The sequence below is a fragment of the Peribacillus kribbensis DSM 17871 genome (genome assembly GCF_000430765.1).
GTDB classification, from domain to species: Bacteria; Bacillota; Bacilli; order Bacillales; family DSM-1321; genus Paraperibacillus; species Paraperibacillus kribbensis.
Genome location: NZ_KE387243.1, coordinates 182,239 through 239,909, shown reverse-complemented (window position 1 = coordinate 239,909; position 57,671 = coordinate 182,239). Strand labels below are relative to the sequence as shown.

Annotated in this window: 52 protein-coding genes and 1 pseudogene (2 of these 53 only partly in view); 35 read left to right on the top strand and 18 right to left on the bottom strand. The window is 45.4% G+C overall.

All coding sequences use genetic code 11. The annotated features are described in order from the left end of the window. The 3 genes in view from H539_RS0124950 to H539_RS0124940 are tightly spaced (at most 22 nt apart) and all read left to right on the top strand, a layout consistent with a single transcriptional unit that may run on beyond the window. Positions 1-793, top strand: partial view of a hydroxymethylglutaryl-CoA lyase gene (locus tag H539_RS0124950; RefSeq protein ID WP_026695781.1) — the 3' portion only. It extends 113 nt beyond the left edge of the window; 793 of the gene's 906 nt are visible here — the last part of the coding sequence; the start codon falls outside the window, past its left edge; its stop codon occupies positions 791-793. 18 nt (positions 794-811) lie between these two features. Next, positions 812-1,594, top strand: a complete 783-nt coding sequence (locus H539_RS0124945) for an enoyl-CoA hydratase (RefSeq protein ID WP_026695780.1) — start codon at positions 812-814, stop codon at positions 1,592-1,594. A 22-nt stretch (positions 1,595-1,616) separates the two neighbouring features. Beyond that, the gene (locus tag H539_RS0124940) at positions 1,617-3,146 is read left to right on the top strand and encodes an acyl-CoA carboxylase subunit beta (protein WP_026695779.1); all 1,530 of its coding nucleotides are present in this window, start codon (positions 1,617-1,619) and stop codon (positions 3,144-3,146) included. Between the two features lie 165 nt (positions 3,147-3,311). Here H539_RS0124940 and H539_RS0124935 read toward each other — a convergent pair whose 3' ends face one another. After that, positions 3,312-4,265, bottom strand: a complete 954-nt coding sequence (locus H539_RS0124935; protein WP_026695778.1) for a glycine-rich domain-containing protein — start codon at positions 4,263-4,265, stop codon at positions 3,312-3,314. A gap of 117 nt (positions 4,266-4,382) precedes the next feature. On the opposite strand from H539_RS0124935, the gene H539_RS0124930 reads away from it, so the two are divergent. Further along, positions 4,383-5,753: a cytochrome ubiquinol oxidase subunit I gene (locus H539_RS0124930; protein WP_425414769.1), complete on the top strand. Its 1,371-nt coding sequence runs from the start codon at positions 4,383-4,385 to the stop codon at positions 5,751-5,753. 14 nt (positions 5,754-5,767) lie between these two features. Beyond that, positions 5,768-6,808, top strand: coding sequence for a cytochrome d ubiquinol oxidase subunit II (locus H539_RS0124925; protein ID WP_026695776.1), 1,041 nt, complete (start codon positions 5,768-5,770; stop codon positions 6,806-6,808). A gap of 642 nt (positions 6,809-7,450) precedes the next feature. Here the strand turns inward: H539_RS0124925 and H539_RS31845 are convergent. Next, entirely contained in the window at positions 7,451-7,606 is a 156-nt protein-coding gene (locus tag H539_RS31845) for a hypothetical protein (protein WP_155890251.1), read from the bottom strand. Positions 7,607-7,833: 227 nt separating this feature from the next. Between H539_RS31845 and H539_RS0124910 the strand changes: the two genes are divergently transcribed. Both H539_RS0124910 and H539_RS0124905 read left to right on the top strand, forming a co-directional pair. Continuing rightward, on the top strand, positions 7,834-8,562 hold the full coding sequence (locus H539_RS0124910) for an SDR family NAD(P)-dependent oxidoreductase (RefSeq protein ID WP_026695775.1): 729 nt from the start codon (positions 7,834-7,836) through the stop codon (positions 8,560-8,562). Beyond that, on the top strand, positions 8,559-9,593 hold the full coding sequence (locus H539_RS0124905) for an S-adenosylmethionine:tRNA ribosyltransferase-isomerase (protein ID WP_245602260.1): 1,035 nt from the start codon (positions 8,559-8,561) through the stop codon (positions 9,591-9,593). The genes H539_RS0124910 and H539_RS0124905 overlap by 4 nt, the downstream gene beginning before the upstream one ends. 53 nt (positions 9,594-9,646) lie before the next feature. Here H539_RS0124905 and H539_RS0124900 read toward each other — a convergent pair whose 3' ends face one another. Next, the gene (locus tag H539_RS0124900; RefSeq protein WP_026695773.1) at positions 9,647-10,717 is read right to left on the bottom strand and encodes an AbrB family transcriptional regulator; all 1,071 of its coding nucleotides are present in this window, start codon (positions 10,715-10,717) and stop codon (positions 9,647-9,649) included. A 622-nt stretch (positions 10,718-11,339) separates the two neighbouring features. On the opposite strand from H539_RS0124900, the gene H539_RS0124895 reads away from it, so the two are divergent. Together H539_RS0124895 and H539_RS0124890 are read left to right on the top strand one after the other, a co-directional pair. Then, the gene (locus H539_RS0124895; RefSeq protein ID WP_026695772.1) at positions 11,340-11,927 is read left to right on the top strand and encodes a TetR/AcrR family transcriptional regulator; all 588 of its coding nucleotides are present in this window, start codon (positions 11,340-11,342) and stop codon (positions 11,925-11,927) included. 93 nt (positions 11,928-12,020) lie between these two features. Continuing rightward, a complete protein-coding gene (locus H539_RS0124890) occupies positions 12,021-12,563 on the top strand; it encodes a GrpB family protein (RefSeq protein ID WP_035324099.1) in 543 nt (180 codons plus the stop codon). 88 nt (positions 12,564-12,651) lie between these two features. On the opposite strand, the gene H539_RS0124885 is transcribed toward H539_RS0124890, so the two are convergent. Beyond that, entirely contained in the window at positions 12,652-14,598 is a 1,947-nt protein-coding gene (locus tag H539_RS0124885) for an AMP-binding protein (RefSeq protein ID WP_026695770.1), read from the bottom strand. A gap of 216 nt (positions 14,599-14,814) precedes the next feature. On the opposite strand from H539_RS0124885, the gene mprF reads away from it, so the two are divergent. Together mprF and H539_RS0124875 are read left to right on the top strand one after the other, a co-directional pair. Next, positions 14,815-17,352 carry a bifunctional lysylphosphatidylglycerol flippase/synthetase MprF gene (gene mprF / locus H539_RS0124880; RefSeq protein WP_026695769.1) on the top strand — a complete coding sequence of 846 codons (2,538 nt, stop codon included), beginning with the start codon at positions 14,815-14,817 and terminating at the stop codon, positions 17,350-17,352. Between the two features lie 34 nt (positions 17,353-17,386). After that, entirely contained in the window at positions 17,387-18,013 is a 627-nt protein-coding gene (locus H539_RS0124875; protein WP_026695768.1) for a VC0807 family protein, read from the top strand. A gap of 72 nt (positions 18,014-18,085) precedes the next feature. On the opposite strand, the gene H539_RS0124870 is transcribed toward H539_RS0124875, so the two are convergent. Beyond that, positions 18,086-18,382, bottom strand: a complete 297-nt coding sequence (locus H539_RS0124870; protein ID WP_342664042.1) for a DUF6509 family protein — start codon at positions 18,380-18,382, stop codon at positions 18,086-18,088. Between the two features lie 193 nt (positions 18,383-18,575). Continuing rightward, positions 18,576-19,010: a hypothetical protein gene (locus H539_RS0124865; RefSeq protein WP_051348795.1), complete on the bottom strand. Its 435-nt coding sequence runs from the start codon at positions 19,008-19,010 to the stop codon at positions 18,576-18,578. Positions 19,011-19,160: 150 nt separating this feature from the next. On the opposite strand from H539_RS0124865, the gene H539_RS0124860 reads away from it, so the two are divergent. Further along, positions 19,161-19,661, top strand: a complete 501-nt coding sequence (locus H539_RS0124860) for a metallophosphoesterase family protein (protein WP_026695765.1) — start codon at positions 19,161-19,163, stop codon at positions 19,659-19,661. A 171-nt stretch (positions 19,662-19,832) separates the two neighbouring features. Here the strand turns inward: H539_RS0124860 and H539_RS0124855 are convergent, their stop codons facing one another. After that, entirely contained in the window at positions 19,833-20,366 is a 534-nt protein-coding gene (locus H539_RS0124855) for a flavin reductase family protein (protein ID WP_342664044.1), read from the bottom strand. 124 nt (positions 20,367-20,490) lie between these two features. Between H539_RS0124855 and H539_RS33490 the strand changes: the two are divergent. Next, positions 20,491-20,595: pseudogene (locus H539_RS33490) on the top strand (hypothetical protein); the annotation flags it as partial. Positions 20,596-20,738: 143 nt separating this feature from the next. Here the strand turns inward: H539_RS33490 and H539_RS0124850 are convergent. From H539_RS0124850 to H539_RS0124835, 4 genes are all read right to left on the bottom strand, one after another. Then, positions 20,739-21,644 (bottom strand): selenium metabolism-associated LysR family transcriptional regulator, encoded by a 906-nt coding sequence (locus H539_RS0124850; protein WP_026695763.1) that lies wholly within the window; start codon positions 21,642-21,644, stop codon positions 20,739-20,741. A 217-nt stretch (positions 21,645-21,861) separates the two neighbouring features. Next, positions 21,862-23,487, bottom strand: coding sequence for a PhnE/PtxC family ABC transporter permease (locus tag H539_RS0124845; RefSeq protein WP_026695762.1), 1,626 nt, complete (start codon positions 23,485-23,487; stop codon positions 21,862-21,864). Position 23,488: 1 nt separating this feature from the next. Beyond that, on the bottom strand, positions 23,489-24,238 hold the full coding sequence (locus tag H539_RS0124840; RefSeq protein ID WP_026695761.1) for a phosphonate ABC transporter ATP-binding protein: 750 nt from the start codon (positions 24,236-24,238) through the stop codon (positions 23,489-23,491). A gap of 13 nt (positions 24,239-24,251) precedes the next feature. Continuing rightward, positions 24,252-25,157, bottom strand: a complete 906-nt coding sequence (locus H539_RS0124835) for a putative selenate ABC transporter substrate-binding protein (RefSeq protein WP_245602259.1) — start codon at positions 25,155-25,157, stop codon at positions 24,252-24,254. A 348-nt stretch (positions 25,158-25,505) separates the two neighbouring features. Between H539_RS0124835 and mnmH the strand changes: the two genes are divergently transcribed. From mnmH to H539_RS0124820, 3 genes are all read left to right on the top strand, one after another. Beyond that, positions 25,506-26,564: a tRNA 2-selenouridine(34) synthase MnmH gene (gene mnmH / locus H539_RS0124830; RefSeq protein ID WP_026695759.1), complete on the top strand. Its 1,059-nt coding sequence runs from the start codon at positions 25,506-25,508 to the stop codon at positions 26,562-26,564. Between the two features lie 178 nt (positions 26,565-26,742). Next, on the top strand, positions 26,743-28,242 hold the full coding sequence (locus H539_RS0124825; protein ID WP_035324173.1) for an MDR family MFS transporter: 1,500 nt from the start codon (positions 26,743-26,745) through the stop codon (positions 28,240-28,242). Between the two features lie 192 nt (positions 28,243-28,434). Beyond that, complete coding sequence (locus H539_RS0124820) at positions 28,435-29,577, top strand: acyl-CoA dehydrogenase family protein (RefSeq protein WP_026695757.1); 1,143 nt, start codon at positions 28,435-28,437, stop codon at positions 29,575-29,577. Positions 29,578-29,656: 79 nt separating this feature from the next. Here the strand turns inward: H539_RS0124820 and H539_RS0124815 are convergent, their stop codons facing one another. Next, entirely contained in the window at positions 29,657-30,283 is a 627-nt protein-coding gene (locus tag H539_RS0124815; RefSeq protein ID WP_026695756.1) for a LysE family transporter, read from the bottom strand. Positions 30,284-30,578: 295 nt separating this feature from the next. On the opposite strand from H539_RS0124815, the gene H539_RS0124810 reads away from it, so the two are divergent. Both H539_RS0124810 and H539_RS0124805 read left to right on the top strand, forming a co-directional pair. After that, complete coding sequence (locus H539_RS0124810; RefSeq protein ID WP_026695755.1) at positions 30,579-31,139, top strand: cysteine hydrolase family protein; 561 nt, start codon at positions 30,579-30,581, stop codon at positions 31,137-31,139. 219 nt (positions 31,140-31,358) lie between these two features. Beyond that, a complete protein-coding gene (locus H539_RS0124805; RefSeq protein ID WP_026695754.1) occupies positions 31,359-32,573 on the top strand; it encodes an amidase in 1,215 nt (404 codons plus the stop codon). Between the two features lie 45 nt (positions 32,574-32,618). Here H539_RS0124805 and uraH read toward each other — a convergent pair whose 3' ends face one another. The 5 genes from uraH to H539_RS0124780 form a co-directional block, all read right to left on the bottom strand. Continuing rightward, on the bottom strand, positions 32,619-32,978 hold the full coding sequence (uraH, locus tag H539_RS0124800) for a hydroxyisourate hydrolase (protein WP_026695753.1): 360 nt from the start codon (positions 32,976-32,978) through the stop codon (positions 32,619-32,621). Positions 32,979-33,072: 94 nt separating this feature from the next. Further along, positions 33,073-34,494, bottom strand: coding sequence for an NAD(P)-binding domain-containing protein (locus H539_RS0124795; protein WP_026695752.1), 1,422 nt, complete (start codon positions 34,492-34,494; stop codon positions 33,073-33,075). Positions 34,495-34,526: 32 nt separating this feature from the next. After that, positions 34,527-35,045: a 2-oxo-4-hydroxy-4-carboxy-5-ureidoimidazoline decarboxylase gene (gene uraD / locus H539_RS0124790; protein WP_425414768.1), complete on the bottom strand. Its 519-nt coding sequence runs from the start codon at positions 35,043-35,045 to the stop codon at positions 34,527-34,529. A 15-nt stretch (positions 35,046-35,060) separates the two neighbouring features. Next, positions 35,061-36,386, bottom strand: coding sequence for a nucleobase:cation symporter-2 family protein (locus tag H539_RS0124785; protein ID WP_026695750.1), 1,326 nt, complete (start codon positions 36,384-36,386; stop codon positions 35,061-35,063). Positions 36,387-36,560: 174 nt separating this feature from the next. After that, entirely contained in the window at positions 36,561-38,165 is a 1,605-nt protein-coding gene (locus tag H539_RS0124780; protein WP_026695749.1) for a PucR family transcriptional regulator, read from the bottom strand. 192 nt (positions 38,166-38,357) lie between these two features. On the opposite strand from H539_RS0124780, the gene allC reads away from it, so the two are divergent. Genes allC through H539_RS0124745 form a run of 7 tightly spaced genes read left to right on the top strand, consistent with a single transcriptional unit; the run spans position 38,358 to position 46,638 of the window. Continuing rightward, positions 38,358-39,605: an allantoate deiminase gene (allC, locus tag H539_RS0124775; protein ID WP_051348794.1), complete on the top strand. Its 1,248-nt coding sequence runs from the start codon at positions 38,358-38,360 to the stop codon at positions 39,603-39,605. Between the two features lie 16 nt (positions 39,606-39,621). Next, positions 39,622-40,890: a pyridoxal-phosphate-dependent aminotransferase family protein gene (locus H539_RS0124770; protein WP_026695747.1), complete on the top strand. Its 1,269-nt coding sequence runs from the start codon at positions 39,622-39,624 to the stop codon at positions 40,888-40,890. After that, on the top strand, positions 40,887-42,257 hold the full coding sequence (locus tag H539_RS0124765; RefSeq protein ID WP_026695746.1) for an allantoinase: 1,371 nt from the start codon (positions 40,887-40,889) through the stop codon (positions 42,255-42,257). The genes H539_RS0124770 and H539_RS0124765 overlap by 4 nt, the downstream gene beginning before the upstream one ends. Positions 42,258-42,272: 15 nt before the next feature. Next, a complete protein-coding gene (locus tag H539_RS0124760) occupies positions 42,273-42,992 on the top strand; it encodes an NTP transferase domain-containing protein (RefSeq protein ID WP_051348793.1) in 720 nt (239 codons plus the stop codon). Beyond that, on the top strand, positions 42,983-43,852 hold the full coding sequence (locus tag H539_RS0124755) for an FAD binding domain-containing protein (RefSeq protein WP_026695744.1): 870 nt from the start codon (positions 42,983-42,985) through the stop codon (positions 43,850-43,852). The genes H539_RS0124760 and H539_RS0124755 overlap by 10 nt, the downstream gene beginning before the upstream one ends. An 18-nt stretch (positions 43,853-43,870) precedes the next feature. Next, on the top strand, positions 43,871-46,153 hold the full coding sequence (pucD, locus tag H539_RS0124750; RefSeq protein ID WP_026695743.1) for a xanthine dehydrogenase subunit D: 2,283 nt from the start codon (positions 43,871-43,873) through the stop codon (positions 46,151-46,153). A 17-nt stretch (positions 46,154-46,170) separates the two neighbouring features. Beyond that, positions 46,171-46,638 (top strand): (2Fe-2S)-binding protein, encoded by a 468-nt coding sequence (locus tag H539_RS0124745; protein WP_051348806.1) that lies wholly within the window; start codon positions 46,171-46,173, stop codon positions 46,636-46,638. A gap of 20 nt (positions 46,639-46,658) precedes the next feature. On the opposite strand, the gene H539_RS0124740 is transcribed toward H539_RS0124745, so the two are convergent. Then, positions 46,659-47,696 (bottom strand): XdhC family protein, encoded by a 1,038-nt coding sequence (locus H539_RS0124740; RefSeq protein WP_026695741.1) that lies wholly within the window; start codon positions 47,694-47,696, stop codon positions 46,659-46,661. Positions 47,697-48,024: 328 nt separating this feature from the next. Here H539_RS0124740 and H539_RS0124735 point away from each other — a divergent pair, with 328 nt between their 5' ends. The 10 genes from H539_RS0124735 to H539_RS0124685 all read left to right on the top strand — a co-directional run. After that, positions 48,025-48,666: a Bax inhibitor-1/YccA family protein gene (locus tag H539_RS0124735; protein ID WP_026695740.1), complete on the top strand. Its 642-nt coding sequence runs from the start codon at positions 48,025-48,027 to the stop codon at positions 48,664-48,666. Positions 48,667-48,785: 119 nt separating this feature from the next. Continuing rightward, positions 48,786-50,054 (top strand): kynureninase, encoded by a 1,269-nt coding sequence (gene kynU / locus H539_RS0124725; RefSeq protein WP_026695739.1) that lies wholly within the window; start codon positions 48,786-48,788, stop codon positions 50,052-50,054. Between the two features lie 154 nt (positions 50,055-50,208). Further along, positions 50,209-51,441 (top strand): acyl-CoA dehydrogenase, encoded by a 1,233-nt coding sequence (locus H539_RS0124720; RefSeq protein ID WP_026695738.1) that lies wholly within the window; start codon positions 50,209-50,211, stop codon positions 51,439-51,441. A 14-nt stretch (positions 51,442-51,455) separates the two neighbouring features. After that, positions 51,456-52,229 (top strand): SDR family oxidoreductase, encoded by a 774-nt coding sequence (locus tag H539_RS0124715; protein ID WP_026695737.1) that lies wholly within the window; start codon positions 51,456-51,458, stop codon positions 52,227-52,229. A gap of 63 nt (positions 52,230-52,292) precedes the next feature. Then, on the top strand, positions 52,293-53,900 hold the full coding sequence (locus H539_RS0124710) for a long-chain-fatty-acid--CoA ligase (protein ID WP_026695736.1): 1,608 nt from the start codon (positions 52,293-52,295) through the stop codon (positions 53,898-53,900). A 74-nt stretch (positions 53,901-53,974) separates the two neighbouring features. After that, entirely contained in the window at positions 53,975-54,535 is a 561-nt protein-coding gene (locus H539_RS0124705; protein WP_026695735.1) for a TetR/AcrR family transcriptional regulator, read from the top strand. Between the two features lie 79 nt (positions 54,536-54,614). Next, a complete protein-coding gene (locus H539_RS0124700) occupies positions 54,615-55,490 on the top strand; it encodes a 3-hydroxyacyl-CoA dehydrogenase family protein (RefSeq protein WP_035324172.1) in 876 nt (291 codons plus the stop codon). Further along, positions 55,487-56,272, top strand: coding sequence for an enoyl-CoA hydratase (locus tag H539_RS0124695; RefSeq protein WP_026695733.1), 786 nt, complete (start codon positions 55,487-55,489; stop codon positions 56,270-56,272). The genes H539_RS0124700 and H539_RS0124695 overlap by 4 nt, the downstream gene beginning before the upstream one ends. Before the next feature lie 11 nt (positions 56,273-56,283). Continuing rightward, a complete protein-coding gene (locus tag H539_RS0124690; protein ID WP_026695732.1) occupies positions 56,284-56,685 on the top strand; it encodes an acyl-CoA thioesterase in 402 nt (133 codons plus the stop codon). Positions 56,686-56,718: 33 nt separating this feature from the next. Next, positions 56,719-57,671, top strand: partial view of a phosphotransferase family protein gene (locus H539_RS0124685; RefSeq protein WP_026695731.1) — the 5' portion only. It continues 112 nt past the right edge of the window; the window shows 953 of its 1,065 coding nt (coding positions 1-953); the start codon lies at positions 56,719-56,721; the stop codon falls past the right edge of the window.

The following is a 57,671-nucleotide window of genomic DNA, read 5'->3' as shown; positions in this document are numbered from 1 at the left end:
AAAAACAGGTCTTTCCTATATAGAGGCTGCTTCCTTTGTCAATCCGAAGTGGATTCCGCAGCTCTCCGATTCCCTGGAAGTTATGCAGGGAATCACCCGTGAGGAAGGTGTTGTCTATGGTGCGCTGGTGCCTAACCTGAAAGGGCTTGAACGAGCTCTGCAGGGAAAGGTGGATGAAATTGCAGTTTTCATGTCGGCCACGGAAACACATAATCAGCGGAACATCAATAAAACCATTGCAGATACGATACCTGTCCTGTCAGAGACGGCCTTAGAGGCTATTTCCGCGGGTAAAAAAGTGAGAGGATATCTCTCCACTGTTTTCGGCTGTCCATACGAAGGAGAGGTTTCCACCGAAAGTGTCCTGAAAATGACTGAAAAGCTTCTGGAGATGGGAATCTACGAGCTGTCATTGGGCGATACAATCGGCGTTGCGGATCCCAGGCTGGTGGAAGAGGTACTAGGGGAAATCCTGAAAAGGTATGATCCATCGCTATTCGCCCTCCATTTTCATGATACCCGGGGAATGGCGCTGGCAAATGTGTTGAAATCCCTTGAAATGGGATTCTTCGTATTTGATTCATCCCTTGGAGGGCTGGGCGGCTGCCCTTACGCCCCCGGTGCATCCGGTAATGCAGCAACAGATGACCTCGTCCATATGCTTGAAAGGATGGGAATCCATACAGGAGTGAATGAGGACAAATTACTTCACTCAGCAGAAATGCTCCAATGCAAATTAAACCGAAATCTTCCGAGCCATAAGATGGCTGTGTATAATTCGGCCCACGCTTGATAAGGGAGGGAAAAAGAAATGGAAACGATCGTTGATTATAAAACCATGGGAGGCGGCGTAGCTGTCATTACCCTTAACAGGGCAGAAGCAGCCAATGCACTATCCAGGGAGATGCTAAGGGAGCTTGATCGTCTGCTTGATGGTATAGAGTTTAATCCCGGCATAAGAGGAGTGATCCTTACTGGCAGCGGTGAAAAGGCATTCTGTGCCGGCGCAGATTTGAAGGAACGGGCGGGCATGAATGATAGAGAAGTAAAAGAAACTGTAGCCTTGATCGGGAAGGTCGTGACTAAATTGGAACGGCTTCCTCAGCCTACCGCGGCTGCCATCAACGGCGCCTGTTTTGGAGGCGGTTTGGAGCTTGCTCTTGCCTGTGATATCCGAATGGCCGCAGATTCAGCAAAAATGGGCCTTACCGAAACTTCGCTGGGAATCATCCCGGGTGCCGGGGGAACCCAGAGGCTTCCAAGGCTCATAGGGATCAGCAGGGCGAAGGAGCTCATCTATACGGCGAGAAGGATTAATGCCCAGGATGCCTTAACCTATGGCCTTATATCTTACGCTGCCCCACAGGAGGACTTACTGGACCGGGCGATGGAGCTGATGCTTGAAATCTCCAAAAATGGCCCTATTGCCGTCCAGCAGGCGAAGAAGGCCATCGATTTAGGAGGACAGGGTGATTTGGAAACAGGCTTATCTATTGAGAAAATCTGCTATAGCGTCACCATCCCCACCAGGGACAGGCAGGAGGGGCTGCTCGCCTTTAAGGAAAAACGGCAGCCGCAATACACCGGTGAATAATTGTGAAAGCGGGGAAGAGCGAATGACCAAGCTAGAAACACTCGTAGAAAAAGTAGAAAAAATCCAAAAAGGCGGATCTGAAAAATATCATCAAAAAAACGCGGAAAAAGGAAAGCTTTTTGTCAGAGAAAGACTCCGTCTATTATTCGATCATGGGCTTGACTTCGAAGATGCCTTCTTCGCCAACTGCCAGGCAGAAGGTCTGCCGGCGGATGGAGTTGTAACAGGTATTGGATTAATAAATGGCCAGAGGGTATGTGTAATGGCCAACGACTCCACCGTAAAAGCTGGCTCGTGGGGTGCAAGGACCGTTGAAAAGATCATCAGGATCCAGGAAACGGCTGAAAAATTGAATATTCCCATGCTGTATCTCGTAGATTCTGCAGGAGCCAGGATCACCGATCAGGTTGAAATGTTCCCGGGAAGAAGAGGAGCAGGACGCATTTTTTACAATCAGGTCAAGCTTTCAGGAAGGGTGCCTCAGATCTGCCTGTTATTCGGGCCGTCTGCTGCAGGGGGGGCTTACATACCGGCCTTCTGTGACATCGTAGTGATGGTCGAAGGCAATGCGTCGATGTACCTTGGATCTCCAAGAATGGCAGAGATGGTCATCGGTGAAAAAGTGACAGAAGAAGAAATGGGCGGCGCCAGGATGCACTGTTCTAAGTCTGGCTGCGGCGATGTTATGGCAAAGACCGAGGAGGAAGCCATATCATTCGCGAGGAATTATCTCTCTTATTTTCCTGAGAATTATTCTGAGCTGCCGCCGCAGTATGAGATGCTGAGCCCGCGTGCAGATGTAAAACCAATATCCGAGCTTCTGCCAAAGAACCAGAATGCACCATTCCAAATGTATGAGCTGATCGACAATCTTATCGACAGAGGCTCTTTCTGCGAAATCAAAAAATTATTTGCTCCGGAGCTCATCACGGCCCTTGCCCGGATGGACGGAAAGCCCGTCGGGATCCTCGCCAACCAGCCCCGGGTGAAAGGAGGCGTATTATTCCCGGATTCAGCCGATAAAGCTGCGAAATTTATTAACCTTTGTGATGCCTTCAACATTCCGTTGCTATTCTTGGCTGATATTCCTGGTTTCATGATCGGAACAAAGGTGGAACAGGCAGGAATTATCCGCCATGGAGCCAAGATGATTTCAGCCATGTGTGAAGCGACAGTTCCCAAAATATCCGTAGTTGTAAGAAAAGCTTATGGTGCAGGCTTGTATGCCATGGCAGGCCCTGCCTTTGAGCCTGACTGCTGTCTGGCCCTGCCTTCAGCCTCCATTGCCGTGATGGGGCCGGAAGCAGCAGTCAATGCCGTCTATGCCAACAAAATCAAAGAGCTTCCTCCGGAGGAACGTACTGCTTTCATCGAATTGAAACGGGAGGAGTACAAACAGGATATCGACATATACCGCCTCGCTTCCGAAATGGTGATCGATGACATCATTCAGCCGGATTCACTGAGAGATGAGCTGATTGCAAGATTCGCGGCTTATTCCACTAAAAAACTACAATTTACGAATAGGAAACATGGAGTTTATCCGGTTTAATGCTCTATTTTGAAAAGGAGGTTCAGTTCCGGGCCTCCTTTTTTATCTGCTAAAAATATTCTTTTTTCCTTTTTTAATTTAAAAAAATTCATGATTGCTGGTTTAATATGAATAAAAATAATGCAAAAACAGCTCGAAAAACCTAAAAAAGAACCCTGAATGGGTTCAAGAACTGCCGCAGGAGCTTCCGCACGAGCTGCCGCAGGAGTGGGAGGAGCAGCTATGGGACGAACAGCTGTGATGAGAGTGTCCGGAACTATCAGAGTTATGATGGCTGTGTCCGGGATGATGCTGGGAGTGATCAAAGGGATTGTCTGCATCTCCTCCGAAGTAAGAAGAGAATAACATGGCCAAAAAGCTCTCATCCCCGGACTTTTTAGCTTTGGTTAACTGGATACCCGGCTTTTCATTTTTGCGGCTTTGAATAAAGGCAATCTCTTTTTTTATTTGATCGACCAGCCTCAGAACAGCTTCTTCCCCTTCGCTAGTGCGGGGATTAAAATAAGAACTGGAAATTTCCCACGTGTTCTTTTCCTCTATTTCCAAAAGGAGTTCTTGTGATAATCGATGTTTGAAGAAGGGACCGTACATCCGGTGCGTGTTAGGAGTAAGTTCAAACAGCTGGGAATAGATTAAATCAAACCACGCTCGATCTTTCCCCTCCGTACTGTTCCTGCTTGCATCCCTGGCCAGCATGCTTTTAGGCTCATGATGGAGATAGCTTCCCATGAATTTCTCACAAAACGTCTGGTAGCTTCTTGAAAACATCATCATCTCATGCCAGATTTCATCGACTGAATCATTATACATCCCCGCATTTTTCATAAGGCTGGATAAGATAAAAAAACGCTTGATTTCCAGCTCATAATAAGGATAATCCTCAAGAGTGATGTTTCCTTCCTTAAGAACCCGGAGTTTCACTTCTTCTGCATATTCATCATTCCAGGCAGACTGAAATTTTTCCTCCAGTGCCTCGAGTCCAAGATCGGGCTTTATTCCTAAATGCACAGGAAGCGGCGATTGGATCAGCTTTTTGTTCCCTGGCGCCCGGTTCTTCTTTATTGATACAGTGAGCAGCGCTCCAAGACCCGCCCCCACGATAAATGTGATATAGCTCATGACATTCCCTCCCTGAGATTCGTTTCTCAGATAATTCGACATGAATACATTCCTATTCCTTCTTTTTTGCATAAAAAATGCCAGTTCGCAGAAAATACAGGAAAACTGTTATAGGAAATGGTGATAGAAGTGAGTCATTTAGTAATTGCCAGAGCCATGTTTGGGACCACTATGGCATTCCACATTATTTTTGCGACATTAGGAATCGGGATTCCATTCATGATTTTGATTTCCGAGTTGATGTTCTTAAAGACGAAAGACCAGGATTATTCCATTATGGCGAAAAGATGGACACGGGTTAAGGGTGTGCTTCTGGGCGTGGCCATTCCATCAGGGACCATTGCCGGCGTCTCCCTTTCTTTGCTTTGGCCGGGATTTATGGAAGTCATAGGACGGGTCATGGCCCTGCCGTTCCAGATTGAAATTTATGCGTTCTTTATAGAAGCGCTGTTTCTTTCGATTTATGTGTACGCCTATGATCGTATTTCCACTAAAGCGAGAATCATCAGCCTGATTCTCGTTACCTTCGGGGCCCTTGCATCCGCTGTGCTTATTTCGAATGTTCATGCCTTCGAAGGCACTCCTGCGGGGTTTAGGGTGGTAAATGGCAAGATTGTTGATGTGAATCCATGGGCTGCTTTCTTTAATCCAGCCTTTTTCATTACCGCCGGTCATGTTTCACTGACCGCCTTAATGACAGGCTCATTTGTCTTCGCTGGAACATCAGGATTTAAAATGCTGAGGAACTCGCCTGGCAGCCGTTCTTATCAATTTCATGCCAAGGCTTTAGTCATGAGCCTCATCCTAGGCGGTGTTATCTCTCTTATCAGCGCATTAAGCGGTCATGCCTCGGCACAATATCTATATGAATATCAGCCGGAGAAGCTTGCGGCAGCGGAAGGCTTATTTGAAACTCAGTCTCATGCTCCGCTGACCATAGGCGGTTCTGTAGACCCCGAAAAACAGGAAGTGAAACATGCCATCGAGATTCCCTGGGCCTTGAGCTTTTTAGCCGGCAACCGGTTTGATACAGTCGTCCGCGGGCTGAATGAATTTCCAAGGGACTATTGGCCGCCTTTATTCATCCACACGATGTTCAATGGGATGGTCGGAATTGGGATGTATTCCATCCTTGTTGCCATCATCGGCGTGTACTGGCTGAAATTCAAGAAAAAAACAGTCGTACCCAAATGGATGCTGTTTGCTTTCTTTTTATCTGCTCCTTTATCCATCCTTGCCATCGAATTTGGCTGGATCCTGGCATGTACCGGAAGGCAGCCATGGACGATCTACCATATCCTCAGCACCGCAGATTCTGTTACAAGCCAGCAGAACTTAGGAATCTTGTATCTCCTATTCATTCTGGTTTATCTGCTGCTTGGAATTGTGGTGATTGCTGTTCTTTATTTTTACTTTAAACGAAATCCGCTCATCCATGAATTGTCAGGCCAGACTGACCCGGATGATAAAAATTATCCAGCTCATTAAAGGGGGGAATCTACATGTATGGATTATCACTTACAGATGAAATCCTTGGAATTACGTTAATATGGGGCTTTGTTTTTATATATGCGGTGATGGGAGCCATGGACTTTGGGGCAGGCTTCTGGTCCATGATTTATATCAACAGAGATAAAACCAATGTAACCAATATCGCAAACAGATATCTTTCTCCAACCTGGGAAGTGACCAATGTCTTTATCGTGGCCTTGGTTGTCGCGATTTACAGCATGTTTCCCCGTGCCGCATACTCCCTGGGCACCATTTTGCTCATACCAGGAAGCTTGATCCTGCTTTTGATCACGATCCGAAGCGCATTTCTCGTGTTTTCACATGCTGCCGAAAAATATAAAAGGCTGCTTATCTACGTTTCAGGCATAACAGGAATCCTCATTCCCGGCCTGCTGATCGCTGTGCTTCCGATCTCCCAGGGAGGGTATGTCATCGAACAAAACGGCAGGGAATCCCTGTCGCTGGGTCTTCTGTTTACCAGCCCGAATGTGTATGCCTTTATTGCATTCGCCATTATAAGCTCCTTGTTTTTGTCATCGCTCCTCTTAGCGGATTATTCAAAGACAGCAGGCGATTTGCGCGCTTATGGAGTTTACAGGCGGGATGCCCTGATTACAGGGCCCATTTCACTCATTTGTGCGTTTTTAATTATGGTCACTCTGAAAACTGAAGCGAATTGGATTTATATCAAAATGATGGACAATCTGCCGCTCCTGATTACGTCAGCTGCCTGCTTTATCCTAACTGGTGCGCTGCTTATGATTCCCGGAGGAAAAGGCCTGAAGGGGATTCCAAGGCTGGCAGTCATCGTGACGATCATTCAATTTCTTCTGGCAGGCTTTGTTTATGGAAGGGCACATCTTCCATATATCATCTACGATAATGAGACAATCCGAACAGGCTTTACCGACCCGAGTTCCTTCCGGGCTGTCTTCATTGTATATGTAGTAGGCTTTGCCATCTTGTTTCCGGGATTTTACTTTTTCTGGCGCCTGTTCATGAGAGACAGGTCGGTCAGGCAGACAGACTAGGGAAACAGAATAGGGGAGGTCAGATTCAATTTGCTGTCAGCAATTGAACCTGGCCTCCTTGATTTTTTCTCCCGTTAAATACTGGCGGATGCATTCTAAAGATATTTTTATGGGCTGGTTGGATAATGGCTGAAGTAAGGCGCAGTTAGTGGGGATCGGATCAATTAGTCAGGATCATTCACGCTCCTATCGGACTATTTCAGCGAACTCAGGTTCATTCACTGTACGATCAGACCATTTCGCTGAATCCCGGATCATTTACTGGGTAATCAGACCATTTCGCCTAAACCTGGATCACTCACTGTACGAACAGACCATTTCAATGTTTTCCAGATCAAAAGACAAAAAAACGGCTCATTCCCAAAACCGCTAGTCTATCCTATGTACCGTTTGGATCATTAATGGCTTATTTCGGATCATTACTCCGGCTTATAAAATGGGGGTATCGGATTATTTATTCAAATTTCCGGATTATAATTTTTCTACTTTGCATTGTCCATCGCTGAAGGTCTGATGCACTCACATCAGTCTTACTGAATGTTCAAACAGGGTAGAGATACCTCTGAAATGGCGCCAATACCCGATTCTGGCACATAGGGAATAAATAATAAGCCGGCAGGAAACCCTTCCCGCCGGCTTATTTTAATTGCTGCTTGAACCTGCTGCGGCAGCCGAGCCGATCATCTCAGCTGTCATCGCCGCCTGCTGTGCCTGGATGATCGTTTCAACTGCTGTATGTATTCGATCCTTCAGATTCGCATTTTCAATTCTTTCGGAAGCAACAAAATTTGCGGCCATTAATAATTCATATCTTTATACCATTTGAAGTGTTTTTCATGATTTAAAGTGTGTACAGCTTTGCTGACAAAATCAAGGAGATGGGCATCGGCGCAGGAAGGTTTCAGCATACCGACATGTATCTCATCCAAAAGTTGTAGAAAAGCTTCAAACTTCCTCCTGAGGAGGATTCCTTCCATTTTTATTAAGATAAAAACATGAAAAGAAATGAGAGGGAGACGAAGAGTATGAAAACATTTGAAAAAAAGGTGGTCATGATTACAGGAGCATCTAAAGGACTGGGAAAAGCGCTGGCGCTTGCCTTTGCAAGGGCGGGAGCTGACCTTTCGATCTGTGCAAGAAATGAGGGTCCGCTTTTAGAGGTGAAAAAAGAAGCAGAAAAGCTTGGAGGGAAAGTACTTGCTGTTGCGGCAGATGCTGGGAACTCAAGGGATGTGGAGCGCTTTGCTGCATTGACACAGAAATATTTCGGCAGAATCGATGTACTGATCAATAATGCCTCCATGCTGGGTCCGAGTCCCATGCCGTTTCTGGCCGACTACCCTGAGGATGATTTTGCAGAGGTTCTAAAAATGAATGTGCTGTCACCATTCCTGGCAGCGAGAAGGGTCCTTCCGCTTATGCTTCAGCAGCAATCCGGCTCGATTATTAATGTGACTTCAGAGGCTGGGCATACGGGTTATGCGGGGTGGGGAGCCTATGGAATCTCCAAGTTTGCTGTCGAGGGGCTGACCCAAACCTGGGCAGACGAATTGAAAGGGACCGGAATACGAATGAATATGGTGGATCCTGGAGAAATCAATACCGAGATGCATGCACTTGCAGTACCCCATTGCGATTACGAGCTTGCAGAACCCGATGAGGTGGTCGATGTATTCTTATTCCTGGCGTCGGATGAATCAACAGTCCACGGACAAAGATTAGAGGCCCAGAGCTTTAAAAGGGAGGAAGGATGACTATGCTTACAGAATCTATGACATTTATTATTCCTGGTGAATTAAATGCAGCAAGCCCGCCTGAAAAGAGGGGAATCCGGCGGGATCATGTGAAACTCCTTTCGATTGACCGTAAAACGGGCAGGTCAGAGCATACTTCTTTTTATCGAATTGACCAATATTTAAAAGAGGGAGATCTGTTGGTGTTAAATAACAGCCGGACGATTCCTGCCATCCTGAAGGGATCCTTAAAGAGAAGTTTCCATACCATTGAGGATGCAGTAGAAGTCAGGCTTGCGCATCGAAAAAACGGTTGGGTATGGGAAGCCTTGATCGTTTCAGAGAAAATGAAAAAAGGAGACAGGCTGGTGTTTTCAGACTTTCTGGCAGCCGAAATCATCTTCCTGGATGCTAAAAAGCCGCTCCAGACGATCACATTCAACCTGAAAGGGACAGACTTATGGAATGCCATCTATCAGCTGGGCGAGCCAGTACGATACGAGTATGTCAAGCTGCCATGGGAGCTTGAGTATTATCAGACCGTATACGCGTCTGTCCCGGGATCTGTAGAAATGCCGTCCGCTGGAAGGGCATTCAGCTGGGAGCTGCTATTTAGGCTTCAGGAAAAAGGAGTCAAGATTGCTTATCTGCAGCTGCACACAGGTCTCAGTTATTACTTGGATGACAAGTGGAAGCCCGATCCTTCCGGGAATCATGAAGAATATTTCATTCCGGAAAAAACCCTTCAATCTGTTTTAAAGGCTAAATCGGCAGGTGGCAGAGTCATTGCTGTCGGGACAACCGTTGTAAGGGCGCTGGAAACGGCAGCAATCACCAGGAATCTCAAAGGCTGGACCAACTTATATGTCCATTCAGACTTTAAGCTGAATATGACAAATGGAATCATCACCGGCCTCCATGAGCCAGAAGCAAGCCACCTGGATATGCTTTCAGCGTTCCTGCCAAAAGAGAAGCTGTTTAAAGCCTATCATGAGGCCGTTCGGGAGAACTATCTCTGGCATGAGTTTGGTGATATGAATCTCATTGTTTAGCGGGAAGTAAGCCATAAAAAAATCGGCTGCGAAATAATCGCGAGCCGGTTTTTTCACTGTATCTGCTTTTGTCTCCGCATTAGCTTAAATAGCATTTTCAGCATAGGCGGGATTATAAAGTAAATAAAAAACAAACGGAATAATTGATAGCCTGTCACGATGGATAAGTCCGCCTTTACCTCATGAGCCATGATTCCCATCTGGTCCATACCGCCTGGCGCAACACTGAGATAGCTTGTTGCAGGGTCAAGGTGATGGAGGGAGCTGAGCAGAAGGCTGAATCCGAAGGATCCGCAAAGCAGTACGGTTCCGCTCAAAAGACTGATCAAGGTGAACTTCACCTTTTTTTCGAGCTTCTCCGGCTTTAAAAGCAATCCAACATATCCGCCGATCATAAATTGGGACACATTCAACAGTCCACCAGGAAGCTGAATTCCTTTAAAGCCCAAAAGGACCAGAACGGCAGTCCCTGTCATAGGCCCAAGAAGGAAGGGGGTGGGAAGCTTCGCTTTTTTCGCCAGAAATGCACAAAGGACAGCAACCATTAAAAACATCAGCGCATGAGAGACCTCGATATGCTGAAACGGAACTGCATGCTGCGCCAATGCATCCCGGTGCCCGCCAAAAATCGGGCTGAATATCAGGAGAGGTACAATCACTACCAGCATAATCAGCCTTGATACCTGAAGAAAGGCTACTACTGTAATATTGATGCCCTTCATTTCTTCTGCAAGAATCAGCATCTGGGACAGCCCGCCGGGAATACTCCCTGTCAGGATGGTCGGATAATCGATACCGGTTATTTTTGATACAAGCCAGGCCATTAGGGCGCAAAATAAAACGAGAAGAACGGTCAATAACAGCATGGAAGGAAGCTGGGCACCAATCTGGATCACGGACTCCCTGGAAAAGGAAAGACCCAGCGAATACCCGACTACTATTAAACCTGCATCCCTGATATAGACCGGCCACACCACTTTATACTTTTTAAATCTTGCTCCGATCAGGGTTGCGGCCATTGGTCCCAAGAGCCAGGGAATCGGCACGGAGATGAGTGAAAAAATCAAACCTCCTGCTGCAGCAAGGCATAGGGAGTAAAGAAATGATTTAGTTGTAGATGCCATGATAAAACCTTCTTACTTTCTTTTTTCTACTTGTTAACATAGTCCTAATATCGAAAATAAGCAAATATTTTTTCCTCGGCCCAAAACACATCGCTTTGTCTTTGGTGAGCTCTGTGTTAAAATAATTTTGACTTTAAATTTTAGAAAATTCAGTACTTAGTCCACAAATATAAATTAATCACTCCTCGAACCTTTTTACCCGGGTCATTTGTCTTGATTATGACTGAGTATTCATTCAATATGCGCCGTTCTTTTCCTGCAGAAACATGTTTCAGCTGACAGTTCAATTCCTAACACTTATGATCGAAGGCTGTGAGTGATCCAGAAAAGGAAAGCGGGGAATAGAAGTATGTATGATCCTGGTATGAGATTCGATTTCTTATGTGCAGGGAAGTGCCTCTGCTGAATCATCCAGCTGCCAATTTTTATAGATTGCTGTCCCTGATACTGGATGAATGAGCCCGCCATAGGAAGAAGGAACCGTTCTGAACGGCAGAAGTGTTCCTAACGGAGAATGACTGCTCCATGACATGAACTTGCAAAGCTGTATAATCAAGATTTTTTTTATTTATAAGAACTTTTCCATTGTCATCGGTAAAAACGAAATGAAGGGGCCCCATTAATGAACACAACCACTGCTCTTATGATTAAGGAGATTGCTCTCGAGCACTTTGCCAGGAAAGGATATGAGGGAACCTGCTTTAAACAGCTGGCGAAGGAAATAGGCATCACTCCTTCGGATCTTCGCACTTACTTCTTAAGCAAGGAAGATATTTTTCTATCTGTGTATGACTTTTTAGCCAAGTATTATACGAATTTCCTCAGTGATCAAATCCGGCAGACACAGGGCATGAAGCTGGAGGAACGAGCCCATTTTATTGTTTCTGCGATCGTAAATAACATAGAGGATGATCCTGTACCCTACCTGCTATGGAAACGTGTTGCTTTATTCCCCCCATTTCATCTGAGAAATGATCTCCTTAATAAATTTAATGGGACTCTTCAGCAAATCTATGAAACGATCGCTGTTATCTTTCAGGATGCCAAAGATAACGGAGAAATCGTGGAACAGGATTATGTGTATCTTGCCTCTAATTTTTATAACTTTGTTAATGCTTTAACGGAAAAAATTTATTTTTCCAGCAAGGTAGAAATTGAGAAAGAAGTACAGTTTATGGTCCGGACTTTTTTATGCGAGATTACCAGATAATTCTGATCGAATGACCACCTAAAACTATACACAAAGATATGAAAGAGGGAGGGAGCTTCCTTTTTTTATTTTGGGTACCAAGCGGAGGAATGTATGGAACCTATTATTATTGAGCCCCATCAGGAACACTGGGCAGAAGAATTCCGCTCAATAGGCAAACAATTACGAATACTATTGGGCAATACGGCAGTGCGAATTGACCATATAGGCTCGACTTCCATTAAGGGGCTGGCGGCAAAGCCAGTGATTGATATCCAGATTTCAGTCAAAGATCTGGCAGGTCTGAACGAGTATCTACTGCCGCTGGAATCTGCCGGTTATGTTTTTCATGCGGATAATCCAGAGCTCACCAAGCGTTTTTTCAGGGAGCCGCCTGGTACAAAAAGAACTCATATCCATGTCAGACAGGCAGGCAGCTGGCCCGAACAATTTGCCTTGTTATTCAGGGATTTTATGCGGCATAGCGAAAAAGACAGAATGGAATATGAGAAGGTAAAATACAAGCTGGCAGAGAAATACAGAGAACATCGAGAAGAATATGTAAATGCAAAGGAGCCATTCATCTGGAGCGCCATGAAGAAGGCGGATGACTGGAGCCAGCAGCACGGGTGGTTTCCGGGTGCATCTGATGCATAATAAAAAGCAGCGGTCTCCTGCTGCTGTTCCTACTCACCTTCGTAAAAGAAGGCGGGGCAAGGAGCTCGCTGAGACCGCTGCTTTTTTTCTATTTTGCCATGTTCATATTTTTAATGGCCTCTACTATTGCCGGATTTTCAAGCGATGACACATCTCCGGCATTTTGGTTTAAATAGGCTGCGCGGATGACTCTTCTCATGACTTTGCCATTCCTTGTCCGAGGAAGTTCGTCCACAAAATAAAAATCCTTGGGAAGCAGTGCCTTGCCCAAATGCTTGGATACCAGGCTGAACAGCTCTGCCTTTAACTCATCATATTGCTCCGGCTTTTTGTTAAGGACGACAAAGCAGACGGCAGCTTCTCCTTTAACCTGATCTGGAACACCGATTGCCGCTGCTTCGATGACATTTTCATGCTCCACCAGTGCGGATTCAAGCTCTGCGGGGCCCAGACGTTTTCCCGCGATATTCATGATATCGTCAGAACGGCCTGTTATGGTCCAGAAGCCTTCTGTATCCTGGATGACCCAGTCTCCATGGACCCAGGTATCTCCCCACCTGCTCCAATACGCCTGTTCATACCGGTCGTTTTCCTTCCAGAAACCATTGGTCATACCTACCCATGGCTGGAGGATGACAAGCTCCCCGACTTGATTCAGCACAGAATTTTGATCTTCATCATATACATGTACATCCATCCCTGGTATAGGGGAATTGAAGGTGATAGGCGAAATAGGCTTAAGGAGGACATTGCCTAGGATTCCGCCGGATATTTCGGTTCCGCCCGAATAGTTGATAATTGGGACCTTTCTTTTGCAAACGTTCTCAAAAAGCCACATCCAAGGTTCAGGATTCCATGGTTCACCCGTTGAACCGATGGCTTTAAGTGAAGAAAGATCATGATTATCGATCCACTCCGTCCCGCGGTTCATTAAACTGCGGATCAGGGTAGGAGAAATACCGAGGTGTGTGACTTTATGTTTTTCCGTCAGCTCCCATAAACGGCCGGGATCGGGGAAATCCGGTGTTCCTTCAAAAAGTACAATGGATGAACCATTCACAAGGCCGCCAAAGACGAGGAACGGCCCCATCATCCAGCCCATATCGGTCACCCAGAAAAGAGTGTCGCCTTTAGAAACGTCCATGCAGATGCCGGCGTCAAAGGCTGATTTAATAGGGAAACCTGCATGGGTATGAACCGCCCCTTTTGGCTTTCCTGTCGTACCTGATGTATAAATGAGCATAACAGGGGTATCCGCCCTGGTTTCTACCGTTTTTTCCTCAGCACCGGCATTTTTAAGGTCATTCCACTTTACATCTTTATTTTCATTCCATGGAACTGAGGAGCCCGTGCGCTCGACGACAATCACTTTTTGGATGTTCGGGGAGCCGGCTGCAGCCCTGTCTGCTTCTTGTTTCATCGAAATCACTTTGCCCCTGCGGAAATAGCCGTCAGCTGTTATCAGCACTTTCGCTCCTGACGCATTTAATCTTGTCGATACTGCCTCCGCGCCATAACCGGAAAAAGCGGGACAGAAGATGGCGCCGATCTTGGCAATGGCAAACATCGCAATGACCGTCTCCGGAATCATCGGCATATAGAGGGCTACCACATCCCCGGACTGGATACCCTGCTGCTTTAAGCCGCGTGCGATGACATTGACTTCACCGCTTAGCTCTTTAAAGGAATACGTCTTTGACCCGCCATCATCTCCTTCCCAGATGACAGCCGTCTCATCTGCCATCTCGGGGTGTAAGGCCCATTTTTCGATGGCATTGTGGACGATGTTCATTTTCCCGCCAACGAACCAGTGAGGATATTTAAGTCCATTGCTCAATTCAAGCGTTTTTTTATAAGGGGTATTCCACTCTATCCCCAGTTCCTTCTCTGCTTCTTCCCAGAACCAGGAAATATCATCGACAGACTGAAGAAAAAAAGACTCGTAGTCTTCAAACCCTAACTTTTTCATCCATTTGTACATTCTGGTTGTTTTTTTATAATCTTCACTAGGAAACCAAACAGGTGACTGAGACATAAGAACCTCCCGAAAATAGATAAAATTCTGAATATATATTCATTATAAGGGACGAGAACCATCAATGGAAACAAAATCACCAAAGAGAAAAGTACCTCGCAGTTGATCCCATGAAAAGATAGCTATATAGAGGCAAAACGGGTAAAATATCCAGAAGAGGTATTTATATGGGACAGTTACTCAAAACACTAACTTCCAGCTCAAAGGCAGGTATAAATGAAATATTTTACTAAACAAAGACTATTATTGGCTGTAAAAGTTCTGATCCCTTTACTTATTTTGACTCTCGTTATCTATGAGGGAGGGCATTTTTTCAAAGGGATCGACTTTGGCCTGTTAAAAAAGAATCTTACAGAAATCGGTGCTGTAAAGTTTATTTTAATTCTTTCATTTGGGCTGGCAGCCCTTTTGCCAATGAGCTTCTATGATGTGATCCTGCTGAAAATCCTCAATAGGAAAGTACCCGGCAGGGAGCTTTTTGGGAATTCCTTTATGGCCAATGCTTTCTCCAATTTCCTTGGGTTTGGGGGACTGACAGGGGCCGCACTCCGGACCTATTTTTATAAAACCAAGGAGCAAAGCAGGACGGAAATCGTCAAAGGTATCGCCAGGATCTCGCTCTTTTATTTAAGCGGGTTATCCTTGCTGTGCTGGATGGTCCTGACCGGGATTTTAAGCGCGCCTTTTATTAAATCCTACAAATGGCTCTTTATAGGGATCATTGCCATCGCCCTTTATCTCCCTGTCCTTTTAATCTCCTATACCATTCAGCAGAAAAGGCAGAGTGAAAAGAAAATCAGCCTCAAAACCGAGCTGCAGCTGATTATGACATCGTTTGGGGAATGGGCAGCTGCGTTATTGACCATCTGGGGGATTTCCGAGGTCCTTGGCCTGAACATATCTCTCGCAGACCTGGCCCCGATTTATATAGCGGCAGCTTGTGCAGGGGTGATCAGCTTAATTCCGAGCGGAATTGGTTCGTTTGATTTTGTTTTTCTCTTGAATCTTGGATGGATGGATATCCCGAAGGAAAAGATTCTTCTCCTTTTGCTGCTTTATCGGATCAGCTATAATTTTTTCCCCTGGTTTACAGCTGCATGCCTTTTATGCAGAAAGCTCTGGAAGACTCTTAATAAAAAGTGGAACCAGCTTCCCTCCTATATGGTCGGGTATGCCAGCCACTGGGTAATCACCCTGCTGGTTTTCCTTTCAGGGGTGACCTTACTTCTGTCAGCTGCTTTTCCAAGCGTGCTTGAAAGAGTAAAATTCCTTCACCATCTTATGTCGGATCCCGTTCTTACCGTTTCACACCAGCTGTCTGTCGCAATGGGCACTGCGCTCCTTGCCTTGGCACGGGGGATTGAATACCGTGTAAAATGGGCGTATTATGTGACCTTCACAGTCTTGGTCTGCGGCTCTATTTTTACCTTTATCAAAGGGTTCGATTATGAAGAAGCCCTGTTCATTCTGGGCGTAGCCTTTTTGCTGTTCCTCTCGCGGGGCAGGTTTTACCGTTTGAATTTTGTCCCCACATGGGGCAGAATAGCTGTTGACTTTTTACTGGTTCTTTTCTTTGTGGGCTTATATTTCTATGTGGGGTATATCTATCTCCCTGATGTTCAAGTGAAGATCCCGCACGTATTGGACCGTTATTTGATACAGGATTCCGAGGAGCTGTTCAGAAGCGGTTTCGTGGGAATTATCATTGCATGGTTTGTCCTGGCCATAGGGTATTTCGCCAGCAGGCCTTCACATTTTACATTTGAACGAGCTGGCCCTCACTTTGAAGAAATCAAAGAGCATTTCACCCGGTATGGAGGGAGCACGTTATCTCATCTTACGTTCCTGAACGATAAATATATTTACTGGAACAAAAGCCGGGATGTTCTGCTTGTATTCCAAAAATTCGGTGATAAATTGGTGATTCTGGGCAACCCGACAGGAAACGAGGAGCAGTTCATATCTGCACTGGAAGAATTCCAGGACCGGGCAGACCTGTTTGGCTTAAAACCGGTCTATTATCAGATCAGCAGCACCATGCTGCCTTATCTGCATTCCCACGGCTTTGATTTTTTCAAATTAGGGGAGGAAGCTCGTATAGAGTTATCAGCCTTTTCCCTGGAAGGCAGTAAAATGAAATATATGCGTTTCATCAAGAATAAATTCAACAGAGAAGGGGTGGCATTTGAAGTGCTTCATCCGCCTTTTTCGGCTGAATTGATGGAAGACATTAAAAATGTTTCAGACTTGTGGCTGGATGGCAGAAGGGAAAAAGGTTTTTCCCTTGGCTTTTTTGATAAGAATTATATTAATATATCACCCCTTGCTCTATTAAAGGATAAAAAAGGGAAAGTCCTTGCTTTTGCAACCTTTATGCCCATGTACGATGACAGCAAAACACTATCGATTGATTTAATGCGTTTTCTGCCTTATGCTGAAAAAGGTATTATGGATTATCTTTTCATCTCACTTTTCCAGTGGGGCAGGGAACATCATTATTCCTATTTCAATCTGGGGATGGCCCCCTTATTCAACGTCGGGCTGTCCAAGTATTCGTTCGCCAGCGAAAAAATCGCTGCCCTGATCTATCAATATGGCCATTTTCTTTATCATTTTCAGGGCCTTAAAAGCTTCAAGGAAAAATATGCATCGTCTTGGGAGCCAAAATACCTGGCATTCCGCAGGAAATCTTCGCTGCCGGCTGCCATGGTTCAGCTATCCTTACTCATTTCCAGCAGAGGCAAAAAAAGATAGATGGAAAAAAATATTCGAGAAAGGGTGGTAGGAAATGAAAAAGAACATTATCTTTCTGGATTTATTATTTTATGTAGCTGTACCGCTTCTCGTCTGGAAGTTCGGAAGAGGGCCAATGGGCGATTATTATGCGATGCTCGCTTCTTCTGTCCCTGGGATTTTATACAGCTTATACCGCTTTTTCGAAGTGAAAAAAGTCAATTTCTTTGGGCTGTTCATCCTGTTGAACCTCGTGATCGGGACCTTGATAGATGTGCTGGCAGGTTCTGCTCTGCAGATGCTGTGGAACAATACGTTTTATTTATTCTTTTTGGGAGGAGTCTTCCTTCTTTCCATCGCTATAAAGAAGCCGATCGGCCTTCTCTTTGCCCTGGACATTTTCGAATTGCAGGGAATGGACAGGGAAGAGCTAAAAGGTACCTTTTATCAAAAAAGGGCGCTTTTCATCTTTAATCTTATAACCACTGCTTATGCCTTCCGGGATATTGTACTGGCCGCAGTGAAGATTTGGCTGATCAAGGACTATGGTGTCGATGCTTTTGATAAAGGAATCATCCTGCGGCAGGTATTCAGCTGGGCAATCACCCTGCTTACAGCTGTCGGCTTCTTTTTCATCACAAGAATCATGAATGAAAACCAAAAGGAAATCTTGGAAAAATAAGAGGCTGTCCATCAGTCAGCTCCCGCACGTTTAAGAAGTGCGGGAGCTGGACTGAAGGCAGCCTCTTTGCTTTTATTCAGGAAGGTGTTCTCTGCAATAAGCAGCAATCATTTTTTCTTCTTCCTCTTCTAATTCAAAATCCAGAACATTGTCTGTCTCATATTCGTGGATGGTATAATTGGCAATCGATGATTGATCTTCATTCACTGTAAATAAAACTCTTATGTAAATCCCTTTTTCCGAATAAAGCTCATCATCTTCCGGGACATCTATCTGCAAATAAAATTCATATCTGTTTCCAATCAAAATTCCAAATGGATCTTTTATTTCTTGTGCTTCATGGTTGATAATATTCATTCTTTTATACAATTCCTTTCTCCATAGGAAAAGTCCTTAGCTGATATAAGAGTATCCGCAAAAGATTTTCATCTCTCCATATCTTACCCAAATATATTAAAAAGGGCAAAGTCTTAGATCATGTTTCTTTCATATGTTTTTTACTTCTGCTCAGGGGAATAACAAAAAAAGAACGCCTGAATAGCTCCAGACGTTAAAAAATCTTCTAATAGCCGCCTTCAAACGGGCTGAATGGGAAATTAAACCGCTGTTCAACCGCACGAAGTCTCTGGTTCACTCTCTGCAGTCTTCTTGCATTACGCTCGACTCGCTGATTCAGGTCCGCGACCTGCCTCTCAAGAGTGGAGACCCTTCTCTCAAGCTCTCTTATCTGGGGCTGTCTTTCCTGATGGGCCGCATCGGGATCCTGGATATATGGGTTATATGGGGCATATGAACTGGCATAAGACTGCTGACCGGGGTGATACCCCTGTTGATAGACCTGCTGAACCTGAGGCTGCACGGAATAATCATACTGATTAAACTCATCATAAATCGGCCTCTGCTGCTCATGCTCTGCCTGCTGAAGCCCTCCAGGAGCAGAAGAACCGGCTGCCTCCCCAAACTGGGGCAGCCCATACTGATTTTCATATCCAGACATAATAATCGAACCTCCTTAAAAATCGGGGGACAGTTGCGATTTTCCGCATGACTCCCCTGTACTTCTCTAAAATATGCCGGGGAGCTCGGGCTTTTTCGTATTTTTTCGGTAATGTCTTCCTTTTTAAAAAAACACGGAAGTAGGGATTGTATGAACATCATTGTCATTTCGGATACCCATATGCCAAGACGGGCGTCGAAGCTGCCTGGCATCCTGATGGAAGAGTTAAAAGGAGCAGACTTAATACTTCATGCGGGTGATTGGCAGACACCTGAAGTATGGAAGGAATTGCGGGGTTATGCGGAGGTTAAGGGAGTATGGGGAAATGTCGACGGCCCAGAAATGAAAGAGCTTGTTTCAGAAAAGCTCCTTCTTATGATTGAGGGTGTCCGCATTGGAGTCGTACACGGGCACGGAAAAAAGGGGACTACCGAAAAAAGGGCTCTGCATGCCTTTGAAAACGAAGAGGTCGACTGCATTATATTCGGCCACTCTCACATCCCCATGAAGAGGGAAGAAGGAGGAATTCTCCTGTTCAATCCAGGATCTCCCACAGATAAAAGGAGACAGGCGCTGTATTCCTTTGGCAGATTGACTGTCTCAAGCGGAAACGTGCAGGCTGAGCATATCTTTTTTAATGACAAAAGCTGATATGCAAAAGCCCGGCTTGTTAAGTAAGCCGGGCTTTTACACGTGAAATTTAAATAAGGTGCATTCCAATAAGTCCGCTGATGATGCCCAGAACCACTACGGATCCGAAAATAAAGAGAAGAACCTTTTTAGGATACGAACGAAATACCAACAATAAAGATCGAATAGAGGTTATCCCTGGTCATAATGCTTCTTCACTTTTGCTGTGTCATCTGCGATTAGATATGTGGAACGGCCAAAATAAAGAGGGACCTGCAGTTTTGATAAATCGGGTATTTGGTTTTCTTTAAACATTTCTGCATCTTTATATGTCTGCAGGATTTCACCCGAAAATAATTCATGATCACCGTGAGTTCGAACATCTGTTACTTTACATTCATAAGCGAAATAAGCATCTTGTAAGATCGGCACATCCACTTGTAACCCGTCCTGGTACGGAATGCCGAATTTTTTAAACTTATCTATATCTCTGCCGCTTGTCGTTCCGATAAGCTGAATCCATTCCGATAAATGTGCTGGCAAAAAATTAACTGCGAATACGCCACTTTCTGCAATAAGATTATATGTATGTCTGGCCCTGCCTATGGAAACTCCGTAAGTCGGAGGTTCCATGCCCAGATATGTGTGCCAGGCTGCCGCCATTAAATTTTGTGTACCATTACTTCGAGAGGTGACAATAGCGACAAGGCCCGGATAGGTGTATATTAGCGATTTATCTGTTGGGGTTCTCAGTTTAAATTCCTCCTTTTGAAATCTTTACACCATGTTATCTTTACGAATTAACAAAATCCATTTTATAATTCTTATAGACCAAATTCAACTAACGGCCTTTCCAGTTCAAAAACAGTCGGGAGCAGCACTCATTGGGATTCAACCGGGTGCAATGAGAGAACTTCACTGGCATCAAAATAGCGATGATTGGTTGTTTTACCTTTTCTAAAAACCATAATAATTCAGGGCTTTTGAATATAGTGTCCAGTACGAGAGGGTACATACCCGGTATCACCAGCTCAGCTCTATAATCAAATATGCGTTCTGCACTTAGCTGATCAGTACAGCATCTCCCTTGTCTTGAATTTAGGAAATTCCAATTTCCGGGTCTCCATTTACTAAAAAATCTGCAAATTCCTTGATAATCGGGCGGGAAGCTGTTTCATTAAGAATTGAAAGATAAATACTTCGATGAAAAGGTTGAAATCCTTCGATCATCTCAATCCTGTCCGCTTTCACTGCTGGAGCCGCCGCAAGCCTTGAAGCAAAACTAAACCCCATACCTGCCTCCACAGCAGCAATAACTCCCTCTGTACTTCCAATCGAAATCGAGGGATTGAAATCATCCAGGGAAAAGCCGTAAGAGTGAAAGTATTCTTCCATGACTAACCTGGTTCCGGAGCCCTCTTCTCTTAGGACAAGGTCATACTCCTTTAGTTTGCTAAAATCCAATTTATCTGTAATGGAAGAAGAAAATTGTTTTGGCGTTATACAGACGAGGGAGTCAGCTGCAATTGGACTAAAAGTCATTTTACTTGATGACTGTCTTACTCCTACTATTCCAACATCAATCTGATGGTTAAGAAGTTTTTCTAATATTTTTGTTGAATCACTAATTTCAACTGTAATTTTTACTTTCGGATAAAGTGTCCGAAAGTTCTTAATCCATCGGGGCAGGAGGTATGTGCCGGGAATGGAGCTTGCTCCAATGGTAAGGGTTCCGGTTAATGTATTGTGAAATCCTTTTAAATCATCGTTTAATTGTACCCATCTCTTTGTTATATCTTTCGCTGCCTGGTATACGAAGCTGCCTTGTAAAGTAGGTTTTATGCCAGAATGGCCTCTATCTAAAAGCTCGATCCCCAATTCTTCTTCAAGGCTCTTTACCTTTATACTAACGGCAGGCTGTGAACTTTTCAAAGCGGCCGCCGCTTCCGAGAAGCTTCTCTTTTCCAAAACTGCAATGAAGGCTTCAAGTTTTTTTAAATTCATTATTTCATCTCCCTTGGCATTTATTCTTAAAGTTAATTTTGTCTGCCTTGGTAAGGTAATTTAAAAATCCTCTGCATGTGAGTAAATTACGGATATTTAGAAATAGCCTAATTAAATTTTCTTTGTTAATGGGTGCATTATGCCGGCTGGAGCGGAATCAACAGGCAAGTTTAACAGAGCTTAGAAATAAAAGAGCTTGTTCCTCGAACAGGCTCTTTTATTTCACCGCTTTTCTGGTACTCTCTGATGCAAAATCTGCAATAACGACGAGAACCATGTAACAAATCAAAAGCAGTGTTATATTGGTATATTGGAAGTAACTCATACTTAGCTTAAATTGTATCCCCAATCCTCCTGCACCGACAAAACCTACAACAATGGTCGTACGCATAATGACTTCCCACCGATATAAGATATAAGTTAAAAACCGTGGTAAGACGTTTGGAAGAATGCCGTAATAAAAAGACTGCCATCGTGAAGCGCCCGCTGAGGACAAATTGCGGATAGGACGTGAATCCATATCCTCAATAACTTCAGCCCAGAGTTTTCCCAGTATTCCGAAGTTGTGAAGCGCAAGTGCAATTGCCCCTGGTAATAAACCAGGTTTAAATAGGAAGATAATCATCATTGCCCATACCAGCTCAGGAACAGACCGGGAAAAAATATATAGAATTCGGATAAAGCCGAATAAAATCCAATTATACCATCTCTTTTTTAATGTTAATTGCCCATTAGCGATATTTCTTGCAGCAGGGAGGACGGTAATGAACGCTGCCATGGTGGCAAACCCAATGGCCATAATACTCATCTTGAGGGTCTCAAGGGTAAGTTTTAAGGCACTTGCCCAGTTGTCTTTATCTAAGTAGGCAGGATGGGGGTTGCCGGCACCAAACATACCTCCAAAAAAACGCTGGCCATATTGAATATTTTTATCAGAAAAAAGATCAAGAAAATGAATGCCTGCTGTTACATAAACCCACGAGAGAATGATTAATAGAACAGTGAGGAAAGAGGAGAGCCAGCCAATACTGAGCCCATTCACTCGTTTTTCCTCAACCAAACCCCGTCGGACTATATTACTCCACCCATCAATTAATAGCACGAGGGCTATAAGAAAATAAACATAAGTCCAAACCTGGCTGTATTTTAAATCCGCCAATGATAATTGAATTTCATAACCCAGTCCGCCAAGTCCTACAAAGCTCATAATGGCTGAGGAACGGATGGAACATTCAAAGCGGTACATTGTATAGCTGATCATATCAGCCCGGACTAAAGGCAGGTGACCATAAACGAGAACTTGTAATTTAGATGCTCCTGCAGCTTTTAACGCCAAGATCGGCTCTTCCGGAACATCATTCAGCATATCAGCAAAAATCCTGCCTAGAATTCCGCCATATGGAATCGCCAAAGCCAGGATTGCTGCATACGGAGAAAGACCTACTGCCGCAACAAAAAGCCATGCCCATATTAATTCATGGATGGAGCGGGTAAAACCAAGAATACCCCGAAAAAATATTTTTGAAGTCAGGTGGGCCGCTTTTGTAGAAGTGAGTGTACCCGAAGCCAGAATTCCTACGATAAAGGCATAAAGAATGGCCAGCGACATTCCAGCAACAGCATAAGCTAGAGTAATCCAGGCTGCTTTTAAACCATTGGCCAATATATCAGGTGTGAAATCCGGCTCAATGGCACCTTTTACTATTTGCAGCAGGGTGACGAAACCGCCAGCGTGAAACAAACCAGAATTCCAGCAGACTGAGAATAGAGACCATACAAATATAGCAATCAAAAACACCGATAAAATAAACCTTTTTGGCAGGAGAAGAGCTGAATTTTTCATGTTATGCTTTCTCCTTTAAAAGGTAAAGCTCCGCCAAAAGGTCATCGGTTACTTCTTTGGTTGGCAGATCAAAAAAAATGGCACCATTTTTGATCCCGATTATTCTCGTGAAATATTTGCGGGCATATTCAACGGAATGGAGGCTGGCAATCAGCGTCTGCCGCTTCTCTGAAACGAGGTTTACCAGCATGGCCATCACATCTTCTGCCCTCGCGGGATCCAGTGACGCCACGGGCTCATCTGCCAGAATAATTTCGGGGTTTTGTATCAGCAAACGTGCCATTGCTGCACGCTGCTGTTCACCGCCTGAAAGATTAGCCGTTATATCGTAAGCTTTCTCGGCTAAACCTACTCGATTTAAAGCCTCCATCGCTAATCCTTTTTCCTGTGGAACAAGCAGGGAAATCAATGATTTAAACAGCCCCCAATCGGCCAGTCTCCCGGCAAGAACATTGTGAATCACTGCGAGGGGGCCGATTAAATCAAATTGCTGCCGGATCACACCTACTTTTTTGGCCAGCTGCTTTCCACGATACGAAGGAAGAGGCTTTTGGTCAATCAGAAGTTCACCGCTTTCCAGAGGTACCAACCCTGCAATGGTATTGAGCAAGGTAGTTTTTCCCGCTCCGCTTGGTCCGATCAGCGCAACTATTTCTCCATGGTTAATGATAAAAGAAAGGGAAGATAATGCTATCTTCCGCCCAAAATGTTTCGTTATTTGTTTTCCCTCAATTACTTTCGTTGAAGACATTTCTGAACTCCTTCTACTGTATCATCTTTAAAGCTTTTGCTACTTTCTCTATTTTTCCATAGTTAGAATTCTTCGTTTCAACGAATTTATCTGTCTGGAAGAAGTCGGTAATTTCTTTTTGTTCAGTTGTGATGGACAAAATGGCATCCTTCACTTTTTTATCTGCGCCTTGGCCAAATACATCATTAACATTGCTGTTAAGTGTCCAGTTATAGTCGAAGAAAGGAGGAGTTGTATAGAAAACCTTTACTTTGTTCGTATCCACCTTGTGGTTTTTCACTGCTTCCTGCCATACAGCTTCGTTTAAAGCGCCCGCTTTGAAGGAGCCAGATTCAACTAATTTATAGGTTGTATCATGGGAACCAGAAAAATTTGGTTTACCGTCAAAATCTTTTTCGGCATCAATGCCGGCTTCCATTAGATAATACCTGGGCATTAAGTGGCCAGAAGTAGAACTTTCGCTGCCAAATGTAAACGATTTGCCTTTCAAATCTTCAAGCTTATTGATGCCGGATGATGGCTGTGTAATAAATACTGAGTGGAACTGTGAATCACGCGGCCGCTGCGCGAAGGAATTGGCCTCAGGAACCAGCGCTCTCGCCTGTACACTTGTTAGTCCGCCAAACCACGCCATATGGATTTCACCACGCTGGAAAGCAGTTACAAGCGCTGCATAATCAACACTTGGAACAAATTCAACCTTCATGCCTGTTTTATCACTTAAATATTTTGCCACCGCCGTCATGCCTTTGCTCAGGTCAGCTGCATTTTGATCTGGAATTGCCCCTATTTTAAACACTTCCTGTGTTTTTGGTTCTTTCTTTTCTTTACTGTCCTGTTTATCATTCTGTCCGCTGCAAGCAGCTAAGGAGAATACAAGAACAGCTAGAATAATTACCGAAACCCATTTTTTCATCATTTACACCTCAATTAAATACTTTTTTCTTACTGCTCTATTTTACTCTATAAAATTTTTCAAGCAAGAGAGAATATAAAATTTTTATATATCACTTATAAATATTTTTTATAATTCATGTTTGCTGTTAAGCTAACGATTAATTGAAAACGAGAATAACGGTCATATTTTTATTTCCGGTAATTCTGTTGATGAAATCTCAGCTAATAAGAAAAAAAAGAGCTTAAACACCCGTCTATTTCTTCTTATTGAGTTATACTAGGGAGAAGACACTTAGTAGTGGTATAATAGAAAAATTGGGTGCTGGTGAAATTTAGATATCCCATTTTGCACAGGAAAGGCTGATCAAGATTGTTTCAGGATATTACCGTAGAAGATTTTATTGAATTTAAAGAGAAGAAGGGGTTCATTACGGTGGATGTTCGTTCTCCTTCTGAATATAAAGACTCTACCATCCCTGGGAGCATCAATATCCCATTGTTCGATGATAAAGAGCGGGCAGAAATCGGAACGATCTATAAGCAGGTAGGAGTGAAGGAAGCAAAGGAACGCGGACTCGAGATTGTATCCGCAAAGCTTCCTGAATTTATTAAACAGTTTAATGAAACCAAAGCTCCTAAGGCTGTATTCTGCTGGAGGGGCGGCATGCGGAGCAGGACTTCGGCCACTCTGCTGGACCTCATGGGTATTAAAACCTTCAGGATAGCGGGCGGTTTCAAGGAATACCGGAAGTGGGTCGTTGAACGCCTCGAAAACTTCGACCTGAAACCTGAGGTCTATGTTTTAAACGGATACACAGGGACCGGAAAAACCCTGATGCTGAAAAAGCTCGCCGAGGAAGGCTATGGCATCGTGGATTTAGAAGCACTCGCAGGACACAGGGGATCCATTTTCGGACAGATCGGGCTTGAGCCTGCCAACCAAAAATCCTTTGATTCTCTTCTATTAAATACACTGACTGAGCTTCAGGACCATCCTTTTATCATGTTCGAAGCAGAGAGCAGCCGAATCGGGAAAGTCGTCCTGCCTCACTTTGTCATTGAAAAAAAGGAGCAGGGAAAGCAGATCTTCATCGATATGCCGATTGAAGAAAGAGTCAAGCATATCCTGGAGGATTACCGTCCATGGGAGCACCAAACGGAAAGCATTGAAGCGTTCAACAAAATAAAGAGGCGCCTCCATACACCTATTGCAGCGGAGATCGAAAAGGATCTGGAGGAAGGAGAATTCCATTCGGCGGTTGAACTTCTTTTGATTCATTATTACGATCCGAGATATGCCTTTGCGAAAGAGAAATATCCACAGAATAAGATCCTTACTATAAAGGTTCAGAATGTAGACGAGGCTGTTTCCCGCATAAAGGAAATCCTTCCGTCTGTAAATAAGGCATCGAGCTTTAAAAAAATGTAATATCCCACTGTGAAACAGGGAATCTCCCTGTTTTTTTACAATATCTTTATACTCGCTCTATTGTCTCGATACTTTTCCATTTGATACAATGAGTTCACCTATACTGGGTAAAAATTGGCATTAAAATCAAAGGGGGATTATTTGTTTGAGTGCAAAGGAAAGTAAAATCGGCTTAGTGATGGCAGGGCTGCTCCTGTCTATTTTAATGGCTTCCATGGATAATACCATTGTTGCCACAGCCATGGGAACGATTGTTGCCGATCTTGGCGGACTGGAAAAATTCATCTGGGTAACAAGTGCCTATATGGTGGCCGAAATGGCCGGCATGCCGATCTTCGGTAAGCTGTCTGATATGTACGGAAGAAAAAAGTTCTATCTGGCTGGTATGCTTTTATTCCTTTTGGGATCGATTCTTTGCGGAACCGCACAGACCATTGAACAGCTCAGCATCTACCGGGCCATCCAGGGAATCGGCGGCGGCGCTCTAGTTCCTATCACCTTTACCATTATCTTTGACGTTTTCCCTCCAGAAAAAAGAGGGAAAATGACGGGATTATTTGGGGCGGTATTTGGTCTTTCCAGCGTTTTCGGACCCTTGCTTGGCGCATACATAACAGACTATATCAGCTGGCACTGGGTTTTCTATATCAATCTGCCGCTGGGCATTCTTGCTTTTATACTTATTCTTGCCAATTACAGCGAATCGCTGGAACACCGCAGCCAAAAAATTGATTGGGCTGGCGCCATTACACTAGTAGGGGCAGTGGTCTGCTTAATGTTCGCCCTTGAGCTCGGCGGAAATAAATATGATTGGGATTCATCCATCATTCTGAGTCTGTTCGGGGGAGTGATACTTTTAATTCCCGCCTTTATTTTCATCGAGAGAAGAGCCAGCGATCCGATTATTTCTTTTCCCATGTTTAAAAATCGTTTATTCGCATCGAGCACCATTGTAGGCTTGTTTTACGGAATTTCCTTTATCGTGGCCTCCGTTTATATTCCCATTTTCGTCCAGGGCGTTAACGGAGGGACGGCGACAAATTCAGGACTGATCCTACTGCCCATGATGCTGGGGGTAGTAGTTTCGAGCCAGGCAGGGGCCATCTCTGCCGCAAGATTGGGCTATCGGAACGTGATGATTGTCTTTGCCGTCATCTTTGCTGCTGGAATCTATCTGTTAAGCACCATTGACAGCAGCACATCAAGAACTGCCATAACGGTCTATATGATTATAGTAGGACTGGGCACCGGTGCATCCTTCTCTGTTCTCAGCATGGCAGCCATTCATCATGTCCTGCCAGCCAACAGGGGAGCGGCAAACTCTACCATGTCTTTTGTACGGCAGCTTGGAATGACGATTGGCATAACCGTTTTCGGGATCATCCAGCGAAACGAGTTCAGTGATAAAATGAAGGATGCCTTTGCAGGTATGAAGATGACCGCCCAGCAGACAGGCGCGTTTAAGGATCCCCGTGCTTTATTATCCCAGGAGCTGCGTGCAAACATTCCAGGCCCGGTCCTGGATAAAATCACAAATGCCTTGGCGGGATCCATTGCTGACGCCTTTTTATGGGCACTCATCCCTGCTGTGTTAGTGGTGATCTTTGTTTTTATGCTTACTAATGATAAGCTGGCTGGCCAGAAGGCAAAAACAGCCGATAAAACGAAGCAGGCTTAACGATATTCAGAACGGATGAAAAGGAATGGCTGTACCCAGTCCGCCTATCATTCTTTAAGAGGAGGACGGATGAATCATTCCGTCCCCTTTTCATTTTATTTGAACTTAGGGAAGCAGATTTATATTAAAATCAGGAATTTCCATATACAATTAAACTTATTTAAAGGCTGTATTAAAGGAAAGGGAGTTCTTATGAGTTTTTTCCAAAACGAGAATCAAAGAGAGTATATTGAAAAACTGGCAATGGTAACAGAGAAGTTTTCCGAAAGGGCTCAGATGCTTGATGAGACAAGAGGATTTCCCTTTCAAAATATCCAGGATCTAAAGGATTTCGGCTATACCAAATTGACCCTTCCGAAAGAATACGGAGGGCTTGGCGGAGGATTGTATGAGTTCCTGCTGTGTCAGGAAAAAATTGCCGAAGCAGACGGCTCTACCGCTCTTTCCATCGGCTGGCATGTAGGTATTACGCATCAGCTGAAGGAAAAGAATTCCTGGAATGCAGATGTGCTTCAAGAGGTATTCTCAGAGATCGGGCAGGGAGCGCTCCTTAACAGCGCAGCAACGGAAGCGAAGACCGGCAGTCCAACTAGGGGAGGAAGACCCGGCACCACAGCCATCTTTGAAAATGGAAAATGGATCCTGAACGGCAGAAAGACCTTCACGACTCTTTCTCCAGTCCTCGACTTGATTCAGGTCAGTGCATGGGTTGAGGAAGATGAGGGAATCGGCTGGTTTCTCGTCCATCGAGAGCAGGCAGGTGTTTCTTTTGAAAATACCTGGGATATGATATCCATGCAGGGAACAGGCAGTCATGATCTGATATTAGATCGTGTCGAAATTGATCCTAACTATTATATTGAAAAACCAGGAAGAAGAAAGACTCAAGGTGAGGGATGGCTTCTCCATATACCGGCCTGTTATATAGGAATTGCAGGTGCTGCCCGCCGTTACGCGATTCAATTTGCCAAGACTTATACACCAAACAGCCTGAACAGCCCGATCAAAGATCTGCCTAACATCCAGCGGCAGATAGGTGAAATGGAACTGCAATACATACAGGCCAGAAGATTCCTTTATTCCGTGGCAGAAAAATGGGAAGAAGACAGAGATAAAAGACCTGAACTGTCCAGGGAGCTTGGTGCGGTGAAGACAGCCGTAACGAATGCCAGCATTTCTATAGTGGATAAGGCAATGAGAGTCGTTGGCGCCAAGAGTCTTGAGCGCTCAAATCCTCTGCAGCGGTATTACAGGGATGTAAGGGCCGGCCTTCATAATCCTCCGATGGAAGATGCCGCGATCTCTGTTCTCGCAAAATCTGTCCTTGAAGATTGAGAAAGAATGAGAAAAGAGGCAAGAAGCCTCTTTTTTTTGCGGTAAATTATGTTAAAATTCTGAATATAAGAGAACGCTGTCAAAAAAAGAGCTCGGTGCAAGCCTGATAACCAAAATATAGTCCAAATCCAATCAGCGAAAGTCCCGACAGCACGGATATGACTGCCAGCGATCCGTTCCTGAGAAACCGGCGGAAGCTGCTTGCGATGGCCGCCATGGTGATATCCCAAATGAGTACGCCGATAAAGATCGCGGAACTGTACAGGACTAATTCCTTTTTTTCATAAGAAGCCGCCGTCTTTGCCAGGATGGAACCGTAGATTCCAATCCAAAAGAGGATGGTAAGCGGGTTGGAGAGGGACATAAAAAAGCCGGATGTAAAAGATTTTAGGTGGGATTCTGCACTGCGGGTATTTTTTACAGAGAATTTTCCTGCAGATGCCATGCTTTCGATTCCTGTGTAAATCAACACAAAACAGCCGAAAGACCAAAGAAGGGTCTTCATGAAGGGAATTTCAATAAACTGTACGAGGCCAAAATAAACAAGGAGCATATAAACCATGTCAGCAACGGTTGCCCCGAGCCCGACCAGCCAGGCATTCCAGAAGCCGCTTTTTATTCCTTTATCAATCTGGGCAGCATTAATGGGGCCGATAGGGGCGGCTAAAGACAAGCCAAGAAAGATATAGCTGAAGAAGATACTCAACGCACAAAACCTCCAGTATGATTTTCGGACAAACCTGCTGTTTTAAAGTTATTCATAATAGTCGGCTTGTACCACTGGGGGCTTAAAAAATATTTATTCTTTTCCCAAGGGTTTCTGCATGATGCCCGTCATGAGCAGCGCATTCCCTTATTGCAAAATCGATGGATAAGGACTGGAATAAGCGTTCTACTATTTGAAAGGAGTGATGAAATATGAGCAAGAGAGCAGTAAGGATTCTAGTATTTAGAATATGGGAGGGGATGGGCAGCTGATCATCCCCCGAATGGAGGAAAAGATGAAGAATACAACAGCTTTATTAATTATTGATGCCCAAACAGGGATTATAGAGGGACCGCCGGCAGGGCCTGTATATAATAAGGAAAATCTGCTGGGAACACTTAAAGAGGTTTTAAAAAATGCGAGAAATCAGGATATCCCGGTTATCTATGTTCAAGATACGGATGTAGGGGGAGAGGAATCCCTTCAGTTCCAGGTTCATCCCGAAATTGCCCCTCTTGCAGAAGAGCTTACTTTTCATAAGAAAGCGACCGATTCGTTTCATGGCACAGGCTTAAACAAGGCCCTGCAAAATCTTGGAATTCAGCATTTGGTGATCATGGGCTGCAAAACAGAATACTGCATTGATACAGCATGCAGAAGAGCAACCACTCTCGGATTTGATGTTACCTTAGTACGCGGGGGTCATTCCACTACTGACAACACCGTTCTAAAAGCCGGGCAAATCGTGGCCCATCACAATGAACATCTCCATGGGTTGAGTAATCTTGAAAATTTTATCATGGTCCGTGATTCTTCCGATGATTTGTTTGAGCATAAGCATTCAGCTTACAAGTAACCGTTAAGAAGGTGCAAAGCCATTATTTTGCACCTTCCCTCTTGCATATTAGTTCTTAATCACTATCATTTTATTTGAATCTCTGACACTTGTTAGCAGTAGTACAGTAGTCATTTTAAACAGTGCTTTAAAAAAAGTTTAGATAAAGTGTCAATGACTGCAATGTTTCTTCCAATTATAATGAAATTATCTTAAAGAACTTCAGGGGGAGGGGAATACATGAGAGACCAATGGAATGCACTAATGGATGCCAGCCTGGTTCTGAATGCCACAGGTTCAGGTGCATTAGATGGCCGGACCTTTGCTGTTAAAGATGTCTTTGCCATACAGAATGTCCGCAACAGCGCAGGTAATCCGGATTGGCTGAGGACCCATCCTCCTTCAGACAAATCCGCCCCCGTTATCGATGCCCTCCTGAAGCAGGGTGCACGATTACAGGGGACCACTCACACCGATGAATTGATGTACAGCTTAAACGGTGAGAATCATCACTATGGAACACCAGTTAATCCCCGTCTGCCCGACCGGATACCGGGAGGATCATCAAGCGGTTCTGCCTCTGCCGTTGCGGCTGGATTAACTGACTTTGCCCTTGGAACGGATACCGGCGGTTCAGTCCGGATTCCCTCATCCTATTGCGGCCTGTATGGATTTAGGCCAACCCATGGACTTGTCGATATATCAGGGGTCATTCCACTGGCAAAAAGCTTCGATACCGTAGGGTGGATGTCGAGGGACCCCCATTTATTGCTTCAGACCGGCAGCGCTCTTATTCAATCAAAGGAATCAATCGAAGAGGGTTTTGATTTTCTTTATTTCGACAAAGAAGTCTGGTCTTTTATTGAAGAAGAGGAGAAGGAGATTCTTATCAAAGCTGTTTCTTCCTTTCAAGCTCTGGCCAAAAAAAGCGAGACAATTATCCTTTCAGAAGAAGGTCTTTTTAAATGGGGGGAGCTGTTCCGTACGATTCAGGGGATAGAAATATGGGAGGAGCATCGCGATTGGATAACGAGCGTTCATCCAGCATTCGGTCCTGGAATATCCGACCGTTTCGAATGGGCTTCCAGTTTAAATAGGGATGAACTTCCTCAAAAACAGAAGGAAAGAAAAAACATAAAGGAATGCCTATCCCATCTATTACAGCATAACGGCCTTCTAGTGATTCCTACAGCGCCGGGGGAAGCCCCAAAACGGAATTTACCCGCAGAAGCACTGGAACGGACCCGCACAAAAACCATGCAGCTTACCTGTATTGCAGGATTAGCTGGTTTTCCGCAAGTCACTATACCTATTCTTAAAGCAAACGGCGCTCCGATAGGACTGTCTTTCATTGCAAATGAAAATCAGGACCTGCGATTATTAAGCTGGATTGAGAGGGTTACTTCTTTAGAAAATAGTGCAGAAGAGAGTAAAATAGAGACATATAGGTTTTAAAAAGAAAAAAGCCATTCTATCAGTAGAAAGATAGAATGGCTTTTTTCAGCTTCCCCGATATATTTGATAACCGTAGGGTGATATCAGCAAAGGAACATGATAATGACGATTTGTTTGTAAGATATAGAATCGGACAGGCACATCTTCCAGGAAGGCTGGATTATGCGGCTGAATTCTTTTGCTGCGGAAATAGTCCCCAATATGGAAGACCAGTTCATATCTTCCCGGCCTTACTTCTTCTTCTGATAAAAGCGGCTGATCCAGCCGGCCATCAGAATTTGTGACCGCTGTTTTTATCAATTGGCTGGATTCAGACGAAGGTTCAGTATAATAAAGATCAATTGCCACATGATCTGCCGGCAGGCCATGAGTTAAATCCAATACATGTGTTGTTACGCCAGACATCAATAAAATCTCCTTTCCTATTAGTTCTGTTAGAGACCAAAGTGGTTGGCTGACAATCCGCCTATGACAATGGGAAATTAAACATGAGAGGCGGTCAGCTGCTTTCAACAGCCGGTAAGCCGAGAAACTCCTTCTCTTCAAAACTGAAATATTCACTTAGCGTCTGTTTTCTGTCATCCAGGAAAAGCTGATCGGCCACTTCACTGACAAGCCTTGGTATACCGAATCTCATGCCGGATATTCCAGAGGCTGTAATGCCGCAGCTGATTAAAGCTGAATAGTTGTAGGTAAATATTCCATACAGGAGTTTTTTTCCTACTTCATCCCGGCTTTGCAGGGCAAATCCAGAAGTGAGGTAGGGGTGCGCATCTATGAGCGGATTGGAAATCTCCTCCGGCGCCTGGTACATATCTCCCCAGCGGTCAATGAATTTCTCAAGCAGCTTTAACTCCGGACGCAAACCAGGATCCGTCACAAGTCCCGTGCTGATCATTAAAAAATCAAAGGAGAAACTGCCATGCGGAGTGGTTACTTCTGCACCATTGCCGCATGCTCTTACTTCTTCCCATGGTGACCCAAGATGCAATTTAAAGCCGGGATAGGAAGCGGCACGGCCAAACGTATCATTGGTAGGCGGCTGATTATTTTTAAAGAAATGAGCCATCACAGCATATTTTTCTTCATCCTTTAAAATGCTAAATCGTTCAATAAGGCCGGATGGCTCCATCTTGCGAATCGGATTAATGCTCGGCAGCTCTTTTCTGCGGACAAATACATGAGCTTCAGCCACTCCTTCTGCCAGTGCGAAATGAGCGTTGTCGAATGCAGATGCCCCGCCTCCTAAGATACCAATCTTTTTGCCTTTTAAGGAATTAAAGTCTATTACCTTAGAAGTATGAGTATAGAGATGGGGAGGCAGATTTTCTGATATCATGGCAGGGACATGCCATTCACCTCCGCCTTGAATGCCTGTTGCCAAAATTACCTTCCGGGCAATCAGGGATTTGGAGGGAGCTCCCTGTCTGTTAATATGAAGCCTGTACAATCCATTTTCTATTGGCTCAATCAGCTGGAGCCTCGTATCATTTTGAACTGGAAGCTTTAACACGCTCTTATACCACCGCAGGTACTTCATCCAGTCCCCGCGCGGAATTTTATCGATCTCCTCCCAGCTTTCTGACCCGAATTGGGCCTCCCACCATGAACGGAAGGTGAGGGAGGGGATGCCAAGGTCTATAGAGGTTAGATGCTTGGGCGTCCTAAGTGTTACCATTCTTGCATAAGTTTCCCACGGCCCTTCGCTGCCTTTCGGATTTTCGTCAATAATAAGGATATTGGAAATCCCTTCCCGGAGCAGGCCAAACGCTGTTCCTAGGCCGCCCTGGCCGCCTCCCGTGATCACCACATCATATACATGTCCTTCCGGGTGGTTTCGGGGGCGGACCCAGCCGGCATTCCCGAATGAAAGATAAGAAAGATCTCTTCTGACTTGTTCGTTCAAAGCTTCTACACTCATATTTCATCCTCACTTTCTAAAGGTGTTGGCACTTAAAGGAAACCGGATTCTGCATTCTCTCCCGCTTTTTCCATTAATCGGAGCCACGCAATCTTGTATATTTCTTCTAACGCTGTTTGAAATTCTGTTGATGTGCTATTCTCCAATCTTTCTTTCATAGATTGATAGATTTCATATTTGTTTTTTCCGCGGACCGCCAGAATGAAGGGGAATCCGAATGTTTCCATATACGTCTGATTCAATGAAATAAATTGTTCATATTCTTGTAAGCTTAGGTCCTGGAGACCGGCTCCTTTCTGTTCAACCTTGGAATCATCTGTCATGGCTGCCTTTTCTCCTAAATTAGGATGAGCCTGTATGAGGGCAAGCTGCTGCCCGGATGGTGCATTTTTCACGATCGCTACCATTCTTTCATGCAAATGCGATAGGGAAGAAAAGGGCTTTAGAGCATCGGCTTCTTCAGCAATCCAAGGTGAATGTTCAAATACACCGCCCACCATTTCCACGAACTGTCTGGTATTCGTTTGATTGATTTTTTCGATGAATTCCACGCCAAACATCCTCTCTTACACGCTTTTAGCTTCAGCAGCCAGGACTGCATCCGGAACAGACATGACATCTGCCTTAGCAGGTTTGTTCAAAGCAAGATTTAATAGTACGGCTGAAAGGCTCCCAGTGATGATTCCATCTCCAAATAAAATTTTAAGAGTGGAAGGCAGGATGGCAAATAAATCGGGAACAACTGTGGCTCCGAGACCTAAAGAAATGGAGCAGGCAATGACCAGCAGATTGTTATTGTCGGCAAAATCCACACCGTTTAGCATTTTGATACCTGAAGAAACCACCATACCAAACATAATGACTGTCGCTCCTCCAAAGACAGCAGTGGGAATCATCGTGGCCAGGGCTGCAATCTTCGGAACCAGGCCGAGTGCGATTAAAATGATGCCTGCTGCAATGGTCACGCTTCTCTTTTTGATGCCCGATAGCTGTACAAGGCCGACATTTTGAGAAAAGGTGCTGTACGGAAAGGCATTGAATAAGCCGCCAAGCATAAAGGAAATTCCTTCTGTCCGATAGCCGCGGATTATATCCTTTTCGGACAGCTCTTTTCCGGTTATTTTGCTTAATGCGAGGAACGCTCCAGTCGATTCCACCAAGATGACAGAGCCTACTATGATCATGGTTAACATGGGTACCAGTTCAAATTTCGGTACACCGAAATAGAAAGGAGAAGGCATATGGAACCATGAAGCGTTCACAACAGCGTCCGTATTCAGCTTTCCCATAAAAGCCGCCTCAACAGTCCCCGCCAGAATACCAATCAAAACAGAAATAGCACGGAGGAAGCCTTTAAAGAACCGGTTCAAAATAAGAATCAGTACAAGGACCCCGAAGGATAGAATGAGATTTTCCGCAGAACCGAATTCAGGGCTCGATTGGCCGCCGCCCATATTTTTTATGCCAGTGGGGATGAGGGATAACCCTATAATGACAACCACTGTACCAGTAACAACAGGAGGAAAAAGTTTCAGCAATTTACCATATAGATTGGAGAAAAGGACCACGAAGATACCAGCGGCTATGATAGATCCGTAAATGGCGGAAATCCCATAATGTGTACCGATGGTAATTATGGGGGAAACAGCCACAAAGGAAGTTCCCAAAACAACAGGAAGACCTATCCCGACCAGACTATTGTTCAGAGACTGCAGGATTGTGGCCAGTCCGCAGGTAAGCAGATCTATGGCAATCAAGAATGCCATTTCTTCCGGTGTGAATTTTAAGGCACTGCCGACAATGATTGGGACTAAAATGGCACCGGCATACATCGCCAGAACGTGCTGTAAGCCTAGATAAAACGTTTTAGATTTTCCTATTTTCTTCTCCATTCAAAAATCCCCCTTTGTAAATGTCAGAAAACATAACATGTAATGTATTGAATATTTACATATTAATGAATTTTTAGAAAACTGTCATTGTGCACTATCACTAAAAATTTGAATGAGGGATATTTAAAATAAACAAGAATACAGGAAGCAGGCTGCAAAAATCACCTCGAAAGCTTATACTTTTTCCAAGAGGGATTTTACGCGGAAAGCCATCCGGATTTGAATAGTTGTTTCGGGATCCCTTAAGCTCCTGCCGAGGATTTCCTCACATTTTTCAATCCGGTACACGACTGTATTGCGGTGCACAAAAAGCTTCTTGGCCGTTTCTGATATTTGGCAGTGAGTTTCTACATATACAAATAAGGTTTCAAGCAGCGATTGTTCTTCCTGTCCGGCCGGATCAGCAAAACCTCGAAGGGCACAGGAATAATAGTTCTCCAAGTCCTCACGCGTAAGCCTTCTCATCAATCCCATTATGTCCTTTGAATGATAGGTATGGATATACTCCTTTTTCTTCACAAGCTTCCCCTGGCAGAGTGCATCCTCTGCCTCCTTATAGGCATTTCTAACCTGCAAGAACGTATCACACCAATTACTCAGACCGAACGAAATGGTGGCAGCGAAGTATTGCGAAACTTTAGTCTGGAGCTGAACAAGCTTGGATTTGACCTTATCAAATGGATCTGTCACATACTCTCCTGCTTCAAATAACAAGATACAGCATCCACTCCTCATAAAAAAGTGAAGGTTCGAATCCGCACCCGCGGTTTCTTCCTCTATAAAGCCGTAAATATCCTCCATTTTTCCAGGGAGCTCTGAATAGCTGGTGTGTAAGTCATATTCATCCAGCTTGCCTACAGCACAAAGGTAGCCTCGATCATTAGCCAAGGAAAATTCTTTGGCACGGCCGGCGATTTCTTCCTGAGAAGAAAAGGAACCCTCTAAAAATTGAAGGAAAAAGTCATTCCGCATACTCCGGCCATGCTGCTGCAGTGCATGTTCCTTTATTAACGAGAAGGAAATAACATTGGCAGCCTGTTCAATCGTTAATAAAGTGAATGGATCTGATTTCAGCACTTCTCCTGCAATCATCAAAAAACCTGTTTTCCTTTCGCTTATGTAGACAGGAAAGAAAGTATAAGTTTGCCTGTCTGTTAAAAAGGAGAGTGAGACAGGCCTTTTACCGAAAGGGAACTTTGACATTCGGTCTTTCAGACAAGGAAAATCTTGGGCAGGTCCTGATCGGTACATGGATCTGAAATACTGATCCACGATCTGTACCGGCCGCTGAATCATTCGAGATAAGTCGCGGAGCAGCAGTGGCAGACCCTTGCCCTGCATGACGATATTGGTAAATTGCTTATGTGTTTCGAGGGCAAAGGATAATTCTGCAGCCCTCCTGTCAAGAATGGCACGGAAGGTCTGGTTGACAATATCCCCAAGTGATAAATGCAGGGGAAGTTCAATGACAGGGAAGGATAATTCATTTGCAAGTTCAATCACTTCCTCTGGAATTTGATCTATAAACCGTTTTGTTTTAATACCCAGCGCCGAACATCCTTGAATGTGCATCTCCCGAATTAGGTCCAGCAGGGAATGTGGATCATCTTTAAGATGATAAGCAGTCGTCACCAAAAATTCATCCTCCTTTAAGTAATGGATGATATCGGGCGCATCCATCATATTTACCGATTTTACATCCCGCTCTTTTCCCATCATTCCGGCAATCAAGTGCATCCCATTCAAATTACGTATCGTTAAGAGTTCATAAACCTTCATGACAGCCTCCCTGTGTTACCAAATCTTACATATTAAGTAACTATTTTTCCCATCCTATCATAATTTTGTTTACTTTGCATAAAACTTTCTGAAAATTTTTACAAAATTACCAATGAAGTCAGAATTACATAGTTGTAAACTTTGGGGAGTACTATTTATTGTCATGTAATCTATCATGAAGCGGGTGAAACAATGGTCATTCAAGTGAATGCAGAGTTAATGAATAAAAGGTCCGCCGAAGCCTTAGTTGAATGGCTGGGTTCGTTTGGCCGGACAGGTAAAGGCGGCGTCACAAGGCTCTTGTATACAAAATCCTGGAAGGAAGCCCAGCAGGCATTAAAAAATTTGATGGAGGAAAATGGGCTGCCTGCCTATTATGACTGCATCGGGAACCTGTTCGGCAGGCTTCAGGGAACGGAAACACCCGGAAGGACCATATTGACTGGTTCTCATATTGATACAGTCATTGAGGGAGGAAAATACGATGGCGCTTATGGCATAATTGCCAGCTTTATAGCCGTTTTGCGGTTAGCAGAAAAATACGGCCCTCCTAAAAAATCGATAGAGGTGGTTTCCTTATGCGAGGAGGAGGGCAGCCGGTTTCCTTTAACCTTTTGGGGTTCCCGGAATATTACAGGAAGTTATGATTTAGACTGCGTAAAGGATGTAAAGGATTCCGATGGAATGTCCTTCATGGAAGCCATGAAGGAGGCTGGTTTTAATCCTCAAGATTACTCCCCGCCCATCCGGAATGATATTGATAGCTTTGTTGAAATTCATATCGAACAGGGTATGACTCTTGAAAGGAATGGGAAACAGCTTGGTGTCGTTTCCCACATTTCAGGGCAGCGGCGCTATACCGTCTTAATTAAAGGAGAAAGCAACCATGCTGGAACAACTCCTATGCCATACCGAAAGGATGCTTTGACCACAGCAGCTCGATTCATCACTTTCTTAACAGAACAGGCAGGAGAAACAGATCCACATCTGGTCGCCACCGTCGGCAGGCTGACTGTCAGGCCGAATGTGTCCAATGTCATAGCCGGTGAGGTGGAATTCACTCTGGATATACGTCATCATCAGGAGCCGGTTATAGATAGTTTCTGCCATACTATTTTCAAGGAGCTGAAACAACTCTCTGTGAACATGAATACGGAGGCATTTGTTTCCTTATGGATGGATGCAAAACCTGTTAAGATGGATTCCGGTATCGGACAGCTGGCTATGGAACTTTCTCTTGAGAAAAGCATACTTTGCCAAAAAATGATCAGCGGGGCCGGTCATGATTCACAGATATTCGGCCAGAAGTATCCAGCTTGCTTATTATTTGTGCCAAGTCAAGGGGGAATCAGCCATTCCCCCGAGGAATTTACCAAGTCAAACGATTTAGAAGCAGGAATTGATCTATTAACGGATGTTTTACACAAACTGGCATATTAAGAAGGAGTGGAAGCTAATGGCCTTTACTGAACTGGATATACCGATACGGACAATCATGACTCCGGGTCCTGTGGAAGTGGACCCGCGTGTATTACGGGCGATGAGCACTCCTATATTAGGACAATTCGATCCCGCTTTCACCTCCATTATGAATGAGGTAATGGAAATGCTGCGGCAGGTTTTTCAGACAAACAACCAATGGGCCTTTCCGGTAGATGGAACCTCCCGTTCCGGAAATGAAGCAGTACTATGCAGTATAATCGAACCCGGGGACCGCGTCCTCGTTCCGATTTACGGGAGGTTTGGACATTTGCTTGTGGAAATCTGCGAGAGGTACGGGGCAGATGTCCATACGATTGAATGCCCATGGGGAGAGGTATTTTGCCCACAGACGATTATCGATGAAATCCAAAAAGTATCCCCAAAGGTTTTAGCCATTGTACACGGAGAAACATCCACCGGCAGGATGCAGCCTCTTGAGGAAATCGGCAAAGCATGCCGTGAAAAGGACATCCTATTAGTCGTAGATGCGGTGGCCTCCATTGGCGGGGCAGAGATTAAAACCGATGACTGGTATATAGATGCTGTGATCGGTGGGACACAGAAATGCCTTTCTATTCCCTCAGGTATGGCTCCTGTCACCTATAATGACCGAATCGGGAAAATCCTCGCTTCACGAAAAAAAATCGAAAGGGGTATTGCAACAAAGGAGGACCTTCGTTATTTGAGGACCAGCCCTCCGATCGCAAGCAATTATTTTGACTTGGGCATGCTTCAGGATTACTGGGGCCCAAGAAGGCTGAATCATCATACAGAAGCGACTTCGATGGTTTATGCCCTGCATGAAGGATTGAGGCTGGTGCTTGCCGAAGGTCTGGAAGAGAGAATTAAACGCCATAAATTTCATGAAAAAGCCTTAACAACCGGCCTAACAGCTATGGGGCTGGATTTATTTGGGGATCCCGGGCACAAGCTTCCGTGTGTCACCTGCGTGAAAATACCTGCCGGAGTTGACGGAGAGTCTGTACGGGAGATGCTGCTGGAAACATTCGGCATAGAAATTGCTTCTTCATTCGGTCCCCTTCACGGGAAAATTTGGAGGATCGGGACGATGGGGTATAGCTGCCGCAAAGAAAATGTCCTATCTGTACTCGGAGCATTAGAAGCAGTCCTGATCCGGCATAAAGTAAAGGTGCATCGCGGGGATGCCCTGCAGGCAGCTCTTGATGTCTATACCCAAACCCAAATTTTCAATTCCAGTGAAACAAAGGCGGAGATACTATGACCGATTATGAACTTATCATCAGAAACGGAGTCGTCGTCCTGCCCCATACAGTCAGAACAACAGATATAGCTGTCAAGGACGGCCGTATTGTCAAAATAGGGGATCAGTTGACTGGGAAGGCAGAAAAAGAACTTGATGCCAAAGGGATGTATATTTTCCCAGGTCTCATAGATGTGCATGTGCATTTCAGCGAACCCGGCCGGGAGCACTGGGAAGGATTTGAAACTGGTGCAAGGATGCTGGCTTCAGGCGGATGCACTACATACTTTGATATGCCGTTGAACGGGATTCCTTCAACGGTCAACCAGGAAGCGTTCCGTCAAAAAGCCGAGATTGGCGAGAGGAAGTCAGTAGTTGATTTTGCCTTATGGGGAGGACTTGTCCCCGGGAATCTCTACGAACTTAGAGGGCTCTCGGAGTGCGGGGCTATTGCTTTTAAAGCCTTTCTTTCCGATTCAGGAAATGAAGAATTTGAACGGGCCGATGACCTTACCCTCCTGAATGGGATGAAGGAAATCGCCTCTCTCGGCAAAATCCTGGCCCTGCATGCAGAAAGTGCTCCGATCACGAATTGGCTGCAGAAAGAGAAGAAGGACAAAGGGCTTGCTCACGCAAATGATTATTTAGAAACCAGGCCGGTGTTTGCTGAAGCGGAGGCTGTTGAACGGGCCATTACATATGCAAGGATGACTGGCTGTCCTCTGCACTTTGTCCATATCAGCAGTGAAGCGGCTATTCAAAAAATTGAAGCCGCAAAACTCGATGGCTTGAATATCACCGTGGAAACTTGTCCGCATTATCTTCTCTTTTCCCACCAGGATTTAATTGAAAAAGGGAGCATTGCCAAATGTGCACCGCCGCTGCGTGAACCCCGAGAGCAGCAGAAGCTGGTCTCTTTATTGACAGAAGGAAAATTTGATATGATCGCCTCTGATCATTCCCCTTGTCCCTTTTCATTGAAAGATGGGGCCGTTTATGATTTGTTTCAAGCCTGGGGCGGGATCAGCGGGGGGCAGTTTACGTTAATGGCCATGATTGAGCTGGCATTAGAGCATGAAATCCCATTTACCAAGATCGCAAACTGGACAGCAGAGGCTCCAGCTAACCGTTTCAAGCTCCCATCAAAAGGGATGATCAAAGAAGGAATGGACGCTGATTTTGCCATTGTGTCCCTCGAAAAATTCACCGTAAACGAGGCGAACTTCCATGCGAAGCATAAAGAAAGCATCTATATCGGACACACTTTTCCTTGCAGGATTCATACAACCATTTCGAACGGAGTAATTGTCTTTGAAGATGGGAGATTTCCCGCCAATCTAAATCGCAAAGGGACCTTATTAAGGCCGGAAACAGGAGTATCTGTATAAATTTGGTTAGATTATATGACAGGGTTATTGGTTCAGCCCGGCATCCATATTATACTTTTAAAAATAAATCGAATGATCCGTATCATCCATATAGAGGGAGCCGGAAATGACATGGGAACGATCATGGGAATTTATTTAGCAGCTGGAAAAAGTGAACGAATGGGCACGAACAAGCTGGCTCTTCCATTAGAGGGAATCCCATTGGGAAATATAGCTATGCATACGGCATTGGCTTCATCATTGGACCATCTGGCAGTAGTGGTAAATAAGAAGGATCCTCTCGACTGGATGGATCCTCTTTTACAAAAGCCAGAGTTTAAAAAACACTGGACACTGGTCAGATGTGAAAAAGATGAGGCAGGACAGGCTTATTCTATAAAGATGGGAATCCAGCAAGCTATAAAAATACATGCTGATGCGGCTGTTATTCTTCTTGCAGACCAGCCTTTCGTACCCCGATTTATGATTGAGAATTTAATTACTCATTTCCGGACCCAGCCGTGTCTTTTCACTGCTTCTGGCTACAAAAGAAAACCAAGGCCTCCGATTTTATTTTCCAAAGAGGCTTTTCATGATTTGCTTCATTTGGAAGAAGACCAAGGAGCCCGTCATTTAATACGGGGGAAATGGTCCTCCAGGGGACACGTGGTGCAATATTTATGTGAATGCTATTTTCTTGATATCGACCATAAAGAGGATTATGAAAAAGCCAAGGAGTTGAAGAAATGGACATGAAGGAAGACAGCCAGGTGTTATTCATACCGCAGACTCCTGATGAGGCCGCTGCAATGAAACAGAGGCTGGGACAGGATGCCTGCTTTGTTGCTGCAGGTACTTTTCTTCAGCTTCAGTGGAACGAGAGAAAATCCCATCCCCGCTTTATAATTTCATTAGAACAGATCAAAGAATTGCAGGGATTGCAGCTATACGATGGTTATCTTGAAATCGGTTCACTCACCCATTTAGCTGAGATGAAAAAGACCTTATCATCCGAAGGAGATAGTATCCTGGCTGAAGCCATTACTCAGATAGCTTCTCCTGCCATCCGGAACCAGGCAACCATTGGCGGAAATATCATGAGCAAAAAAGGAGACCTGATACCATTGCTTTTAGCCCTCGATGCAGAGATTGCCTTTCTAACGGATTCCGGTACATTTCGGCAGAGCCTCTTAAGCTGGATTAAACAAAAAGAAGAGTCTTTGCTTTTGACTCATGTATACATTCCCCATATATCCATTAGCCGTTTAGAGGAGGTTTCTCATACGTTTTTCCGGAAAATCGGAAGAAGGGAGTCCTTTATTCCATCCCTCGCAACCATATGCGGTTCTTTTTCCAGGGATATAGAAGGACGCATCATACACATGCGGCTTGCTGTCGGCGGCGGGGACCATCCAGCAGAACGACTTTTTAACACAGAGAAGCATGTAATTGGAAGGAAAATAAACGAAGATCTCCTTGAGCAAGTCTATCAGTCCATCATTGAAGAATTCACACCGGAGAAGAACCCATTTGCATCGGCTGAATACCTGCAAATGGCTGCAGCCAATTTGGCAGCTGCAGAACTGCAAAGCTTCTGCTTAGAGAAGACCATATGAGGGAAGGAGACTCCAATTATGTTAGCAGCCATAGAAGGAAAGGGCCGGATCCGCCCCGACGGACTCTCAAAGGTAACCGGCAGCCTCAAATATCTTACAGACCTTTCATTTGAAGGGATGCTGTATGGAAAGGTTTTGAGGAGTGAGCATCCGCATGCCAGAATTACCTCTATTCATACAGAAAAAGCCCAGCAACTTAAAGGTGTAGCGGCAGTCATTACACATGAAGATATTCCAGGCTTGAATGGATTTGGCCTTATCTTTCCTGATCAGCCTGTCCTTTGCGATACTATCGTCCGTTATACAGGCGATGCGATAGCGGCAGTGGCTGCTGAAACGGAGGAAATCGCGGAACAAGCGCTGTCTCTGATTGAAGTAGGCTATGAGCCGCTTGCGGTGGTTGATGATCCTGAAAAGGCCCTTTTGCCACATTCCCCAAAACTTCATCCCGATGGCAACCTTCTCCACCAAACATCCTATATTCAAGGAGATATAGAACATGCCTTTCACTGCTGCTGCTTTCTCGTTGAAGAAACCTACGAGCTGCCCCGGCAGATGCATGCCTATATGGAGACGGAGGGAGGAGTGGTGGTTCCTGAAGAGAATGGCGGCATAACGGTGTTTATGGGAACTCAGCATGGCTACAAGGATCGATTTCAGCTATCGAGGATCCTGGATATTCCGGAAGAAAGAATACGTGTGATTTCCAGTCCGATGGGCGGCTCATTTGGCGGAAAAGACGAACTCAATGTCCAGCCCCATGCCTCCTTGCTGGCCCTGAAAACAGGGCGGCCGGTAAAGATCCACCAGACGAGAGAAGAGTCATTGCGTGCAGGATTAAAACGGCATCCTATGAAAATCACGATGAAGACCGGAATAGATGAACAGGGGCTTCTCCTTGCCCACCAGGTGAGGATCCTGGCAGATACCGGCGCCTATTCATCACTAGGTCCAGCAGTACTGGATTTTGCCGTCGAGCATGCGGCAGGGCCATACTTGATTCCACATGTGAAGACGGAAGGATTTTCTGTTTTTACAAACAACGGGGTTTCCGGCGAGTTCCGGGGGTTTGGAGGAAATCAGGTGACATTTGCCCTGGAAAGCCAGATGGACCGATTAGCGGAACTCATAGATCTTTCCCCTCTCGAAATTAGAAAAAGGAATGTAAGAAGGGCGGAGGATCGTGGACCCATGGGGCAACGGATCGCCCCTGCCAATGGGGCTGCAGATGTTCTTGAATCTATTGACAGACATAAGGATGAAATAGAAAAAGCCGCACAACCCGCTGACTCAGCTACCTGGATAAAAAGGGGCACCGGTATGGCCCTGACTATGCATGGAGGAGGGCTCGGCTATGGGAGGCTCGATGGTTCAGGCGGCAGGCTGGAATTCAGCAGGGAAGGAAAAATCGAGGTGTATTTTGGCTTCGAGGAATGCGGTCAGGGACTTCTTTCTGTTATAGAAACCATTGTAACTGACGAATTGCAATGTGCACCCAGTGACATGGTGATCGTTATAGGAGACACTGCGAGAGTCCCTCATACAGGCTCTTCAACGGCCTCGCGCGCCACAAGCATGGTATGGAATGCCCTGCAGCGTATGAAAGGAGAGTTCTCTTCCCTGATCCTGCAGCTTGCTTCGGACGTCAGCGGTATTTCTGTTCATGAGTTAAAATTGGGAGAAGGAGGAATCTGGAAAACATATGCTGATGAAACCTTACCTTTTATTCATTATAGAGATTTAGCAGAAAATGTTTTCTCAGATCCAATCACTGTATCCACAATCTTTGATTTCCCCACCACACCCGACCCGGTTCCCGGCGGACACTTTCTCTACGCATTTGCGGCTGTCCTGGCAGAAGTCGAAGTGAACCTCTTAACAGGAAAAATAACTGTCACGAGGCTCGACCAGGCAGTGGCTGCCGGACCTGTTATCAGCCGGCTTGGCTATCTCGGACAGATTGAGGGCGGGGGTGTGATGGCACTTGGCTATACACTGATGGAAGATGCAGCAATGGAAGAGGGGCTTTATATTCCCCGGAATTTTGATTCGTATCTCATTCCTACCATTAAAGATGTGCCTCTCGAAATGAATGTCGAGGCCATCGAAGATTTATATGATGGGGATATATATGGCCCCAGAGGAGTTGGTGAAATCGGAACGGTCGCCGCAGCACCGGCAATAACAAAAGCCATTCACAGTGCGATGGGGCATTGGATAACCAAACTTCCGGTGTCTCCTGAAGAGATTTTATCTGCGGTCAATGAAAGGGGGCTCTTATCTTGGAAAAGGAACAAGTGAGCGTTCAGGAAGAAAAGATGGATTCAGAATCCATAGAATTCAGGGCTGTCATTAATAACAAACCCATTCATTTATCCATACATCCTGTAACCCCCCTGGTGGAGCTGCTGAGGACAGAACTGCAGCTAACCGGAACAAAAATCTCCTGCGGAATCGGGCGCTGCGGGGCATGCTCCGTGCTTATGGATGGGAGGCTTGTCAATGCCTGTTTAATCATGGCTTTTCAAGCAAACGGAAAAAACATCGAGACCATTGAGAATCTTAGTGAACCCGGTATTCATCCCATCCAGCAGGCAATGCTTATGGAGGGCGGCTTCCAGTGCGGGTACTGCACTCCTGGAATGGTGATGGCTATAAAGGCATTAGGAGATGAAACTCCAGCTCCCACGGATGAACAGATTTTGGAAGCTCTATCTGGAAACCTGTGCCGGTGTACGGGATATGCCGGTATTATAAGAGCAGTAAAACGGTGTTATCATGATTAGATAACACCGCTTTTTTTGTTTCAGGCATGCAGGACTGCCAGTTTCCGTTTTAATTGAATCAGCTGGGCTATAATACTCACAGCAATTTCTTCAGGGCCATCCGCTCCAATGGAAAGGCCAACAGGTGAATGAATCTTTTCAGAAAGCACACAGCCTTCAAGCAGCCGGGCTGTTCGCGTCTTAGAACCGAGTATGCCTATATAGCCAGCTTCCTTCTTCTCGATGGCCTTCAAAAATTCCTGATCTTTTTGAAAAACATGAGACAGAATCACAACCGAATCGTAGTGGGTAAAACGGATGCCGGCTGTAATCTCCTCGGGCGTGCCCACGAGCAGCTGATCTGCCCGAGGGAAACGCGCCGGATTGCAGAGCCCAGGACGCCAATCCGATGCGAGGACGGAAAAACCGGTTTCAGCCGCAAGCCTGGCGAGTGGGATGGCATCGTCTCCTGCACCAAACAGGATCAGTCTTGGTTTAGGATAAAAAGATTGAAAGAAATATTGAGATTCTTGTATATCGAATAGAGAGCAATTCGACCGGTCTGCTCTATGCCTCTTCTGTAATTCCTCTTCGATATGGTTCAGGTCATCTGTCCAATTACCAAACCGCATCCCGTTATTAACTGAAAACAGATATTCAACATCTGAGCAGGCAAGATTCATTTTCCTGACCAGGTGAACAGAATGTCCAGCAGTAAGATGCTTTTTTAAAAGTAGAAGATGAGTTAGGAATAGAGGGGTAATCGGTTCCATAAGAATATGTAGAATGCCATTGCAGCCAGCTCCCTGTCCCCAGGAAAGGTCATCCTCACTGGACATATCATAAGCGACCCTTTCTGGGTTAAAAAACAAAGCACTCGATCCTACCCTTGCTTCCAAATCCTCTTCCAGACAGCCTGCACTCAGAAATCCGATACGCGGGCCATTCCTTTTAATTAACATGGATGCTCCTTCTTTTCGATAAGACGATCCTTCGACTTTTATGATGGTGGTGAGAACATCCGGCTCATTTTGACTCGCTTCAGGAAGCGAGTCAAGAATCTTATATATCGTTTCCACTAAGAGACACTCCTAATTATCAAAGGACACCGAAAATCTTCCAATTGATGTGAAGTTTTATAACATAATAACGGAAAATTCAGAAAATGTCTACGCCGGTGCAGCATAATTTTGATCTATTTCCTTAAAAGAGCTGGTTACCGAAATATTGATCAGCATGTTTAAGCAGTTTCTATTTTCGTCCATAATTTCATTAGGTGCTGCAGCTGAAGGTTCAGCGTATGAAATTTGAAAAAAACTGAAATATTTTTTTACAAGATGAAACCTTTTGTGGCCAGGCTCGTATGAATAAGTAAGGAAATGTTGTTTACTTGAAAGGGGACTCCTTATGCAAGAAGTTATATCCGTACAGAGACGTACCTTATTTCAAAAAGTCATCCAGGTTTTCATTGTCACCCTGATCATTGCGACGGCAGGGCTGTATGCGGGACAATTTGTACCAGCCATCCTGATGCTGCCGCTAATGGCTGCTGAAGTGATCATGCTGATTTCGGCCTTCTGGCTAAGAAAAAGAAAAGCTGTTTCTTATGCCTTTGTATATGCATTCGCTTTTATTTCGGGAATGACCACTTATCCAATCGTGAGCTATTATATCTCCGAAGCCGGTGCCAATGTGGTTCTGTATGCATTTGGCATGACACTCGGGATTTTCCTCGTATTCGGGTTCGTTGGGGCTAAAACGAAAAAGGACCTGGGATTTTTGGGCTCCTTTTTGCTGGTTGCTGTTTTAGCGCTTGTCTTTATTGGGATCTTCAGCATCTTCAGTCCTTTGAATAGCGGCGGAATGCTGGCTTATTCAGGAATTGGCGCCCTCGTATTTTCCCTTTATATCATCTTTGATTTCAATCAGATGAAGCACAGGGGAATTTCAGAACAAATGGTGCCTCTTCTGGCGCTGTCCCTTTACCTGGACTTTCTGAACCTGTTTATCAGTCTCCTGCGCCTTCTCGGCATCTTGAACAGAGACTAGGAAAAGATCGATGTCTGCTCCTGTGGAGCAGGCATCTTTTTTATGGTCTTATCAGCTATATAGATTGAAATCGATAAAAGGACTTGCTAGGCTAAAAGAAAAGAAGGAGGGCTTGGAGAATGGATTTATCACTTGAATATGCAGAAAATTTAGATAAACAAGATAAATTGCAGAAATTCCGGAATGAGTTTTACCTTATCCCCGGCAAAATTTACATGGATGGAAATTCACTCGGTCTTTTATCCAGAAGGGCGGAGGAGTCCCTTCTTCGTTCCCTGACAGATTGGAGGGAGCAGGGAATCGATGGCTGGACAAAGGGAAACGAGCCATGGTATTTCCTGTCGGAAAAGCTCGGTGCACTTCTAAGCCCTCTGGTTGGAGCGGAGAGCGGGGAAGTAGTAGTCACCGGCTCCACCACTGTCAATCTTCATCAGCTTGCTGCCACGTTTTATAAACCGCAGGGAAGGAGAACCAAGATTCTGGCTGATGAATTAACGTTTCCTTCTGATATCTATGCCTTAAAAAGCCAGCTTGCCTTGAAGGGATATGACCCTGAAACACATCTCATCTGTGCAAAAAGCGCTGATGGCCGATTTTTAAAAGAAGAAGATATCATTGATCTCATGTCAGATGAGATCGCCTTAATCGTCCTGCCGTCGATCCTGTATCGAAGCGGACAAATTCTTGATATGGAGCGGCTGACAGCGGAAGCTCACAAAAGAGGGATTTTAATCGGATTCGATGCCTGCCATTCTGTTGGAGCGATTCCGCACAGCTTCAGTAAATGGGGGGTGGATTTCGCCTTTTGGTGCAATTATAAGCATCTGAATGGAGGACCTGGAAGCACCGCTGGGCTCTTTGTCCATAAAAAACACTTTGGCACTGTACCCGGCCTTGCCGGATGGTTTGGCTCCCGGAAGGACAAACAATTTGATATGGAGCATGCCCTGACTCAGGCAGAGGATGCCGGAGCCTATCAAATCGGCACACCGCATATCTTCAGCCTGGCCCCGCTTGCGGGATCGCTGGAAATGTTCAACGAAGCCGGAATGGAAGCCATCCGTGAAAAATCACTAGGACTGACATATTATTTGATGGAATTAAGTCAATCCCTGCTTTCTCCTTATGGCTTTGTGATCGGAAGTCCCGCCGGCCATACAAGAGGCGGGCATGTCAGTCTTGAACATAAGGAAGCAGCCCGAATCTGCAAGGCCTTGAAAGATGCAGGCATCATTCCTGATTTCCGTTCCCCGAACATCATCAGGCTGGCTCCTGTGGCCCTTTATACGAGCTATGCAGATGTATGGAGAGTCATGCATGCCTTAGAGGAGATCATGGAACTTAAAAAATACGAAACATATCCAAATGAACGTGAAGTAGTAGCATAAGTTTATTCACCAAGAAGGCTGTTTCCTGAACCCGCTTCGGAGGCTGCCTTTTTTATTTCTAAATTTTCAGATTAATATTTGGTTTTTTTTAAACATTCATCGTATAATACAACTAAACATACCGACTGGTTAGTATGGAAAAGGAGAGGATCAAATGGATTTTTCGTATTCTGGTAAAGTTAAAGAATTGCAGCAAAAACTAACAGAGTTTATGGAAGAGAATGTCTATCCGAATGAAGAGCGGTATGAAAAGCAGCTGAATGAGCAGCCTTCCAGATGGAGCTCTGTCCCGCCGATCATGGAGGAATTGAAGGATAAAGCGAAAGCACAGGGCCTTTGGAATCTTTTCCTTCCTGAAAGTGAGTATGGCGCCGGACTCACAAATCAGGAATATGCCCCCCTGTGTGAGATTATGGGCCGGTCCCTCATCGGTCCGGAAGTTTTCAATTGCGGCGCACCTGATACCGGCAACATGGAGGTGCTCGTAAGATATGGGACAGAAGATCAGAAAGAACGCTACCTAAAGCCGCTGCTGGCCGGACGCATCCGGTCCTGCTTCTCCATGACAGAGCCGGAAACGGCTTCAAGCGATGCCACGAATATTAGCGCAAGCATTGTAAGAGAGGGAGATTCCTATATTATAAACGGACGGAAATGGTGGTCTTCCGGAGCCGGTGATCCGCGGTGTGAAATCGCCATTGTTATGGGCAAGACCGATCCCGATGCCGAGCGTCACAGCCAGCAATCCATGATTCTCGTTCCTCTTGATACGCCGGGAGTCAAAATTGAAAGGATGCTCTCTGTTTTCGGTTATGATCACGCCCCTCATGGACACGCGGAAATCACCTTCGAGAATGTCAGAGTTCCTGCAGAAAATATGATCTGGGGAGAAGGAAAAGGCTTTGCAATCGCCCAGGGAAGGCTTGGACCGGGAAGGATCCACCATTGTATGAGGTTAATCGGGGCAGCAGAAAGAGCGCTTGAGGATTTATGTAAGCGTGTACAAAACCGGACAGCCTTCGGCAAAAGTCTTGCCCAGCAAGGAGTGATCCAGGAATGGATCGCAGAAGCGAGAATTGAGATTGAGCAGGCAAGGCTCCTCACGCTTAAAGCTGCTTATATGATGGATACGGTCGGAAATAAAGAGGCCAAGGCTGAAATTGCCATGATTAAGGTGGTGGCCCCAAATATGGCGCTTAAAGTGATTGACCGTGCGATCCAGGCATTCGGCGGTGCGGGAGTATCCAATGATTTCACCATGGCGGCGCAGTGGGCCAATGCCAGGACTCTAAGGCTTGCGGACGGGCCGGATGAAGTTCATAAAGCACAGATTGCCAAGTTAGAGCTGAAAAAATACCGCAGCATCGAAGCAGAAAAAATCCATTGAAAGAAGGAAGAATCATGGAGGTTATGGAATTATTTAATTTAAAGGGAAAGACCGCCATTGTCACCGGTGGCGGCCGCGGGCTTGGCGCCCAGATCGCTGAAGCACTGGCGGAGGCAGGGGCCAATTTAGTGCTCTGTTCAAGAAAAGTGGAAGCCTGCAGGGAAACGGCAGAAAGCCTTGAGAAGCTTGGAGCAGAGACACTTGCCATGAAATGTGATATTTCGAACCCGGAAGATGTCCAGCATGTTATCGATGAAACGCTTAAAACGTTTGGCAGGATCGACATTCTGGTCAACAACAGCGGAGCCACCTGGGGTGCCCCGGCAGCTGAAATGCCGCTTGAGGCATGGAAAAAGGTGATCGATGTCAATGTGACCGGCACGTTCCTGATGAGCCAGGCCGCCGGCAGAGTCATGATTGAGCAGAAATCCGGAAAGATCATCAACATCGCTTCCGTTGCAGGCCTTGGAGGAGTCGACCCAAGGGTGATGGACACGATCGGCTATAACACAAGCAAAGGGGCTGTCATCACCTTCACCAAGGACCTTGCCGTAAAATGGGGGCGCTATAACATCAATGTGAACGCCATCGCTCCAGGGTTTTTCCCGACAAAAATGTCCAAAGTGATCATTGAACACGGAAAGGATCCGATTTTAGAGACCACGCCTCTTAAAAGATTCGGCAGTGATCACGATCTGAAAGGAGCCGCCCTCTTTTTAGCCTCAGAAGCATCGAGCTTTGTGACCGGCAATGTTCTGGTTGTCGACGGAGGCACTCATGCAATGTAGAAGCACAGGCTAAAAAGGATGGCTTGAAAACCGCTTTATATCCTACTTTTGGAGGTTTCAAGAATGAATGAGAAAAAACCTTGGCTTGCTCATTATCCAGATTCCATCTCCAAAGACCTGACAATTCCTGATAAGACCCTTCCGCAGCTTCTGTTTGAAACAGCGGAAAGATTTCCGTCGCATCACGCCCTTTCATTTTACGGAAAGAAGATTTCGTACGCTGAGCTTAAAATGGCCGTGGCTGCCTTTTCTTCGGCATTGAGAAGAAATGGTGTCCACAAAGGGGACCGAGTCGCCATTATGCTCCCGAACTGTCCTCAATTTGTCATCGCATATTATGGCATTTTAGCTTCAGGCGCCATCGTGACCCAGGTCAATCCAATGCTCGTCGAACGGGAGCTCAAGCTTCTTCTCCAGGATTCGGGGGCAGAGACCATCGTGGTCCTTGATTCCCTTCTTGCAAGGGTAGAAGCGGTATCCTCAGAAACGGAATGTCAGAGGATCATCCAGGTCTCACTGCAGCCCGAAGCTGATCCAAAGGAGCATTCCTTTGAAGCGTTCCTGGCACAGGGAAAAGGCGGGGTGCCTGCTGCTGAACTGGATCCCGAACATGACGTCGCCGTCCTTCAATATACTGGCGGAACCACTGGCAGATCAAAAGGGGCGATGCTCACCCACCGCAATATCGTGGCAAATGTCCTGCAATCTCATGAATTCTTTAAACATGACCTGGATTTCGGGAAGGAACGCTGTTTGACGGTCATCCCTTTATTCCATGTATTCGGCATGACTTCATGCATGAATTTATCGATTTATATAGGAGCTGAAATGATCTTGCTGCCTAAATTCGACATAGAGGAAGTCCTCGAGACGATTAAAAGAGAGCAGCCAACCCTCTTCCCGGGCGTCCCGACGATGTATGTGGCCCTGACTCACCATCCCAGGGCCGAGGAATATGGCATAGACTGCATCGAAGTCTGCAATTCGGGCAGTGCCCCTATGCCTGTCGAGCTGCTGAGAGAGTTCGAGAGAAAAACAGGCTCAAGGATCCTCGAGGGGTACGGCCTTTCAGAGGCTTCTCCCACTACACACTGCAATCCTAATTTTGCTTCCAGGAAGCCCGGAACGGTCGGAATCGGTTTTCCTTCAACAGAATACAAAATCGTGGATACCGCAGATGGCACCCGGGAGCTTCCGCCCGGAGAACTTGGAGAAGTAATTATAAAAGGGCCTCAGGTTATGAAGGGATACTGGAATCTGCCAGAAGAGACGGCCCATGCCCTCCGAAATGGATGGCTGTATACAGGAGATATCGGCAGCATGGATAAAGAGGGCTATTTATCCATTGCTGACCGGAAAAAGGATATGATCATTGCAAGCGGTTACAATATTTATCCAAGGGATATTGAGGAGGTCCTGTATGAACATCCAGCTGTTCAGGAAGCGGTGGTCATAGGCGTTCCAGATGAATACAGGGGCGAAACAGTGAAAGCCGTACTGGTTCTGAAATCAGGGAAAACAGCCACCGAAATCGAGATCAAGAATTTCTGCCGGATCAACCTTGCAGCGTATAAGGTGCCTGCACTGGTTGAATTCAGGGATTCTCTGCCCAAAACAAGTGTCGGTAAAATCCTCAGAAGGGCGCTTCGCGAGGAAGTCCGCACACCATGATTTCATAACCAAAAGGAGAGGACCTTCATGTGGTATAATTCTAGCTGACTTTACATAGATTGCGGGGATCTCCAATGAAAGATAAATTGACTGCTGCAGCAATCCGCCTTTTTGAGAAAAAGGGCTTCAGCACCACATCCATACAGGATATTGTGGAAGCTGTAGGTGTGACAAAAGGAAGCTTTTATTACTATTTTCCCAGTAAAGAAGAGCTTTTAAAGGATATCCATCAGGGATATATCGATGATCTCGTCAAACGTCAGGAAATGATCCTGCAGGATGATTCCAAAACCGGGAAGGACAAGCTGTTTGAAATGGTTCATTTATTAATTACTGAAATTAAGGACCATGGTGCAAGCGCCAAGGTGTTCTTCAGGGAAATACGGCATCTGAATCAGGAAAATTATGAAACGATCACAGAAAAAAGGGATCAATTCCGCTTTAATATTGAAAGGCTGCTAAAGGAAGGTGTGCAAAAAGGCGAATTCAGTCCTGAGCTCAATATACCAATCATTGCATTCGGCATTTTGGGGATTATCAACTGGAGCTATCAATGGTACAACCCTGAAGGCACTGAAAAACCGAGGGATGTGGCGGCCGCCTTTACCAATATGATCTTACATGGAATTGAATAATGGCAGGAGGGAGGCCATCCAGCTCTTCCCTCCCATCAAAAAGAAAACATACCAACCGGTCAGTATAGGAGGAAGAAGAATGTCAGAGATAAAGAATATTTCCGTTATCGGCGCAGGCCAGATGGGACATCAGATCGCGATGCTCTGCGCATTGGGAGGCTATGAGACCGTCATACAGGACCTTCAGGACGAAGCGCTCGCTAAAGCGAAAGAAAAACTGGAAGCCATCATGGCAAGATGGGTCCAGAAAGGAAAGATTTCAGAGGAAGAAGCAGCAAAGGCCTTCCATAGGCTTCGTTTTACAGCGAGTCTGGAGGAAGCGGCTGCAGGAGCGGATCTTATTATTGAGGCGGTAGTAGAAAAGATAGAGATTAAGAGAGACGTATTTTCTAAGCTTGATAAGCTGGCTTCTCCTCATGCCATCTTTGCTACCAACAGCTCAACAATTGTCAATAGCCTGCTGGCTGATGTGACAGACCGCCCTGATAAATTCATCAACATGCACTTTTTCTTCCCGCCTCTTGTGATGGATTGTGTGGAGGTTGTTAAAAGCCAAAAAACCTCTGAAGAAACTTCCCAGGCAGCCATGGATGTCTGCAGGAGAATCAACCGCACTGCATTTTTGCTGCACAAGGAAGTTTCCGGCTTCGTCGCAAACCGTATCCTCGGTGCCCTCCAAAAGGAGGCGGTCTATCTTTACGAGCAGGGAATTGCCGATTTCAAGGATATCGATTCAATTTGCCGCAAGGCACTGGGTCACCCGATCGGCCCATTCGAACTCATGGATCTTTCCGGTATTGATGTAGGCTATTTCGTCATGGAGCAGCGGTATAAGGAAACCGGAAATCCCGAAGATAAACCTTATTCCTGCCTTGAGGAAAAGATGAAAAAAGGAGAACTCGGAAGAAAGACAGGTAAAGGCTGGTATGACTATGAAGGACAGGGAGTGAAATAGATATGCCGCAATTTGTCTCTGTGGAAAAAGACAATCATATAGCTGTCATCACCATCCAAAACCCGCCTCTGAATGTGCTCAGCAAAGCAGTTTTCCTCAGCTTGAGGGAAGCCTTTACAGAGCTTGAAGGAGATGGAGAAACAACGGCTGTCATTGTGACAGGATCTGGGGAAAAAGCATTTGCTGCGGGCGCTGATATCAAGGAATTCCCTGAACTCATGTACAATCCCGAGATGCTTGGTTCTGTTATGGAAACCCACGAGGTTCTGACTTATATTGAACAATTTCCAAAGCCGACCATCGCCGTCCTGAACGGGATGACTTTCGGGGGCGGATGCGAGCTCTCCCTTGCCATGGACATGCGCATTGCCGAGCAGCATGCCCAGATCGGGCTCCCTGAAGTGAAGCTCGGGTTATTTCCCGGCGGCGGCGGAACCCAGAGGCTGCCACGATTAATCGGCGCACCAAAGGCAAAGGAACTGATGTATACAGGCGACCCTGTTGATGCCGAAGCTGCCTTATCCCTCGGACTTGTCAACAAAGTGGTTCCCACAGGAGAAGGACTGCTTCATGCGAAGAGGCTGGCCGAAAGATGTGCCCGCCATTCCCTGCAGTCCCTTTCCAGAATCAAAAGGGCAGTAAATAAAGGGCTCGACAGGAGCCTGCAAGAAGGCCTCGAACTCGAAGCGCAGTTGTTTACCGATATCTTTAAGACCGAGGATATCAAAGAAGGCGTCCAGGCCTTCATTGAAAAGAGAAAACCCGTATTCCAGAACAAATAAGGAGGCACAGCATGCAGGAGACACAGGTTACGGTCCGCTTCTGTGAAACAGATGCACTGGGCCATATAAACAATACGAGCTATTTTATTTATCTGGAGGAAGCACGCATTAAATTTTTTGAACTTCTGGGCTACAGCATGGATGTGAAGGATTGGAGCTTCATCCTCGCCTCGACAAAATGCGATTTTGTCAGTCAGGGGTATTTCAATCAAATTTTATCAATCAAGACCTATGTTTCAAAAATTGGCACGAAAAGCTTCCAAATCGAGCATGAGATCACCTGCGCCCAGACCGGAGAGCTGATCGCGAAAGGTATGGCGGTCATCGTATATTTCAATTTTGAAACACAAAAAAGCGAAGTGCTTCCTCCTTTACTGAAGTCTGCTTTAGAGGAGAACGTCTCTATCACTTGATATCTGAATTTTCTTTAAAAAGGAGGAGATTGTATGCCGGATCAGGCATTGAGCCAGACCATATTGGTCCGGAAGGGAGAGGAACTGAACATCCCCCTCCTGGAGGAGTTCCTTCATTCGCATGTCCCTGGTCTCCCAGATGGGAGTCTTGAGATACGGCAATTTTCGGCCGGCCATTCCAATTTGACTTATGAGCTGTCGATTGGGAATTGGCAGGCCGTGCTGAGACGCCCTCCTCTCGGACCGGTTGCCCCCAAGGCCCATGATATGCAGCGGGAATTCTTTATCTTACACGAGGTGCATCCGTTATTCGGCCCCGCACCAGTGCCCATTTTATTCAGCGAAAATCCAAAAATCACAGGAAGTCCTTTTCTTTTAATGGAGCGCAAACAGGGAGTCGTCATCGACTCTGCTTTTCCGGAGGGAATAAAGGTGGACCGCAAGCTTTGCAGGCGGATCTCAAGCCTGATGGTGGACCGTCTCGTGGAGCTTCATGATCTTGACTATCAAAAAACCCGGCTTTTAGACATAAGCAGGCCGGAAGGATTCATGGAACGCCAGGTGCATGGCTGGGTTTCCCGGTATCAGAAAGCGCAGACAGAAAATATCCAGGAAGTAGAAAAACTTACAACCTGGCTTGTCGGCCATATCCCTGCAGCTTCCGAATCGTCCCTGATCCATTATGATTTTAAATTGAATAACGCCATGTTCAATGAAAGCCTGACGGAAATGACCGGATTATTTGATTGGGAAATGTCCACGGTTGGAGATCCGCTGGCCGACCTGGGGGCAGCCATGAGCTACTGGACAGAGGAGCATGATCCGCCGCTCCTTAAAACCGGTCTTGGAAAACCGCCTGTCACGGTCATGGAAGGCTTTATGACCCGGCAGCAATTCATGGAGGAATATGCCAAAAAAAGCGGCAGAGATATCACCCACATGAATTTTTACCTGACCTTTGCTTATTTTAAGCTCGCGGTCATCGC

Coding starts and splice junctions, on each gene's coding strand:
- H539_RS0124690 (WP_026695732.1), top strand. CDS start 56,284: ATGCAGGAGACACAGGTTACGGTCCGCTTCTGTGAAACAGATGCACTG.
- H539_RS0124845 (WP_026695762.1), bottom strand. CDS start 23,487: ATGAAAAATTCAGCTCTTCTCCTGCCAAAAAGGTTTATTTTATCGGTG.
- allC (WP_051348794.1), top strand. CDS start 38,358: ATGGTCATTCAAGTGAATGCAGAGTTAATGAATAAAAGGTCCGCCGAA.
- H539_RS0124705 (WP_026695735.1), top strand. CDS start 53,975: ATGAAAGATAAATTGACTGCTGCAGCAATCCGCCTTTTTGAGAAAAAG.
- H539_RS0124780 (WP_026695749.1), bottom strand. CDS start 38,165: ATGAAGGTTTATGAACTCTTAACGATACGTAATTTGAATGGGATGCAC.
- H539_RS0124755 (WP_026695744.1), top strand. CDS start 42,983: ATGGACATGAAGGAAGACAGCCAGGTGTTATTCATACCGCAGACTCCT.
- uraH (WP_026695753.1), bottom strand. CDS start 32,978: ATGTCTGGCGTAACAACACATGTATTGGATTTAACTCATGGCCTGCCG.
- H539_RS0124795 (WP_026695752.1), bottom strand. CDS start 34,494: ATGAGTGTAGAAGCTTTGAACGAACAAGTCAGAAGAGATCTTTCTTAT.
- H539_RS0124840 (WP_026695761.1), bottom strand. CDS start 24,238: ATGTCTTCAACGAAAGTAATTGAGGGAAAACAAATAACGAAACATTTT.
- H539_RS0124785 (WP_026695750.1), bottom strand. CDS start 36,386: ATGGAGAAGAAAATAGGAAAATCTAAAACGTTTTATCTAGGCTTACAG.
- H539_RS0124930 (WP_425414769.1), top strand. CDS start 4,383: ATGGTGATAGAAGTGAGTCATTTAGTAATTGCCAGAGCCATGTTTGGG.
- H539_RS0124765 (WP_026695746.1), top strand. CDS start 40,887: ATGACCGATTATGAACTTATCATCAGAAACGGAGTCGTCGTCCTGCCC.
- H539_RS0124860 (WP_026695765.1), top strand. CDS start 19,161: ATGAACATCATTGTCATTTCGGATACCCATATGCCAAGACGGGCGTCG.
- H539_RS0124735 (WP_026695740.1), top strand. CDS start 48,025: ATGCAAGAAGTTATATCCGTACAGAGACGTACCTTATTTCAAAAAGTC.
- H539_RS0124925 (WP_026695776.1), top strand. CDS start 5,768: ATGTATGGATTATCACTTACAGATGAAATCCTTGGAATTACGTTAATA.
- H539_RS0124905 (WP_245602260.1), top strand. CDS start 8,559: ATGACTATGCTTACAGAATCTATGACATTTATTATTCCTGGTGAATTA.
- H539_RS0124895 (WP_026695772.1), top strand. CDS start 11,340: ATGAACACAACCACTGCTCTTATGATTAAGGAGATTGCTCTCGAGCAC.
- H539_RS0124875 (WP_026695768.1), top strand. CDS start 17,387: ATGAAAAAGAACATTATCTTTCTGGATTTATTATTTTATGTAGCTGTA.
- mprF (WP_026695769.1), top strand. CDS start 14,815: ATGAAATATTTTACTAAACAAAGACTATTATTGGCTGTAAAAGTTCTG.
- H539_RS0124700 (WP_035324172.1), top strand. CDS start 54,615: ATGTCAGAGATAAAGAATATTTCCGTTATCGGCGCAGGCCAGATGGGA.
- H539_RS0124935 (WP_026695778.1), bottom strand. CDS start 4,265: ATGAGCTATATCACATTTATCGTGGGGGCGGGTCTTGGAGCGCTGCTC.
- H539_RS0124825 (WP_035324173.1), top strand. CDS start 26,743: ATGGCAGGGCTGCTCCTGTCTATTTTAATGGCTTCCATGGATAATACC.
- H539_RS31845 (WP_155890251.1), bottom strand. CDS start 7,606: ATGGCCGCAAATTTTGTTGCTTCCGAAAGAATTGAAAATGCGAATCTG.
- H539_RS0124890 (WP_035324099.1), top strand. CDS start 12,021: ATGGAACCTATTATTATTGAGCCCCATCAGGAACACTGGGCAGAAGAA.
- H539_RS0124770 (WP_026695747.1), top strand. CDS start 39,622: ATGGCCTTTACTGAACTGGATATACCGATACGGACAATCATGACTCCG.
- H539_RS0124945 (WP_026695780.1), top strand. CDS start 812: ATGGAAACGATCGTTGATTATAAAACCATGGGAGGCGGCGTAGCTGTC.
- H539_RS0124865 (WP_051348795.1), bottom strand. CDS start 19,010: ATGTCTGGATATGAAAATCAGTATGGGCTGCCCCAGTTTGGGGAGGCA.
- H539_RS0124850 (WP_026695763.1), bottom strand. CDS start 21,644: ATGAATTTAAAAAAACTTGAAGCCTTCATTGCAGTTTTGGAAAAGAGA.
- H539_RS0124900 (WP_026695773.1), bottom strand. CDS start 10,717: ATGGCATCTACAACTAAATCATTTCTTTACTCCCTATGCCTTGCTGCA.
- H539_RS0124835 (WP_245602259.1), bottom strand. CDS start 25,157: ATGATGAAAAAATGGGTTTCGGTAATTATTCTAGCTGTTCTTGTATTC.
- H539_RS0124820 (WP_026695757.1), top strand. CDS start 28,435: ATGAGTTTTTTCCAAAACGAGAATCAAAGAGAGTATATTGAAAAACTG.
- H539_RS0124745 (WP_051348806.1), top strand. CDS start 46,171: ATGGATTCAGAATCCATAGAATTCAGGGCTGTCATTAATAACAAACCC.
- H539_RS0124760 (WP_051348793.1), top strand. CDS start 42,273: ATGACAGGGTTATTGGTTCAGCCCGGCATCCATATTATACTTTTAAAA.
- pucD (WP_026695743.1), top strand. CDS start 43,871: ATGTTAGCAGCCATAGAAGGAAAGGGCCGGATCCGCCCCGACGGACTC.
- H539_RS0124720 (WP_026695738.1), top strand. CDS start 50,209: ATGGATTTTTCGTATTCTGGTAAAGTTAAAGAATTGCAGCAAAAACTA.
- H539_RS0124885 (WP_026695770.1), bottom strand. CDS start 14,598: ATGTCTCAGTCACCTGTTTGGTTTCCTAGTGAAGATTATAAAAAAACA.
- H539_RS0124715 (WP_026695737.1), top strand. CDS start 51,456: ATGGAGGTTATGGAATTATTTAATTTAAAGGGAAAGACCGCCATTGTC.
- kynU (WP_026695739.1), top strand. CDS start 48,786: ATGGATTTATCACTTGAATATGCAGAAAATTTAGATAAACAAGATAAA.
- H539_RS0124805 (WP_026695754.1), top strand. CDS start 31,359: ATGAGAGACCAATGGAATGCACTAATGGATGCCAGCCTGGTTCTGAAT.
- H539_RS0124910 (WP_026695775.1), top strand. CDS start 7,834: ATGAAAACATTTGAAAAAAAGGTGGTCATGATTACAGGAGCATCTAAA.
- H539_RS0124710 (WP_026695736.1), top strand. CDS start 52,293: ATGAATGAGAAAAAACCTTGGCTTGCTCATTATCCAGATTCCATCTCC.
- H539_RS0124940 (WP_026695779.1), top strand. CDS start 1,617: ATGACCAAGCTAGAAACACTCGTAGAAAAAGTAGAAAAAATCCAAAAA.
- H539_RS0124810 (WP_026695755.1), top strand. CDS start 30,579: ATGAAGAATACAACAGCTTTATTAATTATTGATGCCCAAACAGGGATT.